42 protein-coding genes are annotated in these 41991 nt (G+C 76.2%); 37 read left to right on the forward strand and 5 right to left on the reverse strand.

The genetic code is table 11. The features are described 5' to 3' along the window. The first annotated feature begins 163 nt into the window (after window positions 1-163). The 7 genes from aroC to nusB are packed head-to-tail and all read left to right on the forward strand — an operon-like array spanning window position 164 to window position 5480. Window positions 164-1342, forward strand: a complete 1179-nt coding sequence (aroC, locus tag ACI78U_RS17085) for a chorismate synthase (protein ID WP_456876580.1) — start codon at window positions 164-166, stop codon at window positions 1340-1342. Then, entirely contained in the window at window positions 1339-1872 is a 534-nt protein-coding gene (locus ACI78U_RS17090) for a shikimate kinase (protein ID WP_456876581.1), read from the forward strand. The genes aroC and ACI78U_RS17090 overlap by 4 nt, the downstream gene beginning before the upstream one ends. Continuing rightward, window positions 1869-2924 carry a 3-dehydroquinate synthase gene (gene aroB, locus ACI78U_RS17095; protein ID WP_456876582.1) on the forward strand — a complete coding sequence of 352 codons (1056 nt, stop codon included), beginning with the start codon at window positions 1869-1871 and terminating at the stop codon, window positions 2922-2924. Before ACI78U_RS17090 ends, aroB begins: the two co-directional genes overlap by 4 nt. Further along, a complete protein-coding gene (gene aroQ, locus ACI78U_RS17100) occupies window positions 2921-3355 on the forward strand; it encodes a type II 3-dehydroquinate dehydratase (RefSeq protein ID WP_456876583.1) in 435 nt (144 codons plus the stop codon). The genes aroB and aroQ overlap by 4 nt, the downstream gene beginning before the upstream one ends. Beyond that, window positions 3352-4470, forward strand: coding sequence for a M24 family metallopeptidase (locus ACI78U_RS17105; protein ID WP_456876584.1), 1119 nt, complete (start codon window positions 3352-3354; stop codon window positions 4468-4470). Before aroQ ends, ACI78U_RS17105 begins: the two co-directional genes overlap by 4 nt. After that, window positions 4471-5031: an elongation factor P gene (gene efp, locus ACI78U_RS17110; RefSeq protein ID WP_456876585.1), complete on the forward strand. Its 561-nt coding sequence runs from the start codon at window positions 4471-4473 to the stop codon at window positions 5029-5031. A 35-nt stretch (window positions 5032-5066) separates the two neighbouring features. After that, window positions 5067-5480, forward strand: coding sequence for a transcription antitermination factor NusB (gene nusB, locus ACI78U_RS17115; RefSeq protein WP_456876586.1), 414 nt, complete (start codon window positions 5067-5069; stop codon window positions 5478-5480). 9 nt (window positions 5481-5489) lie between these two features. Here the strand turns inward: nusB and ACI78U_RS17120 are convergent, their stop codons facing one another. After that, entirely contained in the window at window positions 5490-5639 is a 150-nt protein-coding gene (locus ACI78U_RS17120; RefSeq protein WP_456876587.1) for a hypothetical protein, read from the reverse strand. Window positions 5640-5815: 176 nt separating this feature from the next. Next, window positions 5816-6355 (reverse strand): transcriptional regulator BldD, encoded by a 540-nt coding sequence (bldD, locus tag ACI78U_RS17125; RefSeq protein ID WP_456876588.1) that lies wholly within the window; start codon window positions 6353-6355, stop codon window positions 5816-5818. 233 nt (window positions 6356-6588) lie between these two features. Here bldD and pyrR point away from each other — a divergent pair, with 233 nt between their 5' ends. The 18 genes from pyrR (at window position 6589) to ACI78U_RS17215 (ending at window position 26395) form a co-directional block, all read left to right on the forward strand. Beyond that, window positions 6589-7170, forward strand: coding sequence for a bifunctional pyr operon transcriptional regulator/uracil phosphoribosyltransferase PyrR (pyrR, locus tag ACI78U_RS17130; protein ID WP_456876589.1), 582 nt, complete (start codon window positions 6589-6591; stop codon window positions 7168-7170). Next, window positions 7167-8087 carry an aspartate carbamoyltransferase catalytic subunit gene (locus tag ACI78U_RS17135; RefSeq protein ID WP_456876590.1) on the forward strand — a complete coding sequence of 307 codons (921 nt, stop codon included), beginning with the start codon at window positions 7167-7169 and terminating at the stop codon, window positions 8085-8087. The genes pyrR and ACI78U_RS17135 overlap by 4 nt, the downstream gene beginning before the upstream one ends. After that, entirely contained in the window at window positions 8084-9370 is a 1287-nt protein-coding gene (locus tag ACI78U_RS17140; RefSeq protein WP_456876591.1) for a dihydroorotase, read from the forward strand. Before ACI78U_RS17135 ends, ACI78U_RS17140 begins: the two co-directional genes overlap by 4 nt. Further along, window positions 9367-10473 (forward strand): glutamine-hydrolyzing carbamoyl-phosphate synthase small subunit, encoded by a 1107-nt coding sequence (carA, locus tag ACI78U_RS17145; protein ID WP_456876592.1) that lies wholly within the window; start codon window positions 9367-9369, stop codon window positions 10471-10473. The genes ACI78U_RS17140 and carA overlap by 4 nt, the downstream gene beginning before the upstream one ends. Continuing rightward, window positions 10473-13766: a carbamoyl-phosphate synthase large subunit gene (gene carB, locus ACI78U_RS17150; RefSeq protein ID WP_456876593.1), complete on the forward strand. Its 3294-nt coding sequence runs from the start codon at window positions 10473-10475 to the stop codon at window positions 13764-13766. Before carA ends, carB begins: the two co-directional genes overlap by 1 nt. Then, window positions 13763-15127 carry a dihydroorotate oxidase gene (locus tag ACI78U_RS17155; protein ID WP_456876594.1) on the forward strand — a complete coding sequence of 455 codons (1365 nt, stop codon included), beginning with the start codon at window positions 13763-13765 and terminating at the stop codon, window positions 15125-15127. The genes carB and ACI78U_RS17155 overlap by 4 nt, the downstream gene beginning before the upstream one ends. Continuing rightward, complete coding sequence (gene pyrF / locus ACI78U_RS17160; protein ID WP_456876595.1) at window positions 15124-16008, forward strand: orotidine-5'-phosphate decarboxylase; 885 nt, start codon at window positions 15124-15126, stop codon at window positions 16006-16008. Before ACI78U_RS17155 ends, pyrF begins: the two co-directional genes overlap by 4 nt. Further along, a complete protein-coding gene (locus ACI78U_RS17165; RefSeq protein ID WP_456876596.1) occupies window positions 16005-16295 on the forward strand; it encodes a hypothetical protein in 291 nt (96 codons plus the stop codon). Before pyrF ends, ACI78U_RS17165 begins: the two co-directional genes overlap by 4 nt. A 302-nt stretch (window positions 16296-16597) precedes the next feature. Next, entirely contained in the window at window positions 16598-16954 is a 357-nt protein-coding gene (gene mihF, locus ACI78U_RS17170) for an integration host factor, actinobacterial type (RefSeq protein ID WP_456876597.1), read from the forward strand. A gap of 51 nt (window positions 16955-17005) precedes the next feature. Next, the gene (gene gmk, locus ACI78U_RS17175) at window positions 17006-17608 is read left to right on the forward strand and encodes a guanylate kinase (RefSeq protein ID WP_456876598.1); all 603 of its coding nucleotides are present in this window, start codon (window positions 17006-17008) and stop codon (window positions 17606-17608) included. Between the two features lie 54 nt (window positions 17609-17662). After that, entirely contained in the window at window positions 17663-17926 is a 264-nt protein-coding gene (rpoZ, locus tag ACI78U_RS17180; protein ID WP_012949163.1) for a DNA-directed RNA polymerase subunit omega, read from the forward strand. Between the two features lie 160 nt (window positions 17927-18086). Then, window positions 18087-19298 carry a bifunctional phosphopantothenoylcysteine decarboxylase/phosphopantothenate--cysteine ligase CoaBC gene (gene coaBC / locus ACI78U_RS17185; protein WP_456876599.1) on the forward strand — a complete coding sequence of 404 codons (1212 nt, stop codon included), beginning with the start codon at window positions 18087-18089 and terminating at the stop codon, window positions 19296-19298. A gap of 111 nt (window positions 19299-19409) precedes the next feature. Further along, window positions 19410-20603, forward strand: a complete 1194-nt coding sequence (metK, locus tag ACI78U_RS17190) for a methionine adenosyltransferase (protein WP_456876600.1) — start codon at window positions 19410-19412, stop codon at window positions 20601-20603. A gap of 135 nt (window positions 20604-20738) precedes the next feature. After that, entirely contained in the window at window positions 20739-22685 is a 1947-nt protein-coding gene (locus tag ACI78U_RS17195) for a primosomal protein N' (protein ID WP_456876601.1), read from the forward strand. Between the two features lie 235 nt (window positions 22686-22920). After that, the gene (gene def / locus ACI78U_RS17200; RefSeq protein ID WP_456876602.1) at window positions 22921-23454 is read left to right on the forward strand and encodes a peptide deformylase; all 534 of its coding nucleotides are present in this window, start codon (window positions 22921-22923) and stop codon (window positions 23452-23454) included. Beyond that, window positions 23403-24377 carry a methionyl-tRNA formyltransferase gene (locus ACI78U_RS17205; protein ID WP_456876603.1) on the forward strand — a complete coding sequence of 325 codons (975 nt, stop codon included), beginning with the start codon at window positions 23403-23405 and terminating at the stop codon, window positions 24375-24377. The genes def and ACI78U_RS17205 overlap by 52 nt, the downstream gene beginning before the upstream one ends. Next, window positions 24374-25768 carry an RsmB/NOP family class I SAM-dependent RNA methyltransferase gene (locus ACI78U_RS17210; RefSeq protein ID WP_456876604.1) on the forward strand — a complete coding sequence of 465 codons (1395 nt, stop codon included), beginning with the start codon at window positions 24374-24376 and terminating at the stop codon, window positions 25766-25768. The genes ACI78U_RS17205 and ACI78U_RS17210 overlap by 4 nt, the downstream gene beginning before the upstream one ends. Window positions 25769-25882: 114 nt before the next feature. After that, complete coding sequence (locus tag ACI78U_RS17215; protein ID WP_456876605.1) at window positions 25883-26395, forward strand: hypothetical protein; 513 nt, start codon at window positions 25883-25885, stop codon at window positions 26393-26395. Window positions 26396-26458: 63 nt separating this feature from the next. Here the strand turns inward: ACI78U_RS17215 and ACI78U_RS17220 are convergent, their stop codons facing one another. Next, on the reverse strand, window positions 26459-28720 hold the full coding sequence (locus ACI78U_RS17220) for an immune inhibitor A domain-containing protein (RefSeq protein WP_456876606.1): 2262 nt from the start codon (window positions 28718-28720) through the stop codon (window positions 26459-26461). 211 nt (window positions 28721-28931) lie between these two features. On the opposite strand from ACI78U_RS17220, the gene rpe reads away from it, so the two are divergent. The 8 genes from rpe to ACI78U_RS17260 are packed head-to-tail and all read left to right on the forward strand — an operon-like array spanning window position 28932 to window position 34767. Next, a complete protein-coding gene (rpe, locus tag ACI78U_RS17225; protein WP_456876607.1) occupies window positions 28932-29606 on the forward strand; it encodes a ribulose-phosphate 3-epimerase in 675 nt (224 codons plus the stop codon). A gap of 20 nt (window positions 29607-29626) precedes the next feature. Further along, window positions 29627-30658: a bifunctional diaminohydroxyphosphoribosylaminopyrimidine deaminase/5-amino-6-(5-phosphoribosylamino)uracil reductase RibD gene (gene ribD, locus ACI78U_RS17230; RefSeq protein ID WP_456876608.1), complete on the forward strand. Its 1032-nt coding sequence runs from the start codon at window positions 29627-29629 to the stop codon at window positions 30656-30658. 2 nt (window positions 30659-30660) lie between these two features. Next, on the forward strand, window positions 30661-31284 hold the full coding sequence (locus tag ACI78U_RS17235; protein ID WP_456876609.1) for a riboflavin synthase: 624 nt from the start codon (window positions 30661-30663) through the stop codon (window positions 31282-31284). Beyond that, entirely contained in the window at window positions 31281-32597 is a 1317-nt protein-coding gene (locus tag ACI78U_RS17240) for a bifunctional 3,4-dihydroxy-2-butanone-4-phosphate synthase/GTP cyclohydrolase II (RefSeq protein WP_456876610.1), read from the forward strand. Before ACI78U_RS17235 ends, ACI78U_RS17240 begins: the two co-directional genes overlap by 4 nt. Next, window positions 32594-33121, forward strand: a complete 528-nt coding sequence (gene ribH / locus ACI78U_RS17245; RefSeq protein WP_456876611.1) for a 6,7-dimethyl-8-ribityllumazine synthase — start codon at window positions 32594-32596, stop codon at window positions 33119-33121. Before ACI78U_RS17240 ends, ribH begins: the two co-directional genes overlap by 4 nt. Beyond that, window positions 33118-33381, forward strand: a complete 264-nt coding sequence (locus tag ACI78U_RS17250) for a phosphoribosyl-ATP diphosphatase (RefSeq protein WP_456876612.1) — start codon at window positions 33118-33120, stop codon at window positions 33379-33381. Before ribH ends, ACI78U_RS17250 begins: the two co-directional genes overlap by 4 nt. A gap of 23 nt (window positions 33382-33404) precedes the next feature. Continuing rightward, complete coding sequence (gene hisG, locus ACI78U_RS17255) at window positions 33405-34271, forward strand: ATP phosphoribosyltransferase (protein WP_456876613.1); 867 nt, start codon at window positions 33405-33407, stop codon at window positions 34269-34271. Between the two features lie 10 nt (window positions 34272-34281). Then, window positions 34282-34767 carry an SSI family serine proteinase inhibitor gene (locus ACI78U_RS17260; RefSeq protein ID WP_456876614.1) on the forward strand — a complete coding sequence of 162 codons (486 nt, stop codon included), beginning with the start codon at window positions 34282-34284 and terminating at the stop codon, window positions 34765-34767. A 144-nt stretch (window positions 34768-34911) separates the two neighbouring features. Here ACI78U_RS17260 and ACI78U_RS17265 read toward each other — a convergent pair whose 3' ends face one another. Next, window positions 34912-35910 (reverse strand): DUF2877 domain-containing protein, encoded by a 999-nt coding sequence (locus ACI78U_RS17265; RefSeq protein ID WP_456876615.1) that lies wholly within the window; start codon window positions 35908-35910, stop codon window positions 34912-34914. Window positions 35911-36177: 267 nt separating this feature from the next. Here ACI78U_RS17265 and ACI78U_RS17270 point away from each other — a divergent pair, with 267 nt between their 5' ends. Further along, entirely contained in the window at window positions 36178-38115 is a 1938-nt protein-coding gene (locus ACI78U_RS17270; RefSeq protein ID WP_456876616.1) for a PucR family transcriptional regulator, read from the forward strand. Here ACI78U_RS17270 and ACI78U_RS17275 read toward each other — a convergent pair. Further along, window positions 38112-38996, reverse strand: a complete 885-nt coding sequence (locus ACI78U_RS17275) for an SDR family NAD(P)-dependent oxidoreductase (protein ID WP_456876617.1) — start codon at window positions 38994-38996, stop codon at window positions 38112-38114. The two genes, ACI78U_RS17270 and ACI78U_RS17275, sit on opposite strands and share 4 nt — an antisense overlap. A 91-nt stretch (window positions 38997-39087) precedes the next feature. On the opposite strand from ACI78U_RS17275, the gene ACI78U_RS17280 reads away from it, so the two are divergent. The 3 genes from ACI78U_RS17280 to ACI78U_RS17290 all read left to right on the forward strand — a co-directional run bounded on the left by ACI78U_RS17280 (window position 39088) and on the right by ACI78U_RS17290 (window position 41817). Further along, window positions 39088-39663, forward strand: a complete 576-nt coding sequence (locus tag ACI78U_RS17280) for a TetR/AcrR family transcriptional regulator (RefSeq protein WP_456876618.1) — start codon at window positions 39088-39090, stop codon at window positions 39661-39663. 37 nt (window positions 39664-39700) lie between these two features. Beyond that, window positions 39701-40444 carry a DUF5995 family protein gene (locus tag ACI78U_RS17285; RefSeq protein ID WP_456876619.1) on the forward strand — a complete coding sequence of 248 codons (744 nt, stop codon included), beginning with the start codon at window positions 39701-39703 and terminating at the stop codon, window positions 40442-40444. 185 nt (window positions 40445-40629) lie between these two features. After that, window positions 40630-41817, forward strand: coding sequence for an SDR family NAD(P)-dependent oxidoreductase (locus ACI78U_RS17290; protein WP_456876620.1), 1188 nt, complete (start codon window positions 40630-40632; stop codon window positions 41815-41817). The last annotated feature ends 174 nt before the right edge of the window (window positions 41818-41991 follow it).

Here is a 41991-nt window from a genome sequence, read left to right on the forward strand (position 1 = left end):
GGCGGGGGGTGGGGGGTTTGGGGGTGGCTTTTGGGGGGGTGAGACCGCGCTGGGCACGGGGGGGGGGGGGCCGCCGCACGATCAGGGACCCTGATCGTGGCGCACGACGCCGCGCACCACGCCCCGGGCGGGTCGCGGGCCCCCGGCTGGCAGAATCCGGGGCATGTTGCGCTGGCTGACCGCCGGTGAGTCGCACGGCCAGCAGCTCACCGCCATCCTCGAGGGCCTGCCCGCCGGCGTGCGGGTGCAGACCGCCGACCTCGACGCGGACCTGGCCCGCCGCCGGCTCGGTCACGGCCGCGGCGCGCGGATGTCCTTCGAGCAGGACGTCGTCACCCTCACCGGCGGGGTCCGGCACGGGCTGACCATGGGCGGCCCGATCGCGGTGCAGGTCGGCAACACCGAGTGGCCGAAGTGGACGACGGTCATGTCGGCCGACCCGGTCGACCCCGAGGTGCTCGCCGGGCAGGCGCGCAACGCCCCGCTCACCCGCCCGCGGCCCGGGCACGCCGACCTCGCCGGCATGCAGAAGTACGGCTTCGACGACGCCCGGCCGGTGCTCGAGCGGGCCAGCGCCCGCGAGACCGCCGCCCGCGTGGCGCTCGGCGCGATCGCGCGGGCCTTCCTCCGCCAGAGCCTCGGCGTGGAGGTGGTCAGCCACGTCGTCGGCATCGGCCCGGTCACCGTCCCCGACGGCGTGCTGCCCGGCCCGCAGGACAACCCGCGCATCGACGAGGACCCGGTCCGTTGCGCCGACCCGGCCACCAGCGGGGTCATGGTCGCCGAGGTCGACGACGCGCGGAAGAACGGCGACACCCTCGGCGGCGTCGTCGAGGTCGTCGTCCACGGGCTGCCGCCGGGCCTGGGCAGCCACGTGCACTGGGACCGCCGGCTGGACTCCCGCCTGGCCGCCGCGCTCATGGGCGTCCAGTCGGTCAAGGCGGTCGAGGTCGGCGACGGCCTGGAGACCGCCCGCCGCCGCGGCTCGGTCGCCCACGACGAGATCGTCAGCGACGACGGCCGGCTGCGGCGGGTCACCGACCGCGCCGGCGGCATCGAGGGCGGCATGACCAACGGCGAGGTGCTGCGGGTGCGCGCCGCGATGAAGCCGATCTCCACCGTGCCGCGGGCGCTGGCCACCGTCGACGTCGCCACCGGGGACGCCGCCGTGGCCATCAACCAGCGCAGCGACGCCTGCGCGGTGCCGCGCGGCTCGGTGGTGATGGAGGCGATGGTCGCCCTCGTGCTCGCCGACGCCGCGCTGGAGAAGTTCGGCGGCGACTCGGTGACCGAGACCGCCCGCAACGCGCGGGCCTACCTGGACGCGCTCCCGTACCGGTGACCGCACCCGCCCTGGTCCTGGTCGGCCCGCCGGCGTCGGGCAAGACGACCGTCGGGACGGCGGTGGCGGCCGCGCTCGGCCTGGCCTTCCGCGACACCGACGCCGACGTCGAGGCCGCGGCCGGCGCGCCCGTCGCCGACCTGTTCGTCACCCACGGCGAGGCGCACTTCCGGGCGCTGGAGGAGCAGGCGGTGGCTCGCGCGCTCGGGGAGCACGACGGTGTCCTCGCCCTCGGCGGCGGCGCGGTGCTCAGCCCGGCCAGCCGCGCGCTGCTGGTCGATTACGGCCGCGCCGGCGGCACCGTCGTGCACCTCGACGTCGACGTCCCCTCGGCCGCCCGGCGCGCCGGGCTGTCCCGCGACCGCCCGCTGCTGGCGGTCAACCCGCGGGCGGTGCTGCGCACCCTGCTCGAGCAGCGCGCCCCCCTCTACGCCGAGGTGGCCACCGCCGTCGTCCCCACCAGCGACCGCACCCCGGACGACGTCGTCGCCGACGTGCTGGCCGCGCTGCCCGCGGGAGCCGGCCGGTGAGGCGGGTGAGCGTCGCCGGGGAGCGGCCCTACGAGGTGGTCATCGGCCCCGGCGCGCAGGCCGAGCTCGGTGTGCTGCTGGCCGGCACGCCGAAGGCCGCCGTCGTGCACGCCCCGCCGCTGGCCGCGCTGGCCGGCGCCGCGGTCGAGACGCTGCAGACCGCCGGGGTGGCCGCCGAGGCCGTCGTCGTCCCCGACGGGGAGGCGGCCAAGACCGCCGCGGTCGCCGCAGCCGCGTGGGAGGAGTTCGGCCGGCTGGGCCTGACCCGCTCCGACGCCGTCGTCGGGGTCGGCGGGGGAGCGGTCACCGACCTGGCCGGCTTCCTCGCCGCCACCTGGGTGCGCGGCGTGCGCGTCGTGCACCTGCCGACCAGCGTGCTCGGCATGGTCGACGCCGCGGTCGGCGGCAAGACCGGCATCAACACCGGCGCGGGCAAGAACCTGGTCGGCGCCTTCCACCCGCCCGCGGGCGTGCTCGCCGACACCGACGTCCTCGCCGGGCTCCCCGAGGCGGAGTTCCGCGCCGGCCTGGCCGAGGTGGTCAAGTGCGGGTTCATCGCCGACGCGGCGATCCTCGACCTGCTCGAGGCCGACCCGACCGGCCGCCGCGACACCGCGGAGCTCGTCGAGCGCAGCGTGGCGGTGAAGGCCGAGGCGGTCGGCCAGGACCTGTTCGACACCGGCGTCCGGGAGTTCCTCAACTACGGCCACACCCTCGGCCACGCCGTCGAGCGGGTCGAGGACTTCGCCTGGCGGCACGGCGAGGCGGTCGCCGTCGGGCTGGTCTTCGCCGCCGAGCTCGGCGTGCAGGCCGGGCGCCTGTCGCGCGCCGAGGCCGACCGGCACCGGGAGCTGCTCACCGCCATGGGCCTGCCCACCCGCTACCGCGGCGACTGGGCGGCGCTGCAGGCGGTGATGCGGGTGGACAAGAAGGCCCGCGGGGCGACGCTGCGCTTCGTCGTCCTCGACGGGATCGGCAGCCCGGGGATCCTCACCGACCCCGATCCGGCGTGGCTGGACGCGGCGTGGGCCGCAGTTGTGGAGGACGCGTGACGGTCCAGGTCCTGAACGGCCCCAACCTCGGCCGGCTCGGCACCCGCGAGCCCGAGGTCTACGGGACGACGACGTACGCGCAGCTCGTCGAGCTGCTCGAGAAGGCCGGGCACGAGCTCGGGATGGAGGTGCGGGTCCGGCAGACCGACGACGAGGCCGAGATGCTGCGCTGGGTCCACGAGGCCACCGACGCCGGGGACCCGGTCGTGGTCAACCCGGCGGCGTGGTCGCACACCTCCGTCGCGCTGCACGACGCGCTCGCCGCGCTCGGTGCGCCGCTCGTGGAGGTCCACATCAGCAACATCCACAAGCGCGAGCCCTTCCGGCACCACTCCCACGTCTCCGCGGTGGCCGACGGCGTCATCGCGGGGCTCGGCATCGAGGGCTACGTGCTGGCGCTGCAGTGGCTCTCGCTGCGGGGCGCGAAGTGACCCGGGAGGCCGGGCGCCGCGACCGGCTGCGGGCGACGGCGGCCGAGCAGGGTCTGGACGCCGTCCTGGTCACCAACCTGCTCAACGTCCGCTACCTGACCGGGTTCACCGGCTCCAACGGCGCGCTGCTGCTGCGCACCGACGGCAGCTCGTCCGGGGGCGGGGACCTGTTCGGCACCGACGGCCGCTACACCACCCAGGCCGGCGCCCAGGTGCCCGACGTCGAGCTGCTGGTCGACCGCGGCACCGTGCCGGCGCTGGCGCAGGAGGCGGTGCGGCGGGGTGCGGGGCGGATCGGCTACGAGAGCCACGAGGTCACCGTCGACGGGCACGCCCAGCTGCAGCGGGTGCTCACCGACGCCGCCGACGGCGGCACGGTGCCCGAGCTGGTGTCGGTGCGCCGGGCGGTGGAGGCGCTGCGCGCGGTCAAGGACGACGACGAGGTCGACGCGCTGCGGCGGGCCTGCGCGGTGGCCGACCAGGCGCTGGCCGAGCTGGCCGCCGAGGGAGCGCTGCGGCCCGGGCGCACCGAGCTGGAGGTCGGCCGCGAGCTCGACGCGCGGATGCTGACCCTGGGGGCGGAGGCGCCGTCGTTCGAGACGATCGTGGCCGCGGGCGCCAACTCCGCCATCCCGCACCACCGGCCCGACCGCACGGTGCTGCGCGCGGGCGACCTCCTCAAGCTCGACTTCGGCGCGACCGTCGACGGCTACCACTCCGACATGACCCGCACGGTCGTGCTCGGGCACGCCGCCGACTGGCAGCGGGAGGTCTACGAGCTCGTGGCGGCGGCGCAGGCGGCCGGGCGGGCGGCGCTGGCCGTCGGCGCCGACGTCGTCGCCGTGGACGCCGCCTCCCGCGACGTCGTCGCCGCCGCCGGGCACGCCGAGCACTTCACCCACGGCCTCGGGCACGGCGTGGGCCTCGAGATCCACGAGGCGCCGTCCATCGGCCCGTCCGGCGCGGGTAGGCTGGCCGCCGGCATGGCCGTCACCGTGGAGCCCGGGGTCTACCTCCCCGGCCACGGCGGTGTCCGGATCGAGGACACGCTCGTCGTCACGGCGGACGCGCCCGAGTTGTTGACCCTCACGAGCAAGGAACTGCTGGTCCTCTAGATGGCTACCACCAACGACCTCAAGAACGGCATGGTCCTCAACCTCGACGGCCAGCTGTGGTCCGTCACCGAGTTCCAGCACGTCAAGCCCGGCAAGGGCGGCGCGTTCGTGCGGACGACGCTGAAGAACGTGCTCTCGGGCAAGGTCGTGGACAAGACCTTCAACGCCGGCACCAAGGTCGAGACCGCCACGGTCGACAAGCGGAACATGACCTACCTGTACAAGGACGGCACCGACTTCGTCTTCATGGACGGGGAGACCTTCGACCAGATCCACGTGCCGGCCGAGACCGTCGGCGGCGGGGCGGACTACCTGCTGGAGAACACCGAGGCCGTCGTCGCCGTCCACGAGGGCACGCCGCTCTACGTCGAGCTGCCGGTGACCCTCGAGCTCGTCGTCGAGCACACCGACCCGGGCCTGCAGGGCGACCGCTCCACCGGCGGCACGAAGCCGGCCACCCTGGAGACCGGCGCGCAGATCCAGGTGCCGCTGTTCGTCAACACCGGCGACCGGCTCAAGGTCGACACCCGCGACGGCCGCTACCTCGGCCGGGCCAACTGACCGCGCCGGCCGGCACCGCACCCCGGAGCCCCCGCATGGCCGCCCGCACCAAGGCGCGCAAGCGCGCCGTCGACGTCCTCTACGCGGCCGACCTGCGGGGCGCCGACGCGGTGGAGATGCTGCGGGAGCGCATCGCGCTCGCCGACCCGCCGGTGTCCGACCACACGGTCCGGCTGGTCGAGGGCGTCGCCGCGCACGCCCGGCGCATCGACGAGCTGATCGGGCAGCACGCCCGCGGGTGGTCGCTGGAGCGGCTGCCCGACGTCGACCGGGCGATCCTGCGGATGGCCGTGTTCGAGCTGCTGTGGGCCGACGACGTGCCCGACGCCGTCGTCATCGACGAGGCCGTGGAGCTCGCGCGGGCGCTGTCGACCGACGACTCGCCGGCCTACGTCAACGGCGTCCTCGGCGCCATCCTCGACACCGAGGTGCCCACGTCCTCGTCGTGAGGTGCGGCCTCAGGCGGCGCCGGCCACCCCGGCGGCGGCCAGCATCGCCGCCGCCCGCGCGCCGGCGTCGCGTCGCTGCGCCCGGCGCAGCGCGGCCCGGCGGCTGATGGCCAGCAGGGTCTCGCGGTCGGGCATCGGGACGGGCGGGACGGGGGTCACGGGTGCTCCTCGGGGTGCGCGTGGTCGGCACCGCCGACGCTAGGAGCACCCACCGACAGTCCCCGGCGCCCGGAGCCGGGCCGTGCACACACCGCGGTCGAGGAGCCCCGCCGGTCGCGCTGCGTGCACGTCCCGTCGGGAACGGGCCCCGGGAACGGGACCCGGGGACGGATCGGTCAGCGCGGGGCGCGCCGGCGGTCCCAGGCCTCGTCGTCGTCGGCAGCGGCGGCGCCCAGGCCGTCCATGCCGCCCGGGTTGAGCACGCCCCACTCGATGAGCCGGGTGGTGAGCTCGTCGGGGCTCATGTCGTAGATGATCGCCAGCGACTTGAGGTCCTCCGCGCGGATGGAGAGGACCTTGCCGTTGTAGTCGTGCCGCTGCGCCTGGATGGTCGAGGCGTACCGCGCCAGCGGCCCGGCCTCGTCGGCGGGCAGCGAGCCCAGCGACTCGAGGTTGAGCACGATCTTCGTCGTGGACGTGACGGCCGAGGAGGGGCGCGGGTCGGGCAGCAGCTCGGAGACCGGCACGCCGTAGAAGACCGCCAGCTCCGAGAGGCGCTGGACGGTCACCGCCCGGTCGCCGCGCTCGTAGGAGCCGACGACGACGGCCTTCCAGCGGCCGTGCGACTTGTCCTCCACGCCCTGCAGGGAGAGGCCCTGCTGGTTGCGGATCGCCCGCAGCCGGGCACCGAGGGCCCGCGAGTAGTCCGTGCTCATGCGTGTCTGCTCACTGTCCGTCGTCGGTGGGAGGGCTCGGTCGTCACGCAGCGTACTGGTTGGGCGGACGGGGCGACAGCGCATCCCTCATCCGGGGGGCATCCTGCTTCACGCACCGCCACCAGCGGAACCAGGACGTGCCCCGAGGGCCCTCCGGCGGCATGCAGTACGGTCTGTCCCGGTCCGATCCGCTCCTTTAACGACCCGTCCCGTGAGGCGGGGAAGGAGGCCTGATGGCCGGCTCGCGCGAGCCTGCTCCCAGCCGCACGTCCACCGCCGGTGTGCTGCTCACCCCCGCCGACGTCGCCCGCGTGGTCGACCGCATGGCGCACCAGCTGATCGAGAAGGCGGGCAACGACCTCGCCGACCTCGTGCTCGTCGGCATCCCGACCCGCGGCGCCCCGCTCGCCCGCCGCCTGGCCGCCCGCGTCGAGGCCTTCAGCGGCACGGCGGTCGACGCCGGCACCGTCGACATCACCCTCTACCGCGACGACCTGCGGCTGCGTGGCGTCCGGGCGCTGGAGGACACCGTCCTGCCCGAGCAGGGCATCGACGGCCGGCTGGTCGTCCTCGTCGACGACGTGCTGTTCTCCGGGCGCTCGGTGCGCGCGGCCCTCGACGCGCTGCGCGACCTCGGCCGGCCGCGGGCGGTCCAGCTCGCCGTCCTGGTCGACCGCGGCCACCGGGAGCTGCCCATCCGCGCCGACTACGTGGGCAAGAACGTGCCCACCTCGCGCGCCCAGACGGTGCGGGTGCACCTGACCGAGACCGACGGCACCGACGAGGTGCTGGTGACCGAGGGGGAGCGCCGGTGAAGCGGCACCTGCTGGAGGCGGCCGACCTCGACCGCGACGACGCCACGCTCGTCCTCGACACCGCCGCGCAGATCGACCAGGCGCTGGCCGGCCGCGAGGTCAAGAAGCTGCCCACGCTGCGCGGCCGCACGGTGGTCAACCTCTTCTTCGAGGACTCCACCCGCACCCGCATCTCCTTCGAGCTGGCGGCCAAGCGGCTCTCGGCCGACGTCATCAACTTCTCCGCCAAGGGCAGCAGCGTCTCCAAGGGCGAGAGCCTCAAGGACACCGCGCTGACGCTGGAGGCGATGGGCTCCGACGCGATCGTCGTCCGGCACTCGGCGTCCGGCGCACCGCACCGGCTGGCCGGCTGGGTGCGCGGCAGCGTGGTCAACGCCGGCGACGGCACCCACGAGCACCCCACCCAGGCGCTGCTGGACGCCTACACGATCCGGCGCCGGCTGGGCCGCCTCGACGGCGTCCGGGTGGCGGTCGTCGGCGACGTCCTGCACAGCCGGGTGGCCCGGTCGAACGTGTGGCTGCTGACGACGCTCGGCGCGGAGGTGACCCTGGTCGCGCCGCCCACCCTGCTGCCGGTGGGCGTGGGCTCCTGGCCGGTGGAGGTCTCCTACGACCTCGACGCGGTGCTGCCCAAGGCCGACGCGGTCATGATGCTGCGGGTCCAGGCCGAGCGGATGAACGCCTCGTTCTTCCCCAGCGCGCGGGAGTACAGCCGCCGCTACGGCCTCGACGCCCGCCGGATGGCGGCGCTGTCCGACGACGCGATCGTCATGCACCCCGGCCCGATGAACCGGGGCATGGAGATCGCCGCCGACGTCGCCGACTCGGTCCGCTCGACCATCGTCGAGCAGGTCGGCAACGGCGTCTCCGTCCGCATGGCCGTGCTCTACCTGCTGCTCGGAGGAACGTCCTCGTGACCACACTGATCAAGGGGGCGCGCGTCCTGGGCGGCGACCCCGCCGACCTGCTGCTCAGGGACGGCCGGATCGCCGCGGTCGGCGACCGGCTCTCGGCGCCCGGCGCCACCGTCGTCGACGCCGACGGGCTGGTCGCGCTGCCCGGCCTGGTCGACCTGCACACCCACCTGCGCGAGCCCGGCCGCGAGGACGCCGAGACCGTCGAGACCGGCAGCCGCGCGGCGGCCCTGGGCGGGTTCACCGCGGTGCACGCGATGGCCAACACCGACCCGGTCGCTGACACCGCCGGCGTCGTCGAGCAGGTGTGGCGCCTCGGCCAGGAGGCCGGCCTGGTCGACGTCGTCCCGGTGGGCGCGGTGACCGTCGGGCTGCGCGGCGAGCGGCTGGCTGAGCTCGGCGCGATGGCCGACTCCGCCGCCCGCGTGCGGGTCTTCTCCGACGACGGGCAGTGCGTCGCCGATCCCGCGCTCATGCGGCGGGCGCTGGAGTACGTCAAGGCCTTCGACGGCGTGGTCGCCCAGCACGCCGAGGAGCCGCGGCTGACCGCCGGCGCGCAGATGAACGAGGGCGACCGCTCCGCGCGGCTGGGCCTCACCGGCTGGCCGGCCGCCGCCGAGGAGGCGGTCATCGCCCGCGACGTGCTGTTGGCCGGCCACGTCGGCGCCCGGCTGCACGTCTGCCACGTCTCGACCGCCGGCTCGGTGGAGATCCTGCGGTGGGCGCGGTCGCGCGGGGTGCAGGTGACCGCCGAGGTCACCCCGCACCACCTGCTGCTCACCGAGGCCTGCGCCGAGACCTACGACCCGGTGTTCAAGGTCAACCCGCCGCTGCGCACCGACGAGGACGTGCAGGCCCTCCGCGCCGGGCTGGCCGACGGCACGATCGACGCCGTCGCCACAGACCACGCCCCGCACGCGGTGGAGGACAAGGAGAGCGAGTGGGCGCAGGCCCGGCCCGGGATGCTCGGGCTGGAGCAGGCGCTGTCGGTCGTCGTCGAGGCGCTGGTGGAGCCCGGCCTGCTCGACTGGGCCGGCGTCGCCGACCGCCTGTCGGTCCGCCCCGCGGCCATCGGCCGCCTGGCCGGCCACGGGCGCCCGATCGCGCCCGGCGAGCCGGCCAACCTGCTGCTGCTCGACCCCGCCGCCCGGGTGACCGTCGACCCGGCCGCGCTGGCCAGCCGCAGCCGCAACAGCCCCTACGCCGGCCGGGAGCTGCCCGGCCGGGTGGTCGCCACGTTCCTGCGGGGCGAGGCGACCGTGCTCGACGGGAAGGCGCAGAAGTGACCCAGGCGATCCTCGTGCTCGAGGACGGGCGGACGTTCCGCGGCGAGGCCTACGGCAAGGTCGGCACGACGGTCGGCGAGGCGGTGTTCGCCACCGGGATGACCGGCTACCAGGAGACGCTGACCGACCCCAGCTACGCCGGCCAGATCGTCACCATGACCGCCCCGCACGTGGGCAACACCGGGGTCAACGACGAGGACGACGAGAGCCGCCGCATGTGGGTGGCCGGGTTCGTCGTCCGCGACCCCGCCCGCCGCCCGGCCAACTGGCGGGCCACCGGCAGTCTCGACGACGAGCTCGCCGACCAGGGCGTCGTCGGCATCAGCGGCATCGACACCCGCGCCCTCACCCGCCACCTGCGCGAGCGCGGCGCGATGCGGGCCGGGATCAGCAGCGAGTCCACCGACCCCGACGCGCTGCTCGCCCGGGTGCGTGCCGCCGAGGGCATGGTCGGTGCCGACCTCGCGCCGCACGTGAGCACCCGCGAGCCCTACGTCGTCCCGGCGGTGGGGGAGCGGCGGTTCACCGTCGCCGCGCTCGACCTCGGCATCAAGAGCGCCACCCCGCGGCACCTGGCCGCCCTCGGCGTCGAGACCCACGTGCTGCCGGCGACGGCGACGGCGGAGGACCTGCTCGCGCACGGCTCCGACGGCGTCTTCCTCTCCAACGGCCCGGGCGACCCGGCGGCGGCCGACTACGCGGTGGCGGCCGTGCGGGGCGTGCTCGACGCCGGCCGGCCGCTGTTCGGCATCTGCTTCGGCAACCAGATCCTCGGCCGGGCGCTGGGCCTGGGCACCTACAAGCTGCGCTTCGGCCACCGCGGCCTGAACCAGCCGGTGCTCGACCGGGTCAGCGGCACCGTCCGCGTCACCAGCCACAACCACGGCTTCGCCGTCGACGCGCCGCTGGACCGGCCCACCGACACCCCCTACGGCCGGGTCGAGGTCAGCCACGTGGGCCTCAACGACGACGTCGTCGAGGGGCTGCGGCTGCTCGACGCCCCGGCGTTCAGCGTCCAGTTCCACCCGGAGTCCGCGGCCGGGCCGCACGACGCCGCGCCGCTGTTCGAGCGGTTCGTCGACCTGATGGGGGAGGCCCGCTGATGCCCCGGCGCACCGACATCTCGCACGTCCTGGTCATCGGGTCCGGGCCGATCCTCATCGGCCAGGCCGCGGAGTTCGACTACTCCGGCACCCAGGCCTGCCGCGTGCTGCGCGCCGAGGGGCTGCGGGTCAGCCTGGTCAACAGCAACCCGGCGACGATCATGACCGACCCCGAGGTCGCCGACGCCACCTACGTCGAGCCGCTGACGCCGGAGTTCGTCGAGCGGGTCATCGCCCGCGAGCGCCCCGACGCGCTGCTGGCCACCCTCGGCGGGCAGACGGCGCTCAACATCGCCATCGGCCTGTACCAGAACGGCACCCTCGACCGGTACGGCGTGCGGCTCATCGGCGCCGACGTCGACGCGATCAACCGCGGCGAGGACCGGCAGCTGTTCAAGGACATCGTCCGCTCGGTCGGCGCCGACGCCCCGCGCTCGCGGGTCTGCTCGACCGTCGAGGAGGCGCTGGAGACCGCCGCCGAGGTCGGCTACCCGGTCGTCGTCCGCCCGTCGTTCACCATGGGCGGGCTGGGCTCGGGCTTCGCCACCGACGAGCCGATGCTGCGGCGGATGGCCGCCCACGGGCTGGCCGACTCCCCGGTGCACACCGTCCTGGTCGAGGAGTCGGTGCTCGGCTGGAAGGAGTACGAGCTCGAGCTCATGCGCGACCGCAGCGACAACGTGGTCGTCGTCTGCTCGATCGAGAACGTCGACGCGATGGGCGTGCACACCGGCGACTCGGTCACCGTCGCGCCGGCGATGACCCTCACCGACGTCGAGTACCAGCGGATGCGCGACGTCGGCATCGCGGTGCTGCGCGAGGTCGGCGTCGACACCGGCGGCTGCAACATCCAGTTCGCGGTCAACCCGGCCGACGGGCGGCTGGTCGTCATCGAGATGAACCCGCGGGTGTCGCGGTCGTCGGCGCTTGCGTCGAAGGCCACCGGCTTCCCGATCGCCAAGATCGCCGCGAAGCTGGCCATCGGCTACACGCTCGACGAGATCACCAACGACATCACCGGCGTGACCCCGGCGTCGTTCGAGCCGGCGCTGGACTACGTCGTCGTCAAGATCCCGCGGTTCGCGTTCGAGAAGTTCCCCGGCGCCGACCCGCGGCTGACCACCACGATGAAGAGCGTCGGCGAGGTCATGGCGCTGGGCCGCAACTTCCCCGAGGCGCTGGGCAAGGCGATGCGGTCCACCGAGACGGCGGTGGCCGGCTTCTGGACCGGCCCGCCGGACCCGCGGACCGCCGACGAGCTGCTCGAGGCGCTGCGCACCCCCGTCGACGGCCGGCTGTACCTCGCCGAGCAGGCGCTCGCCGCGGGCGCGACCGTCGAGCAGGTGGCCGAGGCCAGCGGCTTCGACCCGTGGTTCGTCGACCAGGTCGCGCTGGTGCGCGAGGTGGGGGAGCAGGTGCGCGACGCGCCGGCGCTCACCCCCGAGCTGCTGCGGCGGGCCAAGCGGCACGGGCTCTCGGACCGGCAGGTCGCCGCGCTGCGGCCGGAGCTCGCCGGTGAGGACGGCGTCCGGGTGCTGCGCTGGCGCCTGGGCATCCGGCCGGTGTTCAAGACCGTGGACACCTGCGCCGCCGAGTTCGCCGCCCGCACGCCCTACCACTACTCGTCCTACGACGAGGAGACCGAGGTCGAGCCGCGCGAGCGCCCCGCGGTGCTCATCCTCGGCTCGGGGCCCAACCGCATCGGCCAGGGCATCGAGTTCGACTACTCCTGCGTGCACGCGGTCATGGCGCTGCAGGACGCCGGCTACGAGGCCGTGATGGTCAACTGCAACCCCGAGACCGTCTCCACCGACTACGACACCGCCGACCGGCTGTACTTCGAGCCGCTGACCTTCGAGGACGTCCTCGAGGTGGTCGAGGCCGAGCGGGCGGCCGGCCCGGTGGCCGGGGTGGTCTGCACCCTCGGCGGGCAGACGCCACTGGGCCTCGCGCAGCGGCTCAAGGACGCCGGGGTGCCGGTGCTGGGCACCTCGCCCGAGGCCATCGACGACGCCGAGGACCGCGGCGCGTTCTCCCGGGTGCTCGCCGACGCCCGCCTCCGTGCGCCCGAGCACGGGACCGCCACCACGTTCGCCGAGGCCCGGCAGATCGCCGCGGCGATCGGCTACCCGGTGCTGGTGCGCCCGTCCTACGTCCTCGGCGGGCGCGGCATGGAGATCGTCTACGACGACGCCACGCTCGAGGCCTACATCGCCAAGGCCACCGACGTCAGCCCCGCCCACCCGGTGCTGGTCGACCGGTTCCTCGAGGACGCCGTCGAGATCGACGTCGACGCGCTCCACGACGGCTCCGAGCTCTACCTCGGCGGGGTCATGGAGCACATCGAGGAGGCCGGCATCCACTCCGGCGACTCCGCGTGCGCGCTGCCGCCGATCACCCTGGGCACCGAGGACCTGGCGAAGATCCGCACCGCCACGGCGGCGCTGGCCACCCGGATCGGCGTGCGCGGGTTGCTGAACGTGCAGTACGCGCTCAAGGACGACGTGCTGTACGTGCTGGAGGCCAACCCGCGGGCGTCGCGGACGGTGCCGTTCGTCTCCAAGGCGACCGCCGTGCCCCTGGCCAAGGCCGCGGCCCGGATCGCGGTGGGGGAGAGCATCGCCGACCTGCGCGCCGCGGGCGTGCTCCCGGCCGCCGGCGACGGCGTCGAGCTCTCCGAGCGCGCGCCGATCGCGGTGAAGGAGGCGGTGCTGCCCTTCCACCGGTTCCGCACCGTCGACGGCCACGGGGTCGACACCGTGCTCGGCCCGGAGATGAAGTCCACCGGCGAGGTCATGGGCCTCGACGACGGCTTCGGCACCGCCTTCGCCAAGTCGCAGGTCGCCTCCTACGGTCCGCTGCCCACGTCGGGGACGGTGTTCGTCTCGCTGGCCAACCGGGACAAGCGGGCCGCGGTGTTCCCGGTCAAGCGGCTGGCCGACCTCGGCTTCCGCGTGCTCGCCACGGCCGGCACCGCGCAGGTGCTGCGCCGCAACGGTGTCGAGTGCGAGGTGGTCGGCAAGTACAGCGAGGGCCCGGGCAACTGCGTGGAGCGGATCCTCGCCGGCGACGTCGACATCGTCGTCAACACGCCGTTCGGGTCGCCCGGCAACAGCGGGCCGCGGCTGGACGGCTACGAGATCCGCACCGCCGCCGTCGCCGTCGACATCCCGTGCATCACCACCGTGCAGGGGATGGCCGCGGCGGTGCAGGGCGTCGAGGCGCTGCGCCGCGGCGGGCTCGGGGTGCGCAGCCTGCAGGAGGTCCACGCGGCGCTGTCCCCGCGCCCATGAGCGGCCTTTGTCGCGACAAAGGCACCTCCTGGGGCGTCGTCGGGCGGGTGCGCGACGACCTCGCCGCCCGCGGGCTGCTCGACGGGCTGCCCGCCGCCTTCCTCGCCGGGGTCACCCGGTTCGCCGCGCCGCCGGCCGCGGAGCTCGCGGCGCTGCGGGCCGGCGCCGAGGACCTGGCCGGCCGGCTGGCCGCGGGGGAGGCCGGCGACGCCGACCTGCCGCTGCTCACCCGCGTGCTCGTCCTCGCCGGGCACGGCGGGCTGCTGGCGGCGCACGGGGTCCGGACGCCCTCCTACGACGTGCTGCGCTCCTACCGGGAGAACCTCACGACGCCGGTCGGCCCGCGGCTGGCCGAGCGCCCGCGCGCGGGGGACCGCCGCTGGCGGGTGCTCGGCCGTGACGTCGGCTTCCCGGTCGGGGTGCCCTCGTGCGTGCTCAACGGCGGCGAGGAGTGGGTGCGCTACCACGCCCGCAACGGCTTCAGCGTGCTCACCTACAAGACGGTGCGCAGCCGCGCGCACGAGCCCAACGCCCAGCCGAACTGGACCTTCGCCCCCCGGCCCGGGGCCGAGGTCGTGGTGTCCGACCCGTGGGACTGGATCCCGCCGGGCGACCCGGAGGTCAGCACGGTGAACTCCTTCGGGGTGCCCTCCCCGGCGCCGGAGGAGTGGATGCCCGACCTCGAGCGGTCGCTGGCCGCCGTCGACGAGGACCAGCTGCTGCTGGTCAGCGTCATGGGGGAGGGCGACGGGCCGGCGCTGGCGGCCGACTTCGCCCGGACCGCGCGGCTGGCCGAGGAGGCCGGCGCGACCGTGGTGGAGCTCAACCTCTCCTGCCCGAACACGCTCACCGCGTCCCCCGACGGCGTGAAGCCGCCGCTGTGCCTCGACGCCGACGCCACCGTCGCGGTGGTCGAGGCGGTGCGCCGCGAGCTCGACGACCGCACCGGCCTGGTCGCCAAGCTCTCCTGGCTCGACGAGGACCGGCTCGCCGCGCTGGTGCCCCGGCTGGCGCCGCTGGTCGACGGCGTCGCGGGCATCAACACGGTGCAGACCCGCGTGGTGCGCCGCGACGGCGGGCCGACGTTCCCCGGCCGGGCCCTGGCCGGGCTGTCGGGGGCGGCGGTCCGCGGGCGCGCCCTGGACCTCACCCGCCGGCTGGTCGGGCTGCGCGAGGCCGGCGGGTGGGGCTTCAGCGTGCTGGCGATGGGCGGGGTGACCGACCCGGCGTCGTTCGCGGCGCTGCACGCGGCCGGCGCCGACGCGGTGCAGTCGGCGGCCGGTGCCTTCGCCGACCCGTTCCTCGCCCGCGACTGCATCGCCGCGTACGGCGACACCCTGCCGCGGTCGGTGCCGCGGTGACGGGGACCGAGCCGTTCGGGCGGCGCCTCGCCGACGCCGTCGCCGCCCGCGGGCCGCTGTGCGTCGGCCTCGACCCGCACGCCGGGCTGCTGGAGCGCTGGGGCCTGCCCGACGACCCCGGCGGGCTGGCCCGCTTCACCGACGCCGTCGTCGACGCGCTCGCCGGCCAGGTGGCGGTGCTCAAGCCGCAGTCGGCCTTCTACGAGCGGCACGGCTCGCGTGGGCTGGCGGTCCTCGAGGACGCCGTCGCCCGGGCCCGCGCGGCCGGGGCGCTGGTGCTGCTCGACGCCAAGCGCGGCGACATCGGCTCCACGATGGACGCCTACGCCGACGTGCTGCGCCCGGAGCACCCGTGCGCGGTCGACGCGCTCACCGTCAGCCCCTTCCTCGGCCCCGGCTCCCTGCAGCCGGCCGTGGACACCGCGCGGCTCACCGGCGGCGGGCTGTTCGTGCTGGCCCGCACCTCCAACCCCGACGCCGGCACGCTCCAGCACGCGCGGGTGGGGGAGCGGTCGGTGGCGCAGGTCGTCGTCGACGCCGTCCGCGGCTGGAACACCCCCGGCTGGGTCGTCGGCGACCCGCTGCCCGACCCCGGCGCGGTGCGGGACGTCGCCGGACGCTGGGGCGCGGCGACGGGGTCCTTCGGCGTCGTCGTCGGCGCCACCCTGCGCGACCTCGACGTCGACCTCGACGGGCTCGGCGGCCCGGTGCTCGCCCCCGGCCTCGGCGCGCAGGGCGGCACGGTGGCCGACCTGCGGCGGCTGTTCGGGCAGGATCGCGCCGTGCTCCCCACCGTCTCCCGCGACGTGCTCGCCGCCGGGCCGGACCCGGCCGCGCTGCGGGCCGCCGCCGCCCGCTGGACCGAGGAGCTGACCGCGTGAGGCAGGGCCCGGCGTCGGCGCTGCTGGTGGCGGGAGCCCTGCTGGTCTCCGGCGTCGGGCTGTTCTGGCGGGCGGACACGGGGCCCGTGGGCGTCCCGTACGGGGGCAGCTACGCCTACGCGCCCCTGACGCCCGCCGACGCCTACGGGAGCACCCTGACGCCGACCGCCGGCGGGGTGGTCACCTGGACGACCGGGCACCTGGCCGGCATCGGGCTGGCCGTCCTCGGTGCGGTGGTGCTCGCCGCGGCCGGCGGGTGGGCGCTGGGCCGCCGGTCGGCCCGCTGAGTCCCAGCCCCCCGGCGTGTCGTGTTCCGCGTGTCTCGCGCGATGCATGCGGACCTAATACGTTCCGTATACTTTCTGACCTGCGGGTCTCACGGACCGTCACACGGCCGGTGGACGGAGCGTGAGGTGCGGACGGGCGGAGATCGGAAACTCCGCGCGCACCGCGCGTGACCTGCGGATTCCCGGTTACTAGGTTGACCGCCGGGCCCGAGATCACGGGTTCCGGACCAGCCGCACGGCACGGACACAGCACCGAGACGCGGGGGTGCCAAACCCCTGCGACGACACGATTGGGACGCACCATGCCCCTGCCTGACCTGTCCCCGGAACAGCGCGCCGCCGCCCTGGAGAAGGCCGCCGCGGCCCGCAAGGCACGTGCCGAGCTGCGCGAGCGGCTCAAGAGCAAGGGCGCCACGGTCGGTGACGTCCTGCGCCAGGGCGACACCGACGAGGTGATCGGCAAGATGCGCGTCTCCGCGGTCCTGGAGTCCCTGCCCGGCGTCGGCAAGGCCCGTGCTGCGAAGATCATGGAGCGGCTCGAGATCTCCCCGACCCGCCGGGTCCGCGGCCTGGGCGCCAACCAGCGCCGCGCCCTGGAGGCGGAGTTCGGCGGCGAACAGGTGGTCCCCGACCAGGTGCCCGCCGACTCCACGGCCTGAGGTCCGGTGCCGCACGCCCCGTCCGACACCAGCACCACGAGGGACCTCCCGTTGCCGACCGCCCTCCCGACCCCCGTCCCGGCGCGCCTGACGGTGCTCTCCGGTCCCTCGGGGGTCGGCAAGGGCACCGTCGTCGCCGAGGTCCGCCGCCGGCACCCCGACGTGTGGGTCTCGGTGTCGGTGACCACCCGGCGGGCCCGGCCCGGGGAGGTGGACGGGGTGCACTACCACTTCGTCGACGACGCCGAGTTCGACCGGCTCGTCGCCGGGGACGGCCTGCTCGAGTGGGCCGAGTACGCCGGCAACCGCTACGGCACACCGGCCGCCCCGGTCCGCGAGCGACTCGCGACCGGGGCGCCGGCGTTGCTGGAGATCGAGCTGCAGGGCGCGCGCCAGGTCCGCGCCCGCGACGCCGACGCCCAGCTGGTCTTCCTCGCCCCGCCGTCGTGGGCCGAGCTGGTCAGCCGGCTGGCCGGCCGCGGCTCCGAGCCCCCGGCGGTGCAGGAGCGCCGGCTGGCCATCGCGCAGGCCGAGCTGGACGCCGCCGGCGAGTTCGACGTCGTGGTGGTCAACGACGACGTCACCCGGGCCGCGGACGAGTTGGTATCCTTGCTAGCTGCGCCGTCGTCCGGGACGACCGGCGCGCCCGAGTGACCGGCCCCCCGAGGCCCCTCACCCCCGCCGAACCAGCCGAGGAGTCCCGCGCCCGTGTCCGGAGTCGCACCCGCCCCCGAGGGCATCACCAACCCGCCGATCGACGAGCTGCTCGAGCGCACCAGCAGCAAGTACGGCCTGGTGATCTTCGCCGCCAAGCGCGCGCGGCAGATCAACGCCTACTACAGCCAGCTCTCCGAGGGTCTGCTGGAGTACGTCGGCCCGCTGGTCGACACCGCGCCGCAGGAGAAGCCGCTGTCGATCGCCCTGCGCGAGATCAACGAGGGTCTGCTGACCCACACCGCCGGGGAGAACTAGGAGGACCCCCTCGCCCCCCACCGCTCGCAGGCTCGCGGCGGGGCCCTGCGAGGGGGCCGCGCGGCTGGTGGCGTTTCCACCGGCCGTCGCGCCCCGTGTGAGTGACGCCCCCGGTACTCGGTACCGGGGGCGTCGCCGTGTCTGCGGGAGGATGGGGCACATGAGCCGGATCGTCCTGGGCGTCGCCGGTGGGGTGGCCGCCTACAAGGCCGCGCTGCTGCTGCGCGCGCTCACCGAGGCCGGGCACGACGTGCGCGTCGTCCCCACCCCGGGCGCGCTGCACTTCGTCGGGGCGGCCACCTTCGAGGCGCTGTCGGGTCACCCGGTCACCACCGACGTGTGGTCCGACGTCCCCGAGGTCGCCCACGTCCGGATCGGGCAGACCGCCGACCTCGTCGTCGTCGCCCCGGCCACCGCCGACCTGCTGGCCCGCGCGGCCGCCGGCCGCGCCGACGACCTGCTCACCGCGACGCTGCTCACCGCGCACTGCCCGGTGGTCTTCGTCCCGGCGATGCACACCGAGATGTGGCTGCACCCGGCCACCCAGGACAACGTGGCCACCCTGCGCCGCCGCGGGTCGATCGTGCTGCCGCCGGCCGTGGGCCGGCTGACCGGCCCCGACTCCGGTCCCGGCCGGCTGCCCGAGCCCGCCGACGTCGCCGCGCTCGCCCGGGTGGCGCTCACCGCCGGCGCCGACGTGCTGCGCGCCGACCTCGCCGGCCGCCGCGTCGTGGTCAGCGCCGGCGGCACCCGCGAGCCGCTGGACCCGGTGCGCTACCTGGGCAACCGCTCCTCCGGCCGGCAGGGCTGGGCGCTGGCCCGGGTGGCCGCCGCCCGCGGCGCCGAGGTCACCCTCGTGGCGGCCAACGTCGACCTGCCCGCGCCGTTCGGCGTCCGCGTCGTCCCGGTGGGGACGGCGGAGGAGCTGCGCGCCGCGGTGCTCGCCGAGGCCCCGGAGGCCGACGTCGTGGTCATGACCGCCGCGGTCGCCGACTTCCGGCCGGCCACGGTCGCGGCCACGAAGCTCAAGAAGGACAGCGCGAGCGAGCCCGACAGCGTGCCGCTGGTGCGCAACCCGGACGTGCTCGCCGAGCTGGTCACCAAGCGCGCCGCCGGCCAGCTGGTCGTCGGCTTCGCCGCCGAGACCGGCGACGAGCACGGCGACGTGCTCGCCCACGCCCGCGCCAAGCTCGCCCGCAAGGGCTGCGACCTGCTGGTCGTCAACGACGTCTCCGGCGGCGGGGTGTTCGGCCGGCCGGACAACGCCGCCGTCGTCCTGGCCGCCGACGGCAGCGCCACCGAGGTGCCGCACGGCACCAAGGACGCCGTCGCCGCGGCCGTCTGGCAGGCCGTGCTGCCCCGCCTGGCCTGACCGCCGGCTGCCGTCCCGGAGGCGCGCCGGTACCGTGCTCACGCGGCGGGGGGACGCCGCCCGTGACCCACCCACCGCCCGCGAGCCCGTCACCGAACCAGGGAGAACCGAGTGCCACGCCGCCTCTTCACGTCCGAGTCGGTGACCGAGGGCCACCCGGACAAGATCGCCGACCAGATCAGCGACGCGATCCTCGACGAGATGCTCCGCCAGGACCCACGCAGCCGGGTCGCGGTGGAGACGCTGATCACCACCGGGCAGGTGCACATCGCCGGCGAGGTCACCACCGCCGGCTACGTCGACATCGCCGACATCGTGCGCCGGACGGTGCTGCGGATCGGCTACGACTCCTCCCGCAAGGGGTTCGACGGCGCCTCCTGCGGCGTGAGCGTCTCCATCGGCGCCCAGTCGCCCGACATCGCCCAGGGCGTCGACACCGCCTACGAGGCGCGCACCTCCGGCACCGCCGACGACGAGATCGAGCGCCAGGGCGCCGGCGACCAGGGCCTGATGTTCGGCTACGCCACCGACGAGACCCCCGAGCTCATGCCCCTGCCGATCGCGCTGGCCCACCGCCTGTCGCGCCGGCTGGCGGCGGTCCGCAAGGACGGCTCGGTGCCCTACCTGCGCCCCGACGGCAAGACCCAGGTCACCGTCGTCTACGAGGACGACCGGCCGGTCGGCGTCGACACCGTCGTCGTCTCCTCGCAGCACGCCGAGGACATCTCCATCGAGCAGCTGCTCACCCCCGACGTGCAGGAGCTCGTCGTCGAGCCCGAGCTCGCCGAGCTGGGGCTGCCCACCGACGGCTACCGGCTGCTGGTCAACCCGACCGGCAAGTTCGTCATCGGCGGTCCGATGGGCGACGCCGGCCTGACCGGCCGCAAGATCATCGTCGACACCTACGGCGGCATGGCCCGCCACGGCGGCGGCGCGTTCTCCGGCAAGGACCCGTCGAAGGTCGACCGGTCGGGGGCCTACGCGATGCGCTGGGTGGCCAAGAACGTCGTCGCCGCGGGCCTGGCGCGCCGCTGCGAGGTGCAGGTGGCCTACGCGATCGGCGCCGCCCACCCGGTGGGCCTGTTCGTCGACACCCACGGCACCGGCACCGTCCCCGACGACGTCCTGGAGAAGGCGGTCACCACGGTGTTCGACCTGCGCCCGGGCGCGATCGTGCGCGACCTCGACCTGCTGCGGCCGATCTACGGGCCGACCGCCGCCTACGGCCACTTCGGCCGCACCGACGTCGAGCTGCCCTGGGAGCGCACCGACCGGGTCGAGGCGCTGCGCTCGGCCGTCGGCTGAGCCCCGGGACCGTCGTACCCGGCGGGGACACTGCGGCGACACGACCCCGCCGAACGGAGAACAGCGCTGTCGAAGGACCCCGCGCCCCTTCCCCCTCGCGAGCTCGGGGCGAGCCTCCGCGCGGGGCCGCCGCGGGTGGCCCGGGTCGTCGTCGACGTGCCGCTGGCCCACCTGGACCGGCCCTTCGACTACGCCGTCCCCGACGACATGGCCGGCGAGGTCCGGCCCGGCTGCCGGGTGCGGGTGCGCTTCGCCGGGCAGCTCGTCGACGGGTTCGTGCTCGAGCTGGCCGACACCACCGGCACCGACCGCAAGCTCGCCCCGCTGGCCAAGCTGGTCTCGCCCGAGCCGGTGCTCACCCCCGAGGTGGCCGCGCTGGCCCGCTCGGTCGCCCAGCGCTGGGGCGGCACGCTGACCGACGTCCTGCGGCTGGCCGTCCCGCCGCGCCGCGCCGCCGCCGAGAAGCGCCCGCCGGCCGAGCCCCCGCCACCGCCGACGCCGCCGGACCCCGCCGGCTTCGCCCGCTACCCGACCGGCCCGGCCCTGCTCGCCGCCGTCGCCGAGGGGCGGTCCGCACGTGCGGTGTGGACCGCGCTGCCCGGCGAGGACTGGCCGGCGCGGCTGGCCGAGCTGTGCCGCGCGGCGCTCTCGGGCGGGCGCGGCGCGCTGGTCGTGGTCCCCGACGGGCGCGACCTCGACCGGCTGGAGGCCGCGGCCGGCGCCGTCCTGCCGCCCGGGTCGTTCGTGGTCCTGCGGGCCGACGCCGCCCCCGACGCCCGCTACCGGCGCTTCCTCGACGCCGCCCGCGGCAGTGCCCGGGTGGTGCTGGGCACCCGCGCCGCGGCCTTCGCACCGGTCGCCGACCTCGGCCTGGTGGCCGTCTGGGACGACGGCGATGACCTGCACGCCGAGCCCCGGGCGCCCTACGCGCACGCCCGCGACGTGCTCGTGCACCGCGCCCACCTGGCCTCGTGCGCGGCCGTCGTCGCGGCCACCGCACGCACCGCCGAGGCCGCGCTGCTGGTCGAGAGCGGCTGGGCGCACGAACTGGCCGCCGACCGCGCCACCCTGCGCGCGGCCGCCCCGCGGGTCCAGGCGCTGGGCGAGGACTCCGAGCTGGCCCGCGACCCCGCCGCCCGCACCGCCCGGCTGCCCAGCCTCGCCCACCGGGTGGCCCGCCAGGCGCTGGCCGACGGCGCCCCGGTGCTCGTGCAGGTGCCGCGCGCCGGGTACGCCCCGGGGCTCTCGTGCGACCGCTGCCGCGCCCCGGCCCGCTGCGCGGTGTGCTCCGGCCCGCTCGGCATCGCGCCCACCCCCGGGCCGGGCGGCTCGCGCATCCCCGCCTGCCGCTGGTGCGCCCGCCCGGCGACCACCTTCGACTGCCCGCACTGCCACGGCACCAAGCTGCGCGCCTCCGTCGTCGGCGCGGCGCGGACCGCCGAGGAGCTGGGCCGGGCGTTCCCGGGCGCCGCGGTGCGGGTGTCCGGGCGCGGGTCGGGCGTGCTCGCCGCGGTGCCCGCGGGGCCGGCGCTGGTCGTGGCCACCCCCGGCGCGGAGCCGGTGGCCGAGGGCGGCTACGGCGCGGCGCTGCTGCTCGACTCGTGGGCGCTGCTGGGCCGGGCCGACCTGCGGGCCGGCGAGGAGACCCTGCGCCGCTGGATGAACGCGGCCACCCTGGTGCGCTCCTCCGGCACGGTCGTCGTCGCCGCCGACGGCGCGCACCCCGTCGTCCAGGCGCTGGTGCGCTGGGACCCGGGCTGGCTGGCGGCGCGGGAGCTGGCCGACCGCCGCGCGCTCGGCTTCCCGCCGGCCACCCGGATGGCCGCGCTGTCGGGGTCGCCGGCGGCGCTGGCCGAGTTCCTCGACGCCGCCCGGCTGCCCGCCGAGGCCGACCTGCTCGGCCCCGTCCCCGAGCCGCCGCGGCCGGGGCACGAGGGCGAGCGGGAGCGCTACCTGGTGCGGGTGCCGCGCGGCGAGGGCACCGCGCTGGCGACCGCGCTGGCCGAGGTCCAGGGCGTCCGCAGCGCCCGCAAGGCGAGCGAGCACGTGCGGGTCCAGCTCGACCCGCTCGAGCTGGTCTGAGGGAGGCTGTTCCCGCCCCTCGGTCCGCGCCCCGGGTGGGCAGTTGCAGCCGGCGACGCGCGCCGCCACGCCGTGGAGAGCCGCGACGACTGCTCACTCGGCATCGCGGGCCCCAGCCGGGATCCGCCCGCGAGCAGAACCCGACGCGGGCACGTCCGCGGACCTGCACGTCCGCGGGAGTGCGCACGGGCACGTACGCGGAAGTGCACGGGAGCGCTCCGCCTACGCTGGCCCGGTGAGCGTCACCCCCATCCGGCTGCTCGGCGACCCGGTCCTGCACCGGCCCGCGGCCCCCGTCGTCGACTTCGACGCCGAGCTGCGCCGCCTGGTCACCGACCTGACCGAGACCATGCACGCCGCCGGGGGCGCGGGCCTGGCCGCACCGCAGATCGGGGTGGGCCTGCGGGTGTTCACCTGGCACGTCGACGGCGAGGTCGGGCACCTGGTCAACCCCTCGGTCGACCTCGTCGGCGACGAGACCGAGGAGGAGCCCGAGGGGTGCCTGTCCATCCCCGGCTACCGCTTCGACTGCCGCCGCCACCTGCACGTGGTCGCCACCGGTTGGAACCAGCACGGCGACCCGGTGCGGGTGGAGGGCTCGCACCTGCTGGCCCGCGCGGTGCAGCACGAGGTCGACCACCTCGACGGCGTCGTCTTCGTCGACCGGCTCGACCCCGGGGCGCGGGCCGCCGCCCTGGCCGCGCTGGCCGAGGCGGAGTGGGCCGGCATGGCCGCCTGGGTGCCGCGGGTGGAGGTGAGCCCCCACTGAGGCTCCTGTTCGCCGGGACGCCCGAGGCCGCCGTCCCCTCGCTGGAGGCGCTGCTGGCCTCCGACCACGAGGTGGCCGCCGTGCTCACCCGGCCCGACGCCCGCTCCGGCCGCGGCCGGAAGGTCAGCCGTTCCCCGGTGGCCGAGCGCGCCGACGCCGCCGGCCTGCCGGTGCTGCAGCCCCGCTCGCCGCGCGAGCCGGAGTTCCTGGCGCGGCTGGCCGACCTCGCCGTCGACTGCGCTCCGGTGGTGGCCTACGGCGCGCTGGTCCCGCCCGCCGCGCTCGACCTGCCCGCGCACGGCTGGGTCAACCTGCACTTCTCCCTGCTGCCGGCCTGGCGCGGCGCGGCGCCCGTGCAGCACGCGGTCATGGCCGGCGACGAGGTCACCGGCGCGTGCACCTTCCGGCTCGAGCAGGGCCTCGACACCGGGCCGGTGTACGGCGTGGTCACCGAGGAGATCGGCCCCCGCGACACCGCCGGCGACCTGCTCGGCCGCCTCGCGGTCAGCGGCGCCCGGCTGCTGGTGGTCACCCTCGACGGCATCGCCGCCGGCACGCTCGAGCCGCGGCCGCAGCCGGCCGAGGGCGTCAGCCTGGCCCCGCGGCTCGAGACCGCCGACGCCCGCGTCGACTGGGACCTGCCGGCGCACGTCGTCGACCGGCGGGTACGGGGGATGACCCCGGCGCCGGGCGCGTGGACCACCTGGCGCGGCGACCGCTTCCGCCTCGGGCCGGTCGAGCCGCTGCCGACGGCGCTGGCGCTGGCGCCCGGTGAGCTGTCGGTCGGCCCGGGCGTCGTCGTCGGCACCGGCCGCGGGTCGGTCCGGCTGGGGGAGGTGCAGCCGGCCGGCAAGCGGCTGCAGCCGGCCGCCGACTGGGCGCGCGGCGCCCGCCCGGCGCCCGGCGAGCGGTTCGGGACGTGACCGGCCCGCCCCGCCGCCCGGCCGGCCCGCGCGGAGGGCGCCGGGACCGCCGCCCGCCCCGCCGCCCGCCCCTCGACGGTGCCCGGCTGACCGCCTACGACGTCCTCGACGGCGTCTCCGGCCGCGACGCCTACGCCAACCTGCTGCTGCCCCAGCTGCTGCGCGAGCGCGACCTCGAGCCGCGCGACGCCGCCTTCGCCACCCAGCTCGCCTACGGGACGCTGCGGGCGCAGGGCACCCTCGACGCCGTCCTCGAGCAGGTGGTCGACCGGCCGCTCACCGAGCTCGACCGCCGCCTGCTCGACCTGCTGCGGCTGGGCGCCTACCAGGTGGTCGACCTGCGGGTGCCGGCCCACGCCGCCGTCGCCACCACCGTCGACCTGGTCCGGGCGATCGTCGGCACCGGGCCCTCGGGGCTGGCCAACGCCGTGCTGCGCAGGGTGGCGGCGGTCGGCGACCGGGCCGCGTGGCTGGCCCGGCTGGACGCCGAGGGCGACCGGCGGCTGGGCCTGGCCACCGACCACCCCGCGTGGATCGTGGCCGCCTGGCGGGAGGCCCTCGGCGGCGACGCCGAGCTCGAGGACGCCCTGCTCGCCGACGACGCCGCCCCCGAGGTGCACCTGGTCGCCCGCCGGGTGGCCCGCGAGGCCCTCGCCGAGGAGTCCGGCGGGACGCCGGGTCCCTGGTCGCCGTACGCGGTGCGCCTCGGCGGGGGAGACCCCGGGCGGCTGCCGTCGGTGCGCGCCGGCGCGGCGGCGGTGCAGGACGAGGGCAGCCAGCTCGCCGCCCTGCTGCTGGCCCGCGCGCCGCTGGCGGGCCCCGACGGGCGCTGGCTCGACGTCTGCGCCGGCCCCGGCGGCAAGGCCGGGCTGCTGGCCGCGGTCCGCCCGGCCGGGGTGCACCTCACCGCCGCCGACCGGGCGCCGCACCGCGCCGAGCTGGTCCGCGGGGCGCTGGCGGGGGAGGACGACGTCGAGGTGCTCGTGGCCGACGGGCGGCAGCCGCCGTGGGCGCCGGGCTCGTTCGACCGGGTGCTGCTCGACGCGCCGTGCACCGGGCTGGGCGCGCTGCGCCGGCGGCCGGAGGTGCGCTGGCGGCGCACGGCCGACGACGTCGCCCCGCTGGTCGGCCTGCAGACGGCGCTGCTCGACGGCGCGCTGGCCTCCGTGCGGCCGGGCGGGGTCGTGGCCTACGTGACCTGCTCGCCGCACACCGCGGAGACCGTCGCGGTCGCCGACGTCGCCGCCGCGCGCGACGACGTCGAGGTGCTGCCCGTGGCGCCGCTGTTCCCCGGGGTCCCCGGCGTCGAGCGGGGCCGCTACGGCCAGTTGTGGCCGCACCGGCACGGCACCGACGCGATGTTCCTGGCCCTGCTGCGCCGCACCCGCTGACCGCCCGGAGCCCACCGGCGCGGCGGTTCGTGCACGCACCGCGGCCGCGGCGCGGCCGGGCTCGCGCAGCGTGCACACACCGCGGACGGCGTCGGTCGCCTACTCTGCCCCGCCGTGACCTCGCCCGCGAAGCCCTGGCTCCCCGACGACTTCGTCCACCCGCTGCGCGCGGACCTGCCCACCGGGCAGCACCTGCGGCCCATGGGCCCGGCCGACACCGAGATCGACTTCCCCGCCGTCATGGGCTCCCGCGAGCGGCTGTGGAGCATCTACGGCGAGGCGTGGGGCTGGCCCCCGGCGCACATGACGATCGAGGCCGACCGGGAGGACCTCGCCCACCACGAGCGGGAGATCGAGGCCCACGAGAGCTTCCTGTACGGCCTGTTCGAGGACGACGAGGCCGAGCTGCTCGGCTGCCTCTACATCGACCCGCCCGCCAAGGCCGGGGACGCCGACGCCGAGGTGTCGTGGTGGGTGGTCGACCGGCTGGTGGGCTCGGACGTGGAGCGGGCCCTGGACGAGTTCCTGCCGCGCTGGCTGGCCGAGCGGTGGCCGCTGCGCGCGCCGCGGTACGTCGGGCGCGACCTGACCTGGTCCGAGTGGAACGCCCTGCCCGACCGCGGCTGAGCACCCGCCCGGACGCCGAACGGCCCCCCGGCGTGCGCCGGGGGGCCGTCCTGGGCAAGCGGGTCAGTTCACCCGCACCTGCATGAAGCTGTCCTGCGCGCCCGTGCTCACCACGGTGATCCGGGTACCGGTCTCCGGGACGTCCACGCCGGCCCAGCCGTTGGCGTCGGGCTGCTCACCCGGCGCCACGTACCAGTCCTGCGTGTCGTCGAAGGTCGGCACGGCGGGCAGCCCGCCGTAGGTGCCGGCCGCCCCGGTGTCCGGGTCGTGCAGCGTGATCCGGTCCGTCACCTGCCGCCCGAAGGTCGAGTCGTAGGACTGGATCCGCGGCCGCCAGCTCTCGCCGTCGCTGCGGTTCGTCCCCTCGTCGTCGGTGGGCTCGTACAGCAGCCCTGGGTGGGCGTCGACCGGCAGGACCAGCCCGCCACCCGGGTGGGCGCCGACGTTGTTGTCCTCGTACTGGGTGTTCCAGTAGCTGATCAGCAGGCCGTCCTGGTAGGGCAGCCGCTCGGCCCAGTCCGCGCGCGCCGGGTCGCCGAAGTTGTACGGGCCGGTGCGCAGGCCGGCGTCGTACCCGGTGTAGGTGCGGTTCTCAGCGAGGTAGGCGTTGAAGAACCGCTCGGTCGCCGTGCCGGTGGTGACGGCGAACCCGTCGAGGGTCCAGTCGGTCACCGGGGTGCCACCGAGGGCGACGGCGTCCACCTGCAGGCCGGGCTCGACGACGGCGCCGTCGGTCCAGTAGCGGAACCCGACCTGGGCACCGTCCGGGACCGCGCTGACGTCGGCGGTGAGGTCCACCCACTGGCCGTCGGTGCTGCCGGTGATCCCGTGGCCGGCGTTCTGGCCGTTCGGGTCGGTGGTCGTCGACCGGCTGGTCGGCAGCGGCGTGAAGGTGCCGTTCTGCACGTACCCGACGTAGGCGTAGTCCCAGTCCTGCTCGATCTGGTAGCGGACCTTCGCCGTCAGCGTCGTCGCGCCGGCGGGCTTGGCGGTCAGCATGGTGTGGTCGAGGTCGTCGCCCTGGCCCGAGTACCAGAAGTCCGCGCCCTCGTAGGGGTCCCCGATGTCCGTGGTGACCTCGCGGTCGGGCAGCAGGACGACGAGCGCCTGTGCCTGCTTGGTGGTCGCGGTCGACGGGCCGAGCCGCACGTTGGCCGTGGCGCCCGGCCGCACCACCTCGTAGTCGAGCCAGCCCAGCTGGAGCTTCTCCCAGGCGCCCATGTGGGTGGGCCGGGTGCCGATGCCGTCGGCGGGCTCACCGCTGTTGCCGTAGGAGCCGGAGGACATCAGCGACCAGAAGCCGGTGCTGTTCTCCGCGCCGCCGCTGTTGCCGGAGGTGTCGTAGAGGTCGGGCAGGCCGAGGTCGTGGCCGAACTCGTGGGCGAAGACGCCGACGCCGCCGTTCTCGGGCTCGATCGTGTAGTCGCCGATCCAGTAGCTCGACTGGCCGACCTGCGTGCCGCCGAGCGGGTTGGTCTCGCCGTCCACGGTCGGGCCGCCGGCCCCGACCCGGGTGGTCTGGTTGTACCAGCGGTGGCTCCAGATGGCGTCCGCGCCGAGGGCGCCGCCGCCGACCTCCTCGCCCATGCCCGCGTGCACGGCCTGGAAGTGGTCGATGTAGCCGTCGGCCTCGTCGAAGTCGCCGTCGGAGTCGTGGTCGTAGCGGTCCCACACGTCGAACTGGGACAGGTAGTCGTCGATCTCCGCGGCGGTCTTCCCGGCCGCCAGCTGGTCGGCGTACCAGGTGTTGACCGACTCGTTGACGAACTCCCACGGGCGGCGGCCGTCGTCGCCCTCGCCGTAGTAGGACGCGTCGTGGTCGTCGACGGTGACCCAGTCCTCGACCTCGCCGGTGACGGTGTAGCGGCCCGAGGACAGCTCCTCGTAGAAGTTCGCGACCGAGTTGACCCCGGCCTCGGAGCTGTAGAGCAGCCGGTCGAAGTAGGGCTGCGAGAAGTCCTCGGTCCAGATCGTGGTGTTGTCCACGCTGCGGTCCGGCCGCGGGATCTGGTTGTGCGGCAGGTCGCCGAACTCGCCGAGCACGGTCCAGATCGCGTCGCTGTCGGTCTGGGCGAGCTCGACGTACTGGCCCCGGGCGACCTCGACGACCTCGTTGTCGCCGCGCGGCGTGGCCTCGCCGGACAGGACGTCCTCGAGGGCCTGCTCACGCAGTTCCCGCTGCTTGTCACCCAGCGGGTTGGGCAGGTCGTGCGCCCGGTCGGGCGCCGCGGCGGGCTCCTCCGGTGGCGGGGCCGCGTTGGCGGTCGCGGGCATCGCCGCGACCAGCGCGGCACCCACGACCAGGGGAAGAACTCTCTTCTTCAAGGACCGTCTCCCGTAGTCGGCTGAGGGCTGCCGTCAACCGGTGCGGTTCCACCGATATCACTCTGTGACAACCCGGGCTGACCGTAGGTAACGGATGTGATCCGGTCCACCCGCCGTTATCGGACGGTTACCTTTCGAGACCCGAGGGTCCGGGGAGGCCGTGCGCCGCTGCCGGACGGCGCTGATCACGCCGCACCTAGACTCGGACGACGTGGCCCGCACCCCGATGATCGCCCCCAGCCTGCTGTCCGCGGACTTCGCCCGGCTGGCCGACGAGGTGGCCCGGGTGGCCGACGCCGACTGGCTGCACGTCGACGTCATGGACGCCCACTTCGTGCCCAACCTGACGCTCGGCCGGCCGGTGGTCGAGGCGATCCAGAAGGTCAGCCCGGTGCCGCTGGACTGCCACCTCATGATCGAGGCGCCCGAGCGCTGGGCCCCGGGCTACGCCGAGGTCGGCGCCCGCAACGTCACCGTGCACGCCGAGGCCTGCACCGGCGACCCCCGCGACGTCGCCCGCGACATCCGCGCCGCCGGGGCGCTGGCCGGCCTGGCCGTGAAGCCGGGCACGCCGCTGGAGCGGTACGAGGAGGTGCTCCGCGACTTCGACACGCTGCTGGTCATGACCGTCGAGCCCGGCTTCGGCGGCCAGGCATTCATCGCCGACGTGCTGCCCAAGGTCCGCCGCGCCCGCGAGCTGGTCGACACCGGGCACCTGCGGCTGCTGGTCGAGGTCGACGGCGGCATCAACGCCGACACCATCGAGCGGGCCGCCGAGGCCGGCGCCGACGTCTTCGTCGCGGGCTCGGCCGTCTACGGCGCCGACGACCCCGCCCGGGCCATCGCCGCGCTGCGCGACCGGGCCGCCGCGGCCGTCGTCGGGTGAGCCCCCGGGAACGAGCCGCCATGGCCCGGGCGCGCGAGCTCGGGCGGTCGGTGCTCGGCACCACCAGCCCCAACCCACCCGTCGGCGCGGTGGTCCTCGACGCCGACGGCGCGGTCGTGGGGGAGGGGGCCACCTCGCCGCCCGGCGGGCCGCACGCGGAGGTGCACGCGCTGGCGCAGGCCGGCGAGCGCGCCCGCGGCGGCACCGCCGTCGTCACCCTCGAGCCGTGCGCGCACACCGGCCGCACCGGGCCGTGCGCCGACGCGCTGCTCGCGGCCGGGGTCGCCCGTGTCGTCGTCGCGGTCCCGGAGCCCACCCGGCTCGCCGTCGGCGGGGCCGACCGGCTGCGGGCCGGCGGGGTCGACGTCGAGCTGGGTGTGGAGCGGGAGGCCGCCGAGGACGGCGCGCTGGCCGCGTGGCTCACCGGCGTCCGCGAGTCCCGGCCGTTCGTGGTCTGGAAGGTGGGGGCCACCCTCGACGGGCGGGTCGCCGCCGCCGACGGCACCAGCCGCTGGATCACCGGGCCGGTCGCCCGGGCCGCGGTGCACGCGCTGCGCGCCACCTGCGACGCCGTCGTCGTCGGGTCGGGCACCGCCCTGGCCGACGATCCGCAGCTCACCGTCCGCGACGCCGAGGGCCGCGACGCCGCCCGCCAGCCGCTGCGCGTGGTGCACGACCGGCGCGGCCGGCTGCCCGCGACCGCCCGGGTCCTCGACGGCGCCGCCCCCACCCACGTCAGCCGCGCCCCGGGCCCCGCCGAGCTGCTCGCCGAGCTGTTCGACCGCGACGTCCGCCGGGTCCTGCTCGAGGGCGGGCCGACCCTCGCCGCCGCCTTCCTCCGCGCCGGGCTGGTCGACGAGGCGGTCGTGCACCTCGCCCCGAAGCTGCTCGGCGCCGGGCCCTCCCTCGTGGGGGACCTGGGAATCAGCACGATCGGCGCGGCGCTCCCCCTCGAGGTGCGCGAGGTCACCGTGCTGGGCGGGGACGTGGCGCTCCGCCTGCGGCCCACCCGGCACACTGGGGACGAGCGGTACGCGGACAGGAGGGACTGAGGGTGTTCACAGGCATCGTCGAGGAGGTCGGCACCCTCGTCGTGCGCGAGGACTCCGCCGACGCCGCGGTGCTGCGCATCCGCGCCCGCCGGGTGCTCGAGGACGTCTCCCTGGGCGACTCGATCGCGGTCAACGGCGTCTGCCTGACCGTCACCGGCGTCGAGCCCGACGGCGACGGGACGGCGGTGTGGTCCACCGACGTCATGGCCGAGACCCTCCGGCGCAGCAGCCTCGGAGGCCTGGGCGGCGGCGACCCGGTCAACCTCGAGCGGGCGGTCAGCGCCTCCGGCCGCCTCGGCGGGCACGTCGTGCAGGGTCACGTCGACGGCGTCGGCACCGTGCTGTCCCGCTCGCCGAGCGAGCACTGGGACGTCGTGCGGGTGTCGCTCCCCCCGCAGCTGGCCCGCTACGTCGTCGAGAAGGGCTCGATCACCGTCGACGGCGTCTCCCTGACGGTCAGCGCCCTCAGCGCGGCCGACGACCCCGAGCCGTGGTTCGAGGTCAGCCTCATCCCCGCCACCCTGCGCGAGACCACGCTGGGCGGCCGCGCCCCGGGGGACCCGGTCAACCTGGAGGTCGACGTGATCGCCAAGTACGTGGAACGCCTGCTGGGAGCCCGCCGATGACCGGAACGGTCCGCCTGGACACCGTCGAGAGCGCCATCGCCGCGATCAAGGACGGCCGCCCCGTCGTGGTCATCGACGACGAGGACCGCGAGAACGAGGGCGACCTCATCTTCGCCTCCGAGCTCGCCACGCCGGAGCTGGTGGCGTTCATGGTCCGCTACACCTCGGGCTACATCTGCGTCTCGGTGACGGAGGCCGACGCCGACCGGCTCGACCTGCCGCCGATGTTCCGGGTCAACCAGGACCGCCGCGGCACCGCCTACACCGTCACCGTCGACGCCCGCGAGGGCGTGACCACCGGCATCTCGGCGGCCGACCGGGCGCACACCATCCGGCTGCTCGCCGACGCCGGGACCTCCTCGGCCGAACTCGCCCGCCCCGGCCACATCGTGCCGCTGCGTGCGAAGGACGGCGGCGTGCTGCGCCGGCCCGGGCACACCGAGGCCGCCGTCGACCTCGCCGTCCTCGCCGGGCTGCGGCCCTCCGGGACGCTGTGCGAGCTGGTCAGCGAGAAGGACCCCACCGGCATGGCGCGCGCCGAGGAGCTGCGGGTCTTCGCCGACGAGCACGACCTGTGCCTGATCTCCATCGCCGACCTCATCGCCTACCGCAAGCGGTTCGACAAGCTCGTCGAGCGGGTCGCCGAGGCCACCGTGCCGCTGGGGCCGGGCACCTTCACCGCCGTCGGCTACCGCAGCTCCTACGACGACCGCGAGCACGTCGCCTTCGTCTACGGCGAGGTCGGCGACGGCGAGGACGTGCTGGTCCGGGTGCACTCCGAGTGCCTCACCGGCGACGTCTTCGGCTCGCTGCGCTGCGACTGCGGCCCGCAGCTGCAGGCCGCGCTGGCCGCCGTCGCCCAGGAGGGCCGCGGCGTCGTGCTCTACATCCGCGGGCACGAAGGCCGGGGGATCGGCCTGCTGCACAAGCTGCAGGCCTACCAGCTGCAGGACGCCGGCGTGGACACCGTCGACGCCAACCTCGACCTGGGCCTGCCCGCCGACGCCCGCGACTACGGCACCGGCGCGCAGATCCTCGTCGACCTCGGCGTGCACACCATGCGGCTGCTGACCAACAACCCGGCCAAGCGGGCCGGCCTCGAGGGCTACGGGCTCCGGATCACCGGCCGCGTGCCGCTGCCCAGCCACGTCACCGCCGAGAACCTGTCCTACCTGCGCACCAAGCGCGACCGGATGGGGCACCTGCTCGACATCATCGAGCCCGAGACCGAGTCCGGCCCGGCCGACGTCCCCGTCGGCGGCGCGGCGAGCAGCGCCGACGTGCCCCTGGGGCAGACGGAGCAGCGGCTGTGAGTGGCGAGGGGCGCCCCGAGGCCGGGGCGGTCGACGCCGCCGGGCTCTCCCTGGGCATCGTGGCCACCACCTGGCACGCCGAGCTCACCGACAGCCTGCTCGCCCGCGCGGTCGCGGCGGCGCGGGCCAGCGGCATCGCCGAGCCGACCGTCGTCCGCGCGCCCGGTGCCGTCGAGCTGCCGGTGGTCGCCCAGGCGCTGGCCGAGCGGCACGACGCCGTCGTCGCGCTCGGGGTGGTCATCCGGGGCGGCACGCCGCACTTCGAGTACGTCTGCGACGCGGTCACCGCGGGCCTGACCCGGGTGGCGCTCGACGCCGGCAAGCCCGTCGGCAACGGCGTGCTGACCTGCGACACCGAGCAGCAGGCGCGCGACCGCGCGGGCCTGCCCGGCTCGGCGGAGGACAAGGGCTGGGAGGCCGCGATCGCCGCCCTGGCCACCGCGCTGACCCTCCGCGAGCTGCGGACCCCGCGGCACACCACCGGCTTCCAGGTCACCCCGGCCGTCGGGCAGGGACTGGCGTGAAGCGCTTCGACGACCTGTTCGCCGAGCTGTCGGCCAAGGTCGCCGCCGGCGATCCCGCCTCGGGCACGGTCACCGCCGTCCGCGACGGCGTGCACGCCGCGGGCAAGAAGGTGGTCGAGGAGGCGGCGGAGTCCTGGATGGCCGCCGAGCACGAGGGCCCCGAGCGGACGGCGGAGGAGATCAGCCAGCTGCTCTACCGGGTGCAGGTCCTCATGCTGGCCCGCGGGCTCACCCTCGACGACGTCTACACCCACCTCTGAACCGACCCCACAGGAGAACCGCCGTGCTGCGAGTCGCCGTGCCCAACAAGGGCGTCCTCAGCGAGCCCGCGGCCGCGATGCTCGCCGAGAGCGGCTACCGCCAGCGGCGCAGCACCAAGGACCTCGCGGTCTACGACCCCGACAGCGACACCGAGTTCTTCTACCTGCGCCCGCGCGACATCGCCGTCTACGTCGCCTCCGGCACGCTCGACGTCGGCATCACCGGCCGTGACATGCTGCTGGAGACCACCCCGGCCGACGGCGAGGGCCCGGCCGCGGTCGAGGTCATGCCCCTGGGCTTCGGCCGGTCCTCCTTCCGCTTCGCCAGCCCCGTGGAGTCGGGCATCGACTCGGTCGAGCAGCTGGCCGGCCGACGGATCGCCACCGCCTACCCCGTGCTCCTGCAGCACCACCTGGAGGAGCAGGGCATCAAGGCCGGCGTGGTCAAGCTCGACGGCGCGGTGGAGACCGCCTGCCGGCTCGGGGTGGCCGACGCGGTCTGCGACGTCGTCGAGACCGGGACGACGCTGCGCGCCGCGGGCCTGCGGATCATCGGCGAGCCGCTGCTGACCAGCGAGGCGGTGCTCGTCGGCCGGGAGGGCGCCGGGGAGATCCCCGCCGTCGCCCAGCTGCGGCGCCGGCTGCGCGGGGTCCTGGTCGCCCGTCAGTACGTGATGCTCGAGTACGACTGCCCCAACGAGCTGCTCGCGCGGGCCACCGCGCTCACGCCGGGTCTCGAGGGGCCGACGGTCAGCCCGCTGCAGACCGAGGGCTGGTCGGCGGTGCGCGCGATGGTGCGGCAGACCGACACCAACCGGGTCATGGACGAGCTCTGGGACGTCGGCGCCCGCGCCATCCTGGTCACCAGCATCCACGCCTGCCGCCTCTAGAAGGACCCCCGTGCCCCCCGCCGCTCGCACGCTCGCGGCGGGCCCCTGCACGGGGGCCACCGGGCGCACCCTCGTGCTCGCGGCGGCGCTCGTGGCGCTGGCCGGCTGCGCCGAGCGGGGGAGCGGCACCTCCGGGCCCGGCACGGCGACGGGGCCACCCGCCGACGAGCTGGTCGTCGAGGTCGACCCCGGCGACGGCGGCACCGCCGAGCGGTACACGCTCACGTGCGGGGAGGCCCCCGGCGGCGACCACCCCGACCCCGGCGCCGCGTGCGCGCACCTGGCCGGTCTCGAGGACCCGTTCGCGCCGCTGCCGGCCGACGTCGCGTGCACCGAGGTCTACGGCGGGCCGCAGACCGCCCGGGTCACCGGCAGCTGGGACGGCGCCCCGGTCGACGTCGCGCTGTCGCGGACCGACGGCTGCCGGATCGACCAGTGGGACGGCCTGGGCCCGCTGCTGCCCGGCCCGGTCGGCGTCGACGAGCTGCCCGGCTGATCAGGCGGGCGGGCAGGGTGTGCGCCGAGGCCGCACTCCGGGGCCGTGAACCCGGCGCCCGCGCACACCCTCGGAGCACGGGAGGGCCGCCACACGGCAGCGGCCCCCTCCCCGGGTGGGGAGGGGGCCGCCGTCGGACTGCGGTCAGCGCACGCGGGTGGTCCGGTCGACCAGGTCGATCGCGGTGCACAGGCCCAGCGCCATGGCCCGGCCGCTGGTCGAGCCAGTGGCCAGCAGGCCCTCGATCGCCGGGCCGAGCGGCCGCTCGCCGACCAGGCCCTGCAGGACCGCGGCGTACTCGCCGCTGACCCGCCCGGCCGCCGCGTGCCGCAGCAGCGCCCGCGAGAGCTCCGTGGTGCGGCCAGCGGCCAGCGAGTAGACACCGGCGGCGAAGCGCTCGGCGGACGGGTGCCCGAGGAGGACCAGCCCGGCCATCGTGCCGGCCATGACGTCGTCGCCGGCCGGGGTCAGGCCGGGGCCGAGGCCGATCAGCCGGGCCGCGGTGCGCAGCGCGGCGTCGAGGTCGGCACGGCGGACCGCGCCGCGCAGCGCCGCGAGCGGACCGCCGGGACCGGCGGGCAGGCCCGGCAGCGTGAACGCGCTGTGCGGGACGCCCTCGCCGTAGAGAGTGCTGCGCAGCTGGCGCACGCCCTCGGGGAGCAGCGCCGGGCGGGCGCTGGGCAGCCGCGGCCGCGGGTCCCACCACGCCGCCGCGCGGACCACGAGGTCGCCGACGACGATCCGGCCGCCGCCCACCTCGGCGGGGGCGCCGCTGGGCAGCGCGACGAGGGGCCGGCCGTTGCTCGGGCGGAACAGGATGCAGCCGAGGGGGAGCCGGGCGGCGTCACTGGTCAGGACCCCGACGACGTCGGTGCCGCGGTCGGTGGGGACCTGCAGGTACACCGCCGCCGGGGCACTCATCAGCACGCGGGCCGGGCGCACCGGGCCGCGGAGCAGGTCGGCGACGCCGGTGCTGGCCGACGACGGGACGGCGGAGGCGGCGCGGGCCGGTGGCGCGGTGCGCAGCGTCTCCTGGACCGAGGCGCGGGGGAGCGGGATCACCGGGACGCCGGCGCGGGCGGCCCGTCCCATCCCCGTGGTCCCGCTGCCGTTCCCGCTGCTGGTGTGGTCGATGGTGCGCATCCGCTGTGTCCTTCCCCGTCGGGACAATGGGAGCGACCCTCCGCTCGGGTCCCCCACGGGGCCGGTCCCGTCCGGAGGAGGGGGGAGGGCACCGCGTGCGGCGACCGCCTACCATCCAGCGGACGGGAACTGGCCGGCTTCGAAGCTAAGCGGCGCGTCGCACGTCCTCGTATGGCGAATGTGACCAAGAATGGGGGGTGCCGTCCAGGCACACCTGCCAGGTTCCAGCAACTCCAGAACGCCACAGGCCCATTAGGAGGGCGAGTCGTGACGCAGGGTGAGGTCTCGATGACCTCAGGGTCCTACCCCACCGCACCCATGTCGTTCCACCGGGGATGGCAGACGGCGGGCGCGGCGCGGTCGGCGACCCCGCGGAACGAGTGGCGCGACCGCGTGGGCCTGCGGGTCGCCGAGGCGCTGCGGCTGCCCCGCCTGGCCGGGGTCGAGGTCGTCGCCGGCCGTTCGGGCCTGGACCGCCTCGTGCGGCACATGGTCGTCGACGACCCCGCGGCGCCACTGGCCACCGCCGGCGCCGACGTGGTCGTCGTCCTGGGCGCCCGGCTGCCCCCGGCCGACCCCGCCGACTGCCGGGCGCTGGTCGACCGGCTCGACCAGCTGGGCACCGCCGCGCTGGCCTACCGCCGGACCGAGGGCCCGCCCGCCGTGCCCGCCGAGGTGCTCGCCGAGTCCGACCGGCGCGGGTTCCCGGTGCTCGCGCTGCCGCCCACCGTGCGCATGGACGAGGCGGTGTCGGAGGTGCTGGGCGCGGTCGTGCGCAAGCAGGGCGAGGCGCTCACCCTCTCGGCCCGCATGCACGACCAGTTCATCGACGTCGCGCTCAGCGGCGGCGGCCTGGCCGAGGTCACCGACCGGCTGGCCACCTACCTCGAGGGCGCCGCGGTGCTCGGGCTCGGCCCCGACCGCGAGATCGTCACCACCGCCGGGCCGCCCGAGGACGTCGCCGAGATCAGCGACTGGCTGTGGCTGCTCGACGCCGAGGCCGAGGACGAGCTGGCGATGATGGCCCCGGCCCACCGGCTCTCGGGCGTGCGCGCCGACCAGACCGTCGTCACCCCGGCCGACGTGCTCGCCGACGCCGACCTGTCCCCGGCCGACGGGATCCTGCTCGTGCCCGGCCACCACGAGCTGCCCGGCGGGGTGGGGGAGTACGCCGTCGCGCCGATCATGGCCGGCGAGCACCGGCACGGCTGGCTGGTGGCGGTGCACCGCAGCGGTCAGATGGTGGTCGGCGCCGGCGGTGTCCTCGAGCGCGCCGCCGTCGTCTCGGCGCTGTCGGTCATCCGGCAGCAGGCCGTGCACTCGGTGGAGCTGCGCTTCCAGGGCGACCTGGTGCGCCGGCTGGTCGCCGGGTCGCTGCGGCACACCGAGCGGGCGCTGGCGCAGACCCGGTCGTTCGGCTGGCGGCTCGACGGGCCGGTCGTGGTCCTGGTGACCGCCACCGAGACCGCCGCCGACCCCGCCGCCGACCCGACCCGCGCCCTCGACGTCCTCGACCGGCTGGCCGACGGCTGGCGGATGGCGCTGGAGGCCGAGGTGACCGGCGCCGCGGTGGCGGGCCTGTCGACCGAGATCGTCACGGTGCTGCCGCTCGACGGCCGCACGCCCGAGGAGATCACCGCCCTGGTGACGGCCGTGACCAGCCGGGTCAACGCCCGGGTCCGGCGGGTGGGCCGCGTGCTGGCCACCGGCATCGGCCGGCCGGCGGAGTCGCTGTCGGCCCTGGGCGAGGCCTACCAGCAGGCGCAGCGGGCGCTCGGCGTCGGCCAGGAGATCCACGGCCCCGCCACCGTCACGCACTTCGACCAGCTCGGTGTCTTCCGGCTGCTGTCGCTCATCCCCGACAGCACGGAGCTGCGGTCCTACGTCGACGAGGTGCTCGGCTCGCTGGCCGATGCCGGCGACCCCGACTCCGCCGACCTGCGCGAGACGCTGCGGGTGCTGCTGGAGACCAACCTCAACGTGGCCGAGTCCGCCCGCCGGCTGCACTTCCACTACAACACCATGCGCTACCGGATCGGCAAGCTGGAGCGGCTGCTGGGTCCCTTCACGACCGACCCGACGCTGCGGCTGAACCTGCTGCTGGCGCTGCACGCGGCGCGCATGCGGGGGCTCGACCAGCCGCACCGGCCGCCGGTCGACGCGGGCCTGCTGCCACCCGACGACGGGTTCGACGCCCTGGTCTAGGCGCTCCGGTCGGCGGGTGACAGGCCCACGAGTTCGTCGCTGACGTCCCACAGCTCGCGCGCCCGGCCGGGGTCGAGGCTCTCCGGCGACGACGGCGCCTCGGTGCCGCGCTCGACGTAGCGGCCACTGGTCCCACCCGGGCCGGTCACCACCGCCGCGAGCTGGGCCGCGGCGCGCCCGGGTGTCTGTGCGCCCGGCATCCGCTCGAGCAGCGGGGTGAGGCCGCGGTAGGTCGCCCGGGCCCACGCCGGGTAGTCGCGCGCCAGGCCGGTCGCCGGCAGCAGGCCGGGGTCGAAGGCGACGACGTCGACGTCGGGGCAGCGGCGGGCCAGCTCGCGGGCGAAGTAGACGGTGGCCAGCTTCGACGTCGCGTAGGCGACCTGGCCCGAGCCGGACCGGGGCGTGGCCAGGGTCCGGGGGTGCTCCCAGCGCGGCCGCGGGAAGGGGCCGGACTTCCGCAGCGTGCCGAAGTGCGTGCCGCTGCTGACCACCACCACCCGGCCGCCCGGCGCGAGGTGCGGCAGCAGCAGCCGGGTGAGCAGGTGGTTGCCGAGGTGGTTGACCGCGAAGGTCAGCTCGTACCCGTCGGCGGAGGCGGCCGCGGAGCTGCGCACCTGGACACCGGCGTTGAGCACGAGGGCGTCGAGCGGCCCCCGGTCGGCGATCTCGCCGGCGGCCGCGCGGACGGAGACGAAAGAGGCGAGGTCGAGCTCCACCACGCCGGTCCCCGTGCCCAGGGCGGCGGCGACCTCCGCCCCCCGTGTGACGTCGCGGACGCCGAGCAGGACCCGCCAGCCCGGCGCCGCGGCGAGCAGGCCGGCGGTGGCCCGGCCCAGCCCCGAGGTGGCACCGGTGACCAGCGCGGTGCGGATCCCGTCCATGACCTCTCCTGCCCACTCGAGGAGGTTGTCGGGACGGCGTCCCGGTGTGAGACTCTGTGCCAGAATGCAACGGCGTGTCAAGATGGGGGGCGTGACCGAGACCGCCGCGCAGCGCCGTCGTCGCCGCACGCGGGCCGAGGTGACCCGCCGGGCCGTCGCGCTGTTCGCGGAGCAGGGGTACGCGGCCACCAGCACCGAGCAGGTCGCCGCGGCGGCCGACGTCTCACGCAGCACCCTGTTCCGGCTGTTCGCCGACAAGGAGGACCTGCTCTTCGGCCTCGAGGACGACCTGCTGGCCACCGCCACGGCCGCCGTCGCCGAGGTGCCGCCGGAGGCGCCGCCCTGGGCGGCGCTGCGGGCCGCCGCCGTGGCGATCGCCGAGCAGGTGGCCCCGCTGCGGGACCTGCTGCTCACCCGGGAGCGGGTGGTCGGCACCGTGCCGGCGCTCGCCGCCCGCGCGGCCGCGAAGCACCGGCGCTGGGAAACCGCGCTCGCCGAGGGGCTGGCCGCCAGGGGCGTCGCGTCCGGCGAGGCGCTGCTGCTGGCGAAGCTCGCGCTCGCCTGCTTCGAGGTGGCGCAGGCCGACTGGCTGGCCGGCTCCGCCGAGGACCTGCCCGCGCTGCTCACCGCGGCGCTCGAGCGGCTCCCCGGCCTGCTCGACCGCTGACCTGCGGAGCCCGCCCGCGACGGGCAGCATCGCGGTCGTGACCGCGCCGGTGGACGAGCTCATCGACCGCATGCAGGGGGTGCTCGACGGGCTGACCGCCGACGGCGACCCCGCCCGCCACTTCCTCGGTACCTACCTGCGCACCACGCAGGCCGTCGGCGCGGCCATCGACGACGGGCGCTTCGAGGACCCGGACTGGGTCACCGCCTGGGACGTCGACTTCGCCGGGCTCTACCTCGACGCCCTCGAGGCGCACCGCCGCGACCCGGCGTCCCCTCCGGCGCCGTGGCGGGCCGCGTTCGGCACCGGCGCGGCGACCCGGCCCGAGGGCCACGTTCTGCTGGGCATGAACGCGCACATCAACTCCGACCTGCCGCAGTCGCTGGTGCGGGTCATCGGTCCGACCGACTTCGCCGACCCGCGGCTGCTCGACTCCCGCCGGCGCGACCACGAGCGGATCGACGAGGTCCTCGCCGGGCGGGTGAGCGAGGAGGACCGGGCGCTGGAGGCGGGCGGGAGCCGGCGCACCGCCCTGGACCGCCTGATGGGCGGGGCCAACCGGGCCGCCGCCCGCGCGCTGCTGCGGGAGTCGCGGCGCAAGGTGTGGATCAACACCGAGGCGCTGCACGCCGCCCGGCTGCGAGGCCCCGACGCCCACGCCCGCCGGGTGGCCCAGCTCGAGGCGGCCGCCGCCGCGCGGGTGGCCGACCTGCGGCGCGGCGGGCCGGTGCTGCTGCGGCTGGCCGTCTGCGGCTTCGGCGTCGTCCTGCCGCCGGAGTGAGCGGCCTGGCGTGAGGGGATGACGACCCGGCCGGGGGCCTCCCGCGGGGAGGTCGGGGCGCCGCCGCTGCGGGCGGTGCCGCGGCTGCGCAGGGTGGACGTGCTCCGCGGCCTCGCGGTCACCGGGATGCTCCTGGTCGACAACCGCGGCAGCGCCGCGATGCCGGACCAGATGGAGCACGCGACGTGGGACGGGCTGCACGTCGCCGACGTCGTCTTCCGGTCTTCCTGCTGGTGCTGGGGGTCTCGGTCCCGTTCTCCCGGCGGGCCGGCCGCCCGGGGCCGGTGTTCGCCCGGGTCGTCCGGCTCACCGTGCTCGGCCGGCTGGTGGTCACGGCGAAGTACGGGTCGGCCACCGTCGGGGTGGGCGTGTTCGGGCACGTCGCCGGCGCGTACCTGCCGTGCTGGCTGCTGGTCCGGCTGCCGGGTCCGGCGCAGGTCGCCACCGCGGCCGGGGTCGGTCGTGGTCGTGTGGGCGGTCTGCGCCGCGCTGCTGCGCCGCGGGGTGCTCCTCCGCGTCTGACCGCCCACCGGTCCGGTTCTGCGCTGCCGGATCCCCCGCGCGGGCGCAGGCTGTCCGGGACGCCGCACCGGGCGGCGCGGGAGGAGGACCGCATGACCGACGCCGGCCGGCCCCTGTCCGGGAGGGTCGCCCTGGTGACCGGGGCGTCGTCGGGGATCGGCGAGGCCACCGCCGTGGCGCTCGCGCAGGCCGGCGCCGCCGTCGCGATCGGTGCCCGGCGCGCCGACCGGCTGGAGGCGCTGGCCGGGAGGCTGCGCGACGACGGCGCCCGGGTGCTCACCCTCGACCTCGACGTCACCGACGAGACCGCCTGCCGGGACGCCGTCAACCGCACGCGCGAGGGGCTCGGCGGGCTCGACGTCCTGGTCAACAACGCCGGGGTGATGCTGCTGGGCACCATCGTCGGGGCCGACGTCGAGGACTGGCGGCGGATGCTGTCGACCAACGTCCTCGGCCTGATGTACCTGACCCACGCGGCGATCGACGGCATGCTCGAGCAGGGCTCGGGCGACGTCGTGAACGTCTCCAGCGTCGCCGGCCGCACCGCCCGCAAGGGGGCGGGTGTCTACAACGCGAGCAAGTGGGCGGTGAACGCCTTCAGCGAGTCGCTGCGGCAGGAGGTGACCACCCGCGGCGTCCGGGTCAGCCTCGTCGAGCCCGGCGCGGTGGCCACCGAGCTCACCGACCACATCACCCAGCCCGAGGCCAAGGCGGCGACGCAGCGGATGGTCGGCGGGATGACACCGCTGCAGGCCGCCGACGTCGCCCGCGCGATCGCCTACGTCGTCAGCCAGCCGCCGCACGTCGCGGTCAACGAGGTGCTCGTCCGCCCCACCGACCAGGAGCGCTGAGCCCACGCCCGCGCCGGGCCGGCGCCCCGGCCCGGCGGGGCGGTGGGGGGGGGGGGGGGGGGGGGGGGGGGGGGGGGGGGGGTGGGGGGTGGTGGGGGGGGGTGTGGGCTGGGGTGGGGGGGGGGGGGAGCCCGGCGGCCCCCCCCCCCCCCCCCCCCCCCCCCCCCCCCCCCC

The sequence above is a fragment of the Geodermatophilus sp. SYSU D00710 genome, from assembly GCF_054050195.1.

Bases quoted from the DNA above. Each gene is read 5' to 3' on its own strand.
- coaBC (WP_456876599.1), top strand. From the start codon at position 18,087: ATGAGCCGGATCGTCCTGGGCGTCGCCGGTGGGGTGGCCGCCTACAAG.
- ACI78U_RS17240 (WP_456876610.1), top strand. From the start codon at position 31,281: ATGACCGGAACGGTCCGCCTGGACACCGTCGAGAGCGCCATCGCCGCG.
- aroC (WP_456876580.1), top strand. From the start codon at position 164: ATGTTGCGCTGGCTGACCGCCGGTGAGTCGCACGGCCAGCAGCTCACC.
- ribD (WP_456876608.1), top strand. From the start codon at position 29,627: ATGGCCCGGGCGCGCGAGCTCGGGCGGTCGGTGCTCGGCACCACCAGC.
- carB (WP_456876593.1), top strand. From the start codon at position 10,473: ATGCCCCGGCGCACCGACATCTCGCACGTCCTGGTCATCGGGTCCGGG.
- nusB (WP_456876586.1), top strand. From the start codon at position 5,067: ATGGCCGCCCGCACCAAGGCGCGCAAGCGCGCCGTCGACGTCCTCTAC.
- mihF (WP_456876597.1), top strand. From the start codon at position 16,598: ATGCCCCTGCCTGACCTGTCCCCGGAACAGCGCGCCGCCGCCCTGGAG.
- ACI78U_RS17265 (WP_456876615.1), bottom strand. From the start codon at position 35,910: ATGCGCACCATCGACCACACCAGCAGCGGGAACGGCAGCGGGACCACG.
- ACI78U_RS17155 (WP_456876594.1), top strand. From the start codon at position 13,763: ATGAGCGGCCTTTGTCGCGACAAAGGCACCTCCTGGGGCGTCGTCGGG.
- efp (WP_456876585.1), top strand. From the start codon at position 4,471: ATGGCTACCACCAACGACCTCAAGAACGGCATGGTCCTCAACCTCGAC.
- ACI78U_RS17275 (WP_456876617.1), bottom strand. From the start codon at position 38,996: ATGGACGGGATCCGCACCGCGCTGGTCACCGGTGCCACCTCGGGGCTG.
- pyrR (WP_456876589.1), top strand. From the start codon at position 6,589: ATGGCCGGCTCGCGCGAGCCTGCTCCCAGCCGCACGTCCACCGCCGGT.
- bldD (WP_456876588.1), bottom strand. From the start codon at position 6,355: ATGAGCACGGACTACTCGCGGGCCCTCGGTGCCCGGCTGCGGGCGATC.